This window comes from Mesorhizobium sp. USDA 4775, from assembly GCF_054062655.1.
In genome coordinates this window covers 3,397,805-3,455,475 of sequence record NZ_JBSSFM010000001.1, presented here as the reverse complement: position 1 = coordinate 3,455,475, position 57,671 = coordinate 3,397,805, and the positions used below count along the sequence as shown (strand labels likewise).

The window sequence follows — 57,671 nt, the reverse complement described above, 5'->3', positions numbered from 1 at the left end:
GCGGATCTCGAACTCTTCCAGCTTGCGCAAGGCGCGCAGGCGCATGTTGAGGATGGCTTCTGCCTGGGTATCGGTGAGCGACCAGCGGGCCATCATCACCTGCTTGGGCTCATCCTCCTCGCGGATGATCTTGATCACCTCGTCGATGTTCAGATAGGCGATCAGGTAGCCGGCGAGGATCTCCAGCCGTCTTTCGATCTCGCCCAGGCGATGTTTCGAGCGGCGGATCAGAACGTCGCGGCGATGGTCGAGCCATTCCTGCAGCACGCCCTTCAGCGACAGGACGTTGGGCACCTTGCCGCGCGACAGCACGTTCATGTTGAGCGGGAAACGGCTTTCAAGCTCAGTGAGCTTGAACAGCGATTCCATCAGGATGCCCGGGTCGACGGAACGGCTCTTGGGCACCAGCACGACGCGGATGTCTTCCGCACTTTCGTCCCTGATGTCCTCGAGCAACGGCAGTTTGCGCGCCATCAACAGCTCGGCGATCTTCTCGATCAACCGCGCCTTCTGCACCCCATAGGGGATTTCGGTGACGACGATGCTCCAGGTGCCCCTGCCCTGGTCCTCCTGGCTCCATTTCGAGCGGACACGGAAGCCGCCGCGGCCGGTCTCGTAGGCTTCGAGGATGGAAGCGCGGCTGTCGACGATGATACCGCCGGTCGGGAAATCCGGACCCTGGACGAAATCCATCAGCTTCGAGACCGGCGCATCGCGATGCTCGATCAGGTGCAATGCGGCGTTGCAAAGCTCGGCCGCGTTGTGCGGCGGGATCGATGTCGCCATGCCGACCGCGATGCCGGACGAGCCGTTGGCCAGCAGGTTCGGGAAGGCGCCGGGGAGCACCACGGGCTCCTCGTCTTCTTCATTGTAGGTCGGCCGATAGTCGACGGCATCCTCGGTGATGCCGGACAACAATTCGGTCGCCACATCGGTCATGCGCGCTTCGGTGTAGCGCATGGCGGCAGCGTTATCGCCGTCGATGTTGCCGAAATTACCCTGCCCGTCGACCAAGGGATAGCGCATGGAAAAATCCTGCGCCAACCGCACCAGCGCGTCGTAGATCGACTGGTCGCCATGAGGATGGAACTTGCCCATCACCTCGCCGACGATGCGGGCGCATTTGGCAAAACCCTGGTCGGGGTTGAGCCTGAGCAGCCGCATGGCGTGCATGATGCGGCGGTGGACCGGCTTCAGCCCGTCGCGAACGTCGGGCAGCGCCCGGTGCATGATGGTCGACAGCGCATAGGCGAGATAGCGCTCTTCCAGCGCCTTCTTCAGATCGACCGGTTCAATGTGATCACCACCGCCATTTTCAGGCGGCAAAAGCCTTTTTCCCATGGGCTGGGACTAGCTGAGCGGGTGATTCGCGGCAAGAGGCCGACAGACATACCCGCCGTTCTGCAACATGAAACCGCACGCCTGGGGATGTCGACCAACATCAGCCTGTTACATCAGGCCTCTATGGCGAAGCGTGATGATATCGGGCAACCGGCTCTTCATGACAAATTCACCGATTTGCGCCAAGACGGTGGGATCGAGTTTGCCTTTCACTGTGATTTTCGACCATGGTACCGGGATACGCCTTTTTCCCGTCCAGTTCGTCACGGAATGGTGATGGTGCAAAGAATTGAAAAACAATTTCAGGACACTCTCAGGGACCTTGCGATGACAATCAAACGCTCAACTCTCCAGAAACTGGCTTTTTCGACCTTCTTGCTCACGCTGCCGCTAAATGCGGCCCTTGCCCAGGATGCCGCGGTTGCCGACCGGCTGAAGGCGGCGCTGGCGGCACAGGGCGTCGACATCTCCTGGACCGGCGTGACCGGCGACAACACCAGCATGGTGCTGCAGGGCGTTGCCATCAAGCCGGCGGCGGAAAAGGAAGCCCTCACCATCGGCGACGTCAAGCTAGAGAACGTGACCGCGGCCAATGGCGGCTTCGATATCGGTACCGTCTCTACCTCGGCCTTCGAACACGCCAAGGACGGCGTCACCCTCAACCTCAGCCCCTTCGTCATCCATGACATGACGGTTCCGGCCGATGGCGCCACCGGCCCGCTGGGCTCGCTGATGATGTACAAGTCCGCCGAACTCTCCAACATGACGGTCAAGGTCGCCGACAAGACCGCCTTCTCGATGGACGGGCTTGCCGTCGAGATCACGCCGCCGGCTGACGGCAAGGCGATGGAATTCACCGCCAACACGGAAAAGTTCAACGCCGACCTGACACTGGTCGACGATCCCAAGTCCAAGGAAGTCATCAACGCGCTCGGCTACCAGAACATTTCGGGCAATCTCGAAATGGCCGGCACCTGGCAGCCCTCGGACGGCAAGATGGAACTGTCGAAATACGACATCTCCGTCGAGAATGCCGGCACGCTCGGCATGACCTTCGACCTCGGCGGCTACACGATCGACTTCATAAAGTCGCTGCAGGAAATGCAGAAGAAGATGGCCGCGCAGCCTCAAGGCGCCGACAATTCGGCACAAGGCATGGCCATGCTCGGCCTGTTGCAGCAGCTTTCGTTCAACAGCGCCTCGATCCGCTTCGACGACGATTCGCTGACCGGCAAGGTGCTGGAATATGTCGGCAAGCAGCAGGGCATGTCGGCCAAGGACGTCGCCAACCAGGCCAAGGCGATCGTGCCGTTCGGCATGGCGCAGCTCAACAATCCGGAACTGACGGCGCAGGTGACCGCGGCGGTCAGCAAATATCTCGACGATCCGAAGAGCCTCGAAATCTCGGCCGAGCCGCCGGCATCGGTGCCGTTCGCGCTGATCATGGCCGGCGCCATGTCCAACCCGCTCGACCTGCCGAAGACGCTCGGTGTCAGCGTCAAGGCCAACGAGGACTGATCTAAGCGGCCTCAGGATACAAAAATAGCCCGGCAGCGATGCCGGGCTATTTTTTTGAATTATCGATTCGAAAGAATCGGTTCTGGCTGGTTTTTAAAGTCTCGCCCGAAGCTGGCGATCAGGCGTCCTTCTTGGTCGGTGCGACACGCAGCGCCAACTCGCGAAGCTGCTGCGGGCTGGCTTCCGACGGCGCGTTCATCAACAGGTCGTAGGCCTGCTGGTTCATCGGGAACATGGTGATCTCGCGCAGGTTCTTGGCGCCAACCAGCAGCATGACGACGCGGTCGATGCCGAATGCCGCGCCGCCATGTGGCGGCGCACCATACTGGAAGGCACGATACAAGCCGCCGAAACGCTCCTCGACCGTCTGACGGTCTAGACCGACCATCTCGAAAGCCTTGACCATGGTTTCCGGCAGGTGGTTGCGGATGCCACCCGAGGCAATCTCGAATCCGTTGCACACCGCGTCGTACTGGAACGCCTTGATGCTGAGCGGCTCCTGGTTATTCAGGGCGTCAATGCCACCTTGCGGCATCGAGAACGGATTGTGAGCGAAATCGATCTTCTTCTCGTCCTCGTTCCATTCGAAGAACGGGAAGTCGACGATCCAGCACAGTTCGAATCGGTCGCGATCGACCAGGTTCAATTCCTCGCCCGCGCGGGTGCGCGCGGCACCGGCAAAAGAAACGAATTTCTTCGGATCGCCGGCGACAAAGAAAGCGGCATCGCCGTCGGCAAGGCCGAGCTGCTGACGGATCGCCTCTGTGCGCTCTTCGCCGATGTTCTTGGCGAGCGGACCGGCGCCTTCGAGCTTGTCGCCCTCCTTGCGCCAGAAAATGTAGCCAAGGCCCGGCTGGCCCTCGCCTTGCGCCCAGGAGTTCATGCGGTCGCAGAAGGCACGGCTTCCGCCGGTCTTGGCCGGAATGGCCCACACTTCGGCCTTCGGGTCGTTGGCCAGAATGTTGGCGAAGACCTTGAAGCCGGAATCGCGGAAATGGTCGGAGACGGCCTGCATCACGATCGGGTTACGCAGGTCCGGCTTGTCGGAGCCGTATTTGCGCATGGCTGCATCATAGGGGATGCGCGGCCAGTCCTTGGTGACGGGCTTGCGGTCGGCAAAAGCCTCGAAAACGGAGGTCATCACTGGTTCCATCGTCGACAGCACGTCGTCCTGTTCGACGAAGCTCATTTCGAGGTCGAGCTGATAGAACTCGCCGGGCAGACGATCCGCGCGCGGATCCTCGTCCCGGAAGCAGGGCGCGATCTGGAAATAGCGGTCGAAGCCCGACACCATGATCAGCTGCTTGTACTGCTGCGGCGCCTGCGGCAGCGCGTAGAACGTGCCGGGATGGATGCGCGACGGCACCAGGAAGTCGCGCGCGCCTTCTGGCGACGAAGCCGTCAGGATCGGCGTCGAGAATTCGGTGAAACCGACCTCGCCCATGCGTTTGCGCATCTCGGCAATGATCTTGGTGCGCGCCACGATGTTCTTGTGCAGCGTGTCGCGGCGCAGGTCGAGGAAGCGGTACTTCAGCCTGATGTCCTCGGGATAGTCCGGCTCGCCAAACACCGGCAGCGGCAATTCCTTGGCAGCCGACAGCACCTCGATCTCGCGTGCGAAAATCTCGATCTCGCCGGTCGGCAGGTTGGCGTTGACCGTCTCCGGCAGGCGCGCCTTGACCTCGCCGTCGACACGGATGACCCATTCGCCGCGCACGGTCTCTGCGACCTTGAAGGCCGGCGAATCGGGGTCGGCGACGATCTGGGTCAGGCCGTAGTGGTCGCGCAAGTCGATGAACAGCAGGCCGCCATGGTCGCGCACGCGATGCACCCAGCCCGACAGGCGAACGGAAGAGCCGACGTCGCTCTTTCTCAACTGGGCACAGGTATGGCTGCGGTAACGGTGCATTGTCATTGGTAAAGTCCGGGGTGCTGGGTGGCAGGCCAAAGCATCAAAGCCCGGCCCAAAATTTGCGCGAAAAGCGCATGGGAGGCCGGATTTGTCAAGGCAAGGAGACATCGGGCCGTATCCAGGTTCGACCGCCAGGGTTTAAGTCTTTGCCGGCCTTAACGCATTGCCGCCAGACGTGCTTCCTGAGACAACGCACTTATCAAGCGATCTGGAGACCCCACGTGCCAAAACGCACTCTCCCGCCGGGAATAGGCCCGCACAATGGCCGCGAGATGGAACTGATGCTTCAGGGTGACAAGCCAATGGCCTTGTTCTCGGCCGAACCGGGTATGGACGCCGAAGATATTGGCGACGCGGACTTTGAGCCGTCTGTAGAAACAGGTCGTATTCTGAGGTTCACCCACACTGATCCTAGAACCTTGGTGGAGGAGCGCCGCTACTGCCTGCCGACAGAAGAATGGCGCTGCAAGCTCAGCCTGTTGATCTCCAGAATGTGTCGCAGCGGAGAGGCCTTCGACGTCTTCACATCGAATGATCTGGCCAGGCTTGAAGGAACCCTTCTCGGTTACTCGAAGCAAGATATCGAAGTGTTCATCGCACATGCGGCGTCGTGGAAGTAGCTCGCCGCCTTCAAGCAAAGTGGATTTCGGCGCCCTGGCGTTCGAAATCGGCGAGGATCGCGGCCGGCGCGGTCTTTTCGACCACCAGATGGCGGATCGCTTCGGCGCCGGCGACGCGATAAGGCGCCGCGGTGGCCAGCTTGTCGTTGGTGACGGCGATGACGATGCCGGCGCTGTTCCTGGCCATGGCCCGCTTGACCTCGGCCTCGGCCGAATCGAATGCCGTCACACCGCGTGAGGCATCCAGGCCGCACGAGCCAAGGAAAAACAGGTCGGCGCCAAGCTGTGCAATGGCGGCCAGCGTGTCGGCGCCGACGCAGGTTCCGAGGTCGCGGACAAACCTGCCGCCAAGCACGGTCAGTTCGACCAGGGGATGGTCGGACAGCGCCGAGGCGACGCCGAGCGAATTGGTGGCGATGGTCAGTTCGAGGTCGCAGGGAATGGCCTTGGCGATGGCGGTGTTGGTGCTGCCGCCGTCGATGAACAGGGTCTGACCGCTGGAGAGCAACGCCATGGCCGTGCTCGCCAGCCGCGCCTTCTCCTCGACCGCATGGCCGCCGCGCAGACCGATGGGGGCCGCGGCAAAGGGCGCCGCCGCAACCGCGCCGCCATAGACCCGGCGACAGTGCCCGGCTTTCGCCAGTTCCCTGAGGTCACGGCGCACCGTGTCCTCCGAAACGCCGAAGCGGCTCGCCAGTTCGCCCGCCAGCACACTCCCCTCCGCCGCGAGGCGGTCACGGATAAGTTGGCGCCGTTGATCGGTCAGCATTGCCTGTTTCGCCTGATCTTATTTCTCTGTGCACGTTCTTGCATGTTCTGCACGTTTATGCAAGGAGTGGCCGACTGGGCTGTCGCACAAGCCAGCCTCCCTTCCTTTGAAAGCGCCGCCATGAGCTTTGGTCTCAACCTTGCCCCGCAACACCGCGTCTATGCCGGGTTCGCGATCTATTCCTTCGCGATGGGCAACATCTTTCCCCGGCTGCCCGACATCAAGCACGCCATGGGCATTGGGGACGGCACGCTCGGCCTCAGCCTGATCGGAACGCCGATCGGCACCTTGACGGCACTGACGCTCGCGACGCCGCTGCTCGAGCGCGTCGGCTTCCGCCGCGCGCTGCTCGTCCTGGTACCACTGCTGGCGCTTGCCTATGCCGTTGCGGTGCATGCGCCGGGGCCGCTCGCGCTTTTCCTCATGCTCTTTCCAGTCGGCCTGATGATCGGCAGCGTCGAGATCATGCTCAATGTCGAGGCCGACCGGACCGAATTCCTGGTCAAGCGTCGCATCATGAACCGCGCGCATTCGTTCTGGAGCATGGGCTTTTTCGGCGCCGGCCTGTTCGGCGGGGCTCTTGCGCATCTCGGCATATCGCCGCAACTGCATCTGGCGCTGATCGTGCCGATCGTCGCGATCTCGATGGCGCTGTTCCTCGGCGGCTATCAGCCGGCGCCGAGTCGCTTCGTCGGCACCGGCAAGAAGGCACCCATGCTGGCGCGGCCGACCCTGCCGATCCTTGTTCTCGTCGCGGTGACACTCTCGGCGATGCTGATGGAAGGCGCCAGCATCGACTGGTCGGCGATCTATATGCGCACCGTGTTTCGAGTCCGGCCCCTTCGTCGCCGGTTTCACCGTGGCGCTGTTCGCCTTTTCCCAGGCAACCACGCGCTTCTTCGCCGACAGTTTCGTCGACCGCTATTCGCCAAGCGGCGTGGCGCGGGTGCTGCTGGCAATGATGGCGACCGGCGTGCTGGTTGTCTTTTTCTCGCCCGCGCCGTTCTTCTCCATACTGGGCTTTGCGCTTCTGGGGATCGGTACCAGCGCCCTCTTCCCGCTGGCGATCTCGGCTGCCGCCCAACGGACGGATCGACCGGCTGCGATCAATGTCGCGGCACTGTCGCAGATCTCCTTCGTCGCCTTCCTGCTCGGCCCGCCGCTGCTCGGCTTCGTCTCGGACCATTGGGGCATCCGCTCGGCCTTTGGTATCGGCATTCCGTTCATTATCCTCAGCCTGCTGACCGCGGGATCGCTTGGCCGGCGGCCGGCCGCCGACAAACCGGCCGCTTCGGTGGATGAGCCGCTCGAACCGACGCGTGACAAGATACTTGCGCGGGCAGCAGAGGGGTGACTGAAGGTTTCCCTCGCCGCGGACGGGACGGCCGGCCAGGTAAGATCGCGTCGCGAAACTGAGGTCGGCAGTTGGACCATACGGACCTGCGTCCGCTCCAAACCAGGCAATATAGTGGGGGCGCTGCAGAACCGCGATTGATCCTGCAAGCGGCAATTGCCGCTGGCATTGGTGGGAGGGATAGTTCAAGAAGGGATCACCGATACGTGATCGCCTTTTTCATGTCCTCCATCCGCCCGCTGATCCCGCTTCTTCTCGCCGCAGGCATCCTGCTCGGCGGCAATGGGTTGCAGAGCACGCTGATTGCGCTGCGCGGCGCGCAGGAGGGATTTTCCGCTTCCGACATCGGCCTGATGGGCACGTTCTATTTCGCCGGCTTCCTGCTCGGCTGCCTGGCCATCACCCGCATCATGAAGGCGGTCGGCCATATCAGGGCGTTTTCGGCGCTGGCCGCGATTGCCTCGGTCGGCACTCTGCTTTTGGTGCTGGTGCTCGATCCAGTGATGTGGTGCGCGGTGCGCTTTGCCGGCGGCTTCTGTTTCGCCGGGCTGTTCACCATCGTCGAAAGCTGGCTGAATTCCGGCGTTACCAACAGGGATCGCGCCCGCGTGCTGGCGATCTACCGGATGGTCGATACCGGCTCGGTGACATCGGCCCAGTTCCTGATCCCGGTCTTCGGCGCCGGCGGCTTCACCATCTTCGCCATCATGTCGATCATGATCACACTGTCGCTGGTGCCGGTCTCGCTTGGCGACCGCTCCAACCCGACACCGCCGGAGGAGGTCAAGCTCGACCTGGCGCGCGTCTGGCGCATTTCGCCACTCGGCTGCTTCGGCTGTATCGCCGTCGGCGTCACCAACAGCGCATTTCGCACGCTGTCGCCGGTCTATGCCGAGCAGATCGGCATGTCGGTCGCCGATGTCGTCACCTTCGTCAGCGTCGGCATCTTCGGCGGCGCCATCATCCAGTATCCGCTCGGCTACCTCTCCGACCGATGGGACCGGCGCCGGGTGCTGTTGCTGACGACCTGCTGCGCGATGCTTTCAGCCCTGGCGCTGGTGTTCATCGCCGGCAGCAATCCGCTGCTCAACTTCATCATCATCTTCATCTTCGGCTGTTTCGCCATGCCGCTTTATTCGCTGTCGGCGGCGCATTCCAACGACCGAGCCGACACCGGCGAGTTCGTGCTGATCAATGCGGCGCTGATGCTGTTCTATTCCTTCGGCGCCATCGGCGGCCCTTTCGCCGCCTCCACAGTGATGCAGCATTTCGGGCCGAGCGCGCTGTTCGTGTTCAGCGCCACCGTCTATGCGATCTTCATCGCCGTCATCCTCTACCGCATGCAGGCACGCTCCGGCGTGCCCGTGGGCAAGCGCGGCCGCTTCATCGCGCTGCTGCGCACGTCGACCGTTTTCGCGCGGCTGGCTAAGCGCAATGGCGATTCCGATGGTCCGGGAAGCCGATGATGGCTGCGCCAAAGCTTGACGAAAGCCTTTCCGGCTGAAATCTAGGAAGACCTTACTCCTGCCAAAAGCGATTTGATGCACGTCATCACCACCCAGAAAGAACTCGAGACCGTTCTCGCCGCTTTCGAAAAGTCGGATTTCGTTACCGTCGACACCGAGTTCATCCGCGAAACGACCTTTTGGCCGATCCTGTGCCTGATCCAGATGGCGGCGCCTGGCGTCACCGCGCTGATCGACCCGCTGTCGCCCGACATCAATCTCGCCCCGTTCTTCCGGCTGATGGCCAACGAGGCCGTGGTCAAGGTCTTCCACGCAGCGCGCCAGGACATCGAAATCATCGTCCATCTCGGCGATCTCGTGCCGCACCCGGTGTTCGACACGCAGGTCGCGGCCATGGTCTGCGGCTTCGGCGACAGCGTTTCCTACGACCAGCTCGTGCAGCGCATCACCGGCGCGCGGCTCGACAAGTCGTCGCGCTTCACCGACTGGCGCCACCGGCCGCTGTCCGACAAGCAGCTCGACTACGCGCTCGCCGACGTCACCCATCTGATCGAGGTCTATCAGCATTTGAGCGCCGAACTGGCGCGGGAGAACCGCGCCCACTGGCTGAACGAAGAGATGGACGTCCTGACCTCGCGCGAGACCTACGATCCGCATCCGGAGGACGCCTGGAAGCGGTTGAAGATGCGGCTGCGCAAGCCGCAGGAACTTGCGATCGTGCAGGCCGTGGCGGCATGGCGCGAGCGCGAGGCGCGCGAGCGCGACGTGCCGCGCGGCCGCGTGCTCAAGGACGACGCGATCTACGAGGTGGCGCAGCAGGCGCCGCGCGACGGGGCAGCCCTCGCCAAGCTGCGCACAACGCCCAAGGGCTGGGAGCGCTCCTCGACGGCGACGGCCCTGCTTGGAGCGGTCAACACCGCGCTGGCCTTGCCCAAGGAGCAGATGCCGAAACTGCCGAAGAATTTCCAGCCGCCGGAAGGCTCGAGCGCCGCGGCCGAACTGTTGAAAGTGCTGCTCAGGATCGTCGCCGAGAAGCAGGGCGTGGCCTCGAAGGTGCTGGCCTCTAGCGACGACATCGACCGCATCGCCGCCGAGGGCGAGGACGCCGACGTGCCGGCGCTGCAGGGCTGGCGGCGCGCCGTCTTCGGCGAAGCGGCACTGAAGCTGGTGCGCGGCGAGATCGGCATAAAGTTCGACAAGCGTAAAATAGCGGTGTTCGACCTCTAGAGGCTTTCTAGCCGATGCGTTCGGATCAGGACGAGAACCGGCGATACGAGGCGATCGACGCATTGCGTGCGATCGCCGTGATGCTGGTGCTGATCTTTCACTATACGTCCCGCTTTCCCGCCGACTACATCGGGTTCGACCACCAGATGACGCTGCCATGGCAAGGGATAGTTGGCGTCTTTCTCTTTTTCATTATCAGTGGCTACTGCATCGCGATGACAGCCGAGCGGTCTGAAACCGTGTGGATGTTCTGGCTGCAGAGATTTACGCGGCTGGAGCCCGCGCTCATCGCCTGTATCGCGATCACGCTTATTGTGGTTGCTGCTCTGGGTCTTCCGGGCAGGGAGGTTTCAGCGCTCGACGGCCTGAAAAACACAAGCTGGGTAACCCTGTTTGTTCAAACGCCGCTTGTCGACGGCGCCTACTGGTCACTGCTTGCGGAAGCAAAATTCTACTTCGTGTTCGGCCTCATCTTCTACCTCTGGCCAAATCGCGTTCTCGTCCTTTTCACCAGCTTTACCGTTCTGGGCGCAATTGCATATTTTTCCGGGTTGTGGAGAGACCATCAGGCTCTGATTTTTCCCTTCAAGGGCATCGCCATGCCGTATTCTCTGTTCCCCTACAGCCTCTTCTTTTTGATGGGCATCGCGGCGAGGCGATCGACCCGAACCGTGCAGACGGTCGTGACAGCCGCATGCCTGATGGTTGTTGTCAAACTGTGGGGCGGTTCAGCATTCAGTGCCTGGGTCATCGCGCTTTCAATTGTTGGGGTCATCGGGGTCCAGCTGCGCGATATCAAGATCTGGCGAAGCGTGAGCTACATCGGCTTGATCAGCTATCCTCTGTATCTTCTGCACCAGAATGTCGGTGTCGCGATCATACGATGGCTGGCTCCATGGATCGGCTCCCCGTATCTTCGGATCGGCATAGCGTTCTGCACCGTGGTCGCCATTGCAGCATTCGTCGCGTGGACGGTCGAGCATAGATTTCGGCGGAGGATCGAAATCTATGCGTCGCGCTTGATGTCGAGGGCTGCAACCCCCGCGTGACCCTGCCTCAGACGAGGCCGAGCAGGTGCAGCGCGAACCAGATCCAGGCCAGCGCCAGCACCACCGCGCCAGCGAAGAAAGAACGGCTGCGCAGCCGCAGATTGTTGCTGGTCAGGTGAACCCAGGCATGAAAATAGCGCGTCAGGACGAAAATCCACGCCAGCGTCAAGGTCAGATAGTTGACGCCGTTGGTGACGTGCAGCGTAAGGCACAGCACATAGAAAAGCACCGGCAGTTCGAACTGGTTGCACAGATTGGCGGCAACGGTGACGCTGGACGCCGGCTCGGTCGAGCGGGCCTTGTACTGTCCGACCTTGGCCTCACCTGATTTGACTGCGCCATATCTGCGGCGCCCCAACACGCCGTAGACGATGTAGACCAGAGCCACATGCGCCAGAATGGGCCAGAAGATCGTGGTCTGGTTCATGACATTCCCCTGCCCTGTCCGGCATCATGCTTAGAGTGTTCCACCGTCTTCACGGAAAAGGCAAACCACTCTAACTCTTTGTTTTGACGCAATTCCCCAGGGAAAGCGCTACGCGCTTTTCCTGGAATTGCTCTAGCGTCTCTGACCCACCAGCCAGAAAGCGGCGATGACGACCACCGGGATGGCGAGAAGCGCGAATTTGGTGACGATCAGAGCCGAAGCGAAAGACAGCGAATCCGGATTGGCCGACAGGAAATCGGACAGAAGCCGCGCCACGGCGATGTTCTGGGCATAGTCGGCCAGCGTGTAGGGCAGCACCAGCACCAGCGCGAAGATCGACTGCACCTGCCCGGGAAGCTCGCGGAAGTTCTGCAGGCGCCGGCCAGTGGCCAGGACCAGGCTCACCAAGGTCAGCGACAGCAGCGCCGGGAACAACAGATCGAAGGTCAGATAGTGCCAGACCAGAATGATCTCGCCGCCGCGCCGGCCGAGCGCCGTCAGCCAGGCCATGCCTTCGTCGGGTGTGAAACCGAAATAGCGCATGTCGAGCGACGGCAGGCCGCCGCTCAACTGGCGGAAATAGAAGAACTCCATCACCGTCATGGCGATGAAAACCGCCGCCGACAGGAAACACAGTGCGGCCGCGTGGCGTGGCAGCCGCAGGACCGTCGCGGTCAGGCTCCGCCCGAGCCCGTATTGTTCAGGCTCCGCCGGGATAGTTCGGGCTTTCGCGGGTAATCGTGACGTCATGGGCGTGGCTTTCACGAAGTCCGGCGTTGGATATGCGCACAAAAGTGGCGCGCTCGCGGAAATCGGCAAGGTCGCGGCCACCGACATAACCCATAGCGGCTTTTAGGCCGCCCGCAAGCTGGTGCAGCACGCCAGACACAGGTCCTTTGTATGGAACCTGGCCTTCAATGCCTTCCGGCACCAGTTTGAGGGTATCGCGCACCTCGGCCTGGAAGTAGCGATCGGCCGAGCCGCGCGCCATGGCGCCGACCGAGCCCATGCCGCGATAGGCCTTGAAGGAGCGGCCCTGGTGCAGATAGACCTCGCCCGGGCTTTCGTCGGTGCCGGCCAGCAGCGAGCCGATCATGGCGGCGCTGGCGCCGGCGGCGAGCGCCTTGGCGAGATCGCCGGAATATTTGATGCCGCCATCGGCAATCACCGACACACCCGATTTGTGCGCCGTCTCGACCGCCGACATGATGGCCGAAAGCTGCGGCACGCCGACACCGGCAACGATGCGGGTGGTGCAGATGGAGCCCGGGCCGATGCCGACCTTGACGGCGTCGGCGCCAGCATCGATCAGCGCCTGCGTGCCTTCGGCGGTGGCGACGTTGCCGGCCAGGATGCGCACCGAGTTGGAGAGTTTTTTCGCCCGGGTGACAGCGTCGAGCACGCGCTGCGAGTGGCCGTGCGCGGTGTCGATGACCAGAAGGTCGACGCCGGCGTCGATCAGGCGCTCGGCGCGCTCAAAGCCATCGTCACCGACACTAGTGGCGGCCGCCGCGCGCAGGCGGCCCTGCGCATCCTTGGTGGCGTGCGGGTTGAGCTGCGACTTCTCGATGTCCTTGACGGTGATCAGGCCGACGCAATTGCCCTGCTTGTCGACGACGACAAGTTTTTCGATGCGGTGCTGGTGCAGAAGCCGTTTGGCTTCGTCCTGGTCGACATTCTCCTTGACCGTGATCAGGTTCTCACGGGTCATCAACTCATAGACCTTCTGCGCCGGGTCGGAGGCAAAGCGCACGTCGCGGTTGGTCAGGATGCCGACCAGCCGGCCGGTCTTGTGGCCGCCCGTGCCGCCATTCTCGACCACCGGAATGCCCGAGATCGAATAGGTGCGCATCAGCGACAGCGCATCGGCGAGCGTGGCGTCCGGACCGATGGTGACCGGATTGACCACCATGCCGGATTCGAATTTCTTCACCTGCCGTACCTGCTCGGCCTGTTCGGCCGGCGAGAAATTGCGGTGGATGACGCCGATGCCGCCGGCCTGGGCCATGGCGATGGCAAGGCGCGCCTCGGTGACGGTGTCCATCGCGGCGGAGAGGATCGGCACGTTGAGGTCGATGTCGCCTGCGATGCGGGTGCGGACATCGGTTTCGCCGGGCATGACCTCGGAGTGACCGGGCTGCAAAAGCACATCGTCAAAGGTCAGCGCCAGTGCGCCTGTGGACGTTTCGATGATTTTTGCCATGGCCAGCCCTTTAGAATGCGGAAAAAGCGCTGGACCGGAATGGACAGCGCCGACTCTCATCTTCCCTTTCAGGATTGGCGCTGGCTGGTAACACGTCGCGAAGCGGATGAAAAGCCGATCGTTGCATTGCACAACAGCGTCTTCGACCATTTGATTGCGCCACCCGTGGTTGCGGTCGCACAAAAGTGACAGCAATTTAACACGACATCGGTGTCCAGCCATGATAACCGCCCCCTGTATCGGTTCGCCCCCGGCCGAATAGAAAATTTGAAAACGGTCACGCTTGTGAATCGCACCATTCCGCTGATCCTGGCGGTCGCACTTTTCATGGAAAACATGGATTCGACCGTCATCGCGACATCGCTGCCGGCGATCGCCATCGATATCCATACCAGCCCGATCGCGCTCAAGCTGGCGCTGACGGCCTATCTTGTGTCGCTGGCGATCTTCATTCCAATCAGCGGCTGGATGGCCGACCGCTTCGGCGCCAAGAACATTTTTCGCGCCGCGATTGCGGTGTTTATCGTCGGCTCGGTCGCCTGCGCCTTGTCCGGTTCGCTGCCGGCCTTCGTGGTGTCGCGCTTCCTGCAAGGCATTGGCGGCGCCATGATGACGCCGGTCGGGCGCCTGGTGCTGGTGCGCGCCACGCCCAAGAGCGACCTGGTCGCCGCCATGTCGTGGCTGACCGTTCCCGCACTGGTCGGACCGCTGGTCGGTCCCCCGATCGGCGGCTTCATCACCACCTATTTCACCTGGCACTGGATCTTCCTGATCAATGTGCCGATCGGCCTGGTCGGCATCTGGCTGGCGACGCGCTTCCTGCCGGAAACCGAATCAATGGAGACGCCGCCGCTCGATTTCATCGGCTTCGTGCTGAGCGGGCTTGCGGCATCCGGCGTGGTCTTCGGCCTGTCCGTGGTCAGCCTGCCCTATCTGCCGCCGGCCACCGGCTTCATCACCGTGGGGGTCGGGCTGCTGTCGGGCGCGCTCTACCTCATGCATGCGCGGCGCGCCAAAAATCCGCTGCTGGCGCTCGAACTGTTCCGCAACCAGGTGTTCCGCTCATCGGTGCTTGGCGGCTCGCTGTTTCGCATCGGCATCGGAGCAGTGCCGTTCCTGCTGCCGCTGATGTTCCAGATCGGCTTCGGGCTGACGCCGTTCCAGTCTGGCATGATCACCTTCGTCTCGGCGATCGGCGCCATCGGCATGAAATTCGTCACCGCGCTGATTTTTCGCGTTGCCGGCTTCCGCCGCGTGCTGATCGTCGGCTCGCTGGTCGCCGCCGCATCGATCGCCATCTACGGCCTCTTCACCCCCGAAACGCCTTACGTGCTGATGCTGGCCATATTGCTGGTCGGCGGCTTCATCCGCTCGATGTTCTTCACCGGCGTCAACGCGCTCTCCTATGCCGAAGTGTCGGCCGAAGACACCAGCAAGGCAACACCGATCACGGCGGTGTTCCAGCAATTGTCGATCGCGCTCGGCGTGGCGCTGGCCGGCGGCATTCTGGAAGTCTCGACCTCGATCCATGGCGGACCGCTGACGCTGGGCGATTTCCACATCGCCTTCTTCATCGTGGCGGCGGTATCGGCGGCGGCGTCGCTGTCCTTCATGCGGCTGGCGCCCGACGCCGGCAATGCCGTCTCCGGCCATGGCCGGCTGACGACGCCCAAGCCGCTGGAACCCGTGAGATCGCCGGGGGAGTGAAGGCCGGCTCAGCGGTCAGCGTCCCCCGGCCCTTCGCTATGGCTCCGGGCGCTCGAGTCCTTCGGAACGTCCACTGGACGTTCCGATCCGCCTGACGGCGGACCGGACTCTCGCCCCTTAAAATCTTTGGCCAACAGATAAAGCTCGACCGATTCATCGCGCGAGGCCGGCGGCTTGACGTGGTGGACGGAGCGGAAATTCTTCTTGAGCATGGAGAGCAGTTCGTTCTCGGCGCCGCCCTGAAAAGTCTTGGCGAGGAAATGGCCGCCCGGTTTCAGGACGGACAGCGCGAAATCGGCCGCCACCTCGCACAGATGCATGGTGCGGATGTGGTCGGTGCGCTTATGGCCGGTGGTTGGCGCCGCCATGTCGGACAGCACGATATCCGGGTCCCCACCCAGCGCTTCGGCGAGCTTGCGCGGCGCATCCGGATCCAGGAAATCCATCAACAGCACCGGCGCGCCGGGCACGGCGTCCATCTCCAGATAGTCGATGCCGACGACATGCGGATTTTCCGCCGTCGATTTCGTGCGTGCGGCCGCGACCTGGCACCAGCCGCCGGGGGCGGCACCGAGGTCGATCACCTTCATGCCGGGCTTCAGCAGATGGTGCTTGTCGTCGATCTCGATCAGCTTGTAGGCCGCGCGCGAGCGATAGCCGTCGGCCTTCGAGCGCTGGACATAGGGATCGTTGATGTGGCGCTGCAGCCAACGTCGCGACGATTCCTTCAGGCCGCTCTTCTTCTTGATCCGCGTCTTCAGCACGCGAATGCTGGCCGATCCTGGATTTTCCGGTTTCTTGGTCATTGTCGGCCACGCCCATCGTTGCGCCAGACGCCGTCATCGGCCATCAGCTCGCTCAATATGCCTTCGCGCAGGCCACGGTCGGCGACGCGCAGCCGCTCCGAGGGCCAGACGGCGCGGATCGCTTCGAGGATAGCGCAGCCGGCCAGCACCAGATCGGCGCGGTCGGCGCCGATGCAAGGGTTGGCGCAGCGCTGCTGGAAATCCCAGCCGACCAGTCGTTCCACCATGCGGTCGACGCTGTCGCGGTCCATCCACAGCCCGTCGACCCGACGACGGTCGTAACGCTCGAGATCTAGGTGGACGCCGGCCAGCGTCGTCACCGTGCCGGACGTGCCGAGCAGATGGAAATTCGGGCTGGCCTTGAGGTGGCTCAGCCGGTCGCGACCGTCGAAGCTCGCCAACCGGCCGGCGACATCGTCGACCATGGCGTTGAAGATCTCGCGCGTGACGGTACGGCCACCAAAGCGCTCGGCCAGAGAGACGACGCCGACCGGCAGCGACGTCCACGAGACGATATGGTTGGCGAGCCGCGGCGAGCGGCGGCCGGTGAGATCGATCAGCGCGATCTCCGAAGAGCCGCCGCCGATGTCGAACAGGACGACGCCCTGCGTGTCGCGCTCGACCAGCGAGCCGCAGCCGGACACCGCCAGCCGCGCCTCGGTCTGGCGGTCGATGATCTCGAGCTTCAGGCCGGCCTCGCGCTCGACGCGTTCGAGGAATTCGACGCCGTTCTCCGCGGAGCGGCAGGCTTCCGTGGCGATCAGCCTGGCCTTCCTGATCTTGCGGCTGCGCAATTTATCACCGCAGATCTTCAACGCCTCGACGGCGCGATCCATCGCCGGCTGGCCGAGCCGGCCATTGGCGGTGAGCCCCTCGCCCAGCCTGACGATGCGCGAGAAGGCGTCGATGACGCGGAACTGGCCATGCCGTGTGGGAACGGCGACCAGCAGCCGGCAATTGTTGGTGCCGAGGTCGAGGGCCGCAAAGACCGGCAGCTCATGCACCGGCGGCCGGCGCGTGCCCTGTTCGGGGCGCGGCGCTTGAGCGACGGGGGAGATTGCCGGCGCCGTCGGCTGCTTCGCTTCCAAAGCCGGGGCGGCCTGGCCTGGCACCGGCGATCGATTGCCCTGCGTTTCGTCGCGCGCAAAAACCTTGCGGCCGCGCCTTCGCTTGCGCCGCTTCTTGGGCTTGCCCTTCTGGTGATGGGGCGCGTCGCCCGCCTGCCCAGCGGCGGAGCGCGGCTCCGTCGGGCGGCGTTGCTGCCAGCCGGCAGTCCCCGAGCCCGATGGCCCTGGGGAAGCGCTGGACGCGCCCACCTCCGACGCGCCTGCGCCGGTGTCGCGGTCTTCCACTGTCGTTCCTTCCGGCGCCGCGCGAACCGGTGAAGGACGCAGCAGGCGCTTTGGCATGTTTCAAGTTGCCGCCAGACTAACAGTGCCGTGGCCGATCACCAAGAGCGCATGCCGAATTTTGCCGGCTGGGCGAGACGGCCCTTTTGCGCCACCGCGTAATGTACCCGCAAGGCTGGATTGGTAGCGCGGATTCCGGCGAAGACAACGCTGGCCGCAGCCGATGCCTTGTCGCCTGCCGTTTGGGCTGCTTTCGCTGCGGGCAGATCTTGCCGGCGGCCGGCGCGACATGTGTTCGCGGTTGAATAGCCGGCTTCAATGAGGCATTTCTGAAATGAATGGAAGTCACCGGGCCGCCGGGCTCCCACCATCAAGCGAAAAGGAAGCGGGCACGCAGCGCATGGCAGTCAGGCAATGAAGTGGAAACGCTATTTCTGGCCGGTCGTCGGCATCGCCGCGGTGATCTTCTCGCTGCTGCTGCTCTGGCATGAACTGCGCGGCATTTCGCTCGACGATGTCTGGGATGGGCTCGCCGCCATCCCAACCCGCGGCTGGGTGCTGGCGGCGCTGAGTTCCGTCATCGCCTATGCCGCGCTCGCCGGCTACGACCACATCGCGCTGCTGCATATCGGCAAGCGTGTGTCGTGGCTGTTCGTGACGCTGTGCTCCTTCACCACCTATGCGCTGTCGCACAATATCGGCGGATCGGTCTTTTCCGGCGCCGTCATCCGCTACCGTGCCTATGGCACAAGGGGCCTGACCGGCCAAGATGTCGGCGTGCTGGTGGCGATCTGCTGGATCACCTTCGTGCTGTCGACGATTCTCGCCTCCGGCCTCGTGCTGGTGTTCGAGCCTCAGATCATCGATCGGTTCTCGGGCGTCGCCCATCATGGCCTGTCGGAAGCGGCGGGCATCGCGATGCTGCTCCTCGTCGCCGCCTATATCTTCGGCAGCTGGCTGCATCTGCGCCCGCTGAAGATCGCCAGCTTCCAACTGCACTATCCGGCACTGCCGATCGTCGCCAGGCAATTGCTGATCGGCCCGATCGAACTGATTGCCGCCGCGGCGATCATCTTCTTCGCCCTGCCCGAGGTGCACAATCCCGGCTATTTCGTCGTGCTTGGCGTCTTCCTCGTCTCCTTCTCGATCGCCCAGATCTCGCACGCGCCGGGCGGACTCGGCGTGTTCGAGGTGGTCTTCCTCACCGGCCTTTCCGACATGGAGCCGGTCGGCGTGCTGGCGGCGCTGCTGGTGTTCCGGCTGTTTTACCTGATCATCCCGCTGATTCTGGGCCTGGGCGTGGTGCTGTTCTTCGAGCGTTCGCAGTTCAGCCGGACAGAGAGCTGAGGCGCGGATGGGATTTTGTGCCCGCCCGCGCACCTGAACCCCGGCGTCTGAAACCAGCTGTCAAAACGGAGCGATTGATCCACACAGCAGGCTTGACTATTTTCCGCTGGCGGCTACAAGGCAGCGCTCAAGCGGCTCAGCCGTTCGGCCCGCGCGGTCCATGACCGCGCTTGCTGGGGAATAGGTTAACGGTAGACCCACGGACTCTGACTCCGTTAGTCCTGGTTCGAATCCAGGTTCCCCAGCCACTCTTTATTCATAATTTGAATCAGCAGCTTACACAGAACTTTGTGTCCTGATGCAGGCCATTCCAGGTCACCCGTTCAGGTGGTGAGCGCGGCTGTGGTCGACCTTCGCAGATATAAAAGCAATTGCTAATATAATGGAAAGGTGCCAGCATTGGACTCCGCGTCGCGTATGGGAGGATGCCATGGCCGATGGTGGAATGAATGTCACCAAGTTTGAATCCAAATCTCACGACAACCCGGATGAGGTTCGCTCGCCCGCCAAGACACGCGTCGAGGTGGTGCGGCTTCCAGGCTTTACGCTCGGGCGGCTCAATATGGAGCCGGGATGGAAATGGTCCGAATGCGTGAAGCCGGTCGTCAAGACGGATAGCTGTCAGGTATCGCATGTCGGCTACGTCGTGTCCGGAACCATCACCATCAAGATGAATGACGGGACTCAGAAGACGTTCACGAAGGGTACGTCCTATACCATCCCGCCCGGCCACGACGCCTGGGTGGAAGGCAACGAACGCTTCGTCTGCATCGAAGTCATGAGCGCCGAGCAATACGCCAAGCCGGCGTAGGGCAGGCTGCAAACCTGCTGGCTAAAAGGCTCGCGTCGGGCCGCGAGACTGTTGGCGCGGCATGAATATGTAGCGAACAACCGCCGCGCCCATCAGCGCGGTGACATTGTCGTGGTTGCGCGCCGGTCGCCTCATCCCTTCCACATTGTCGATCGAAGAACAGCCTGCATATGCTCCGGGAGGTCGAGTTCGCCGTGCGCCTCTATCTCCAGAAGATATCGGGCCTTGGCCAGGCGATCGCCTTCCTCGACCGCGGCATGGCCGCAGATGGCGAGCAGCGCCCTCTCCTCCTCCCGGCTGGCTCCGCCGGAGTCGCCGCCTAAATCGTGCAGCGCCTTGCCGAACGCCGCATATGCAATCCTGTGCGCCTCAATCAGCTCTCGCAATCTATCTGACGGTTCCTGGTCTCGGCCCGGCGACCCTGTGGCGCGTGCGGTTGCCGCAACCGTCGAGGCGACGGCTGCGCTGCCGGAGTGGAAAAGCAAGGCGCGGCGGTTGATCCTGGACGTGGCGAACTCTCCCATTGCTTCGATGGCTATCAGATCGATGACATGACAGACCGTAACACGACGGCTTGCACATTCTTGTCAGGATGGAAGGCCTCAAGGCAGCCGACAGCAAGCGCGGGCTGGCTGATGCCGCCGCACCTGAAACAAGCTTCCCGTCCGAGAACACGCACGGCGCGTCACTTTGGGCGGCTTGAGGCAGGTGAGATTTCCGGAGTGAAAAAGATTGATGGTGGCAGGTGCGTTCCAATGGCTAAGTTGCGTAGAAGTTTCCAGCACGAGGCCGGATAATGGTCACTGACACCGAGTTCATTCACGAAAGCATCCGCCAAGGCTGCGTGACGCTTGCCGATGGTGAATTCCTCATCGACAGGCTGGTGAAGTATGTCGGCAACGGAAGGATCCGTTGGCATGTCGAGTTTCGTGGGCATCGCGTCGAGTTCACGACCGGCCAGATCAAGAAGCAGCCGACCTTCCGCAGGAAGATGCTCGAACAGGCCGGTGTGCTGCCGCCGCAGCGCGCGGGTTTCGATTATAGGCGATGGGCACTCGATCTGAGAAAGAATGCCGTCGAACTGCCTTGGCGGGACAGACCGGTCGATGCCGGTTTCTCGATCGACAGCCTTGTCAGTCTTGGAGGCGACCGCTGGACGGTCGACTATCAAGGCAAGGTCATCAAGTTCACGACGACCAAACTGCGCAGGCAAACCAGTTTCCGCAAACGCATGCTGGCCAAGGCCAAGGTGCTGCCACCCCAACTGGATCCGGTCGCCTATCGGAAGTGGATGGACTGGCTGATTCAAAACGCCACGGAGGCCGCACCGCAGGCCAGCGATGCTTCAATGAGCGAGAAAAGCTGGCTCGACGACCTGCCGGAGCTGGCCGGCTGGCAAAGCGAGGCGCCGCGCGAAGAGACCAACTAAGGGCGGCGCGCCACCGACAATCCCTTCACCCAAACCGCGCCTGCAGCAAGGTTGACGCGCGTTGGTGGTATGACCATAACACCAGCACGGTCTGATGGCGGGACGGTGACGCATTGGTCTGCAAAACCGACGTAATGGGTTCAATTCCCATTCAGACTTTTCAAAGCCGCCCACGCCACGCACAAGCAGGGTGGCTTTCTTGTCAGAGACGCCAGCCTACCCTCTTAAACAGCGGCGGTGCCACCATGGCGCTTGCAACGCTTGGAGGCACACATTGATGGCGAGGGAATCCAGCCGCGGCCGGCTCGCCGTGGCAACGCGGCTACTCCGCGAACCCGAAGATCGGGGCGACAATCGTTTGGAAACAGGCCAAATGGCCCTCCAAAACGCCTTTTTGTTGCGCTGTAGCAACATGCTTTGGGGAAAGCGTGCGCTTCAACCATGCAATTGCGTTCCGTAAGGGAATTCCTGTGATACTGATACATAGAGCTCGGGTCAGGCATAGCTCCAGGCGGGGACAGACTATGAAATACATTTTGGCAGCAGCATTTTTTGGCGCCACCCTTTCCTCGGCCATGGCGGCCGATGTTGTGAATGAACTTCCGGTCGCTTCCACGTATGATTGGACAGGCGCCTATATCGGCGGCCAGATCGGTTACGCTTGGGGCAAGGACCATATCCAGGACGAGAACATCGCCAGCGGCGATTCAGATTATTCGGATAGCTTCAGGCTCCGTGGGGTCACCGGCGGTATTTTTGCCGGCTATAACATGCAATGGGGCAATATCGTCGGCGGCGTCGAAGGCGATATCGAGGCCTCCGGAATTGTCGGCCACAACCCGGACTGGCCGTTCGGAAGTGACGACAATACCCATATCGACGCCCAGGGCTCATTGCGCGGGCGCCTGGGTTATGCCTTTGACAACTGGATGCCCTATGTCACCGGCGGTTTGGCGCTGGGAGACATTCACACGAAGTTCGAAGACGGGCCGGCAACGGATTCCAAGTCGACAATCAAGGCCGGCTGGACGGTCGGCGCGGGCCTCGCTTACGCTTTCAACAAAAACTGGGTCGGCCAGGCCGAATATCGCTATACAGATTTCGGCAAGGTCACGACTGCAACCGATAACACTGACTCGGGTTGGGAAGAGCACGAACACCTCAAGACCAACGAGGTCCGAATCGGGATCGCCTATAAATTCTGATTTGCAGACCCTGTCTCAGGTCGCCCGCACAGCAGTTCCAAATATCGGTGCGTGTGATGCGGATATGCGGGGGAAAATAGCCAAACCGCAAGCTAGTCCAGATCGTGCCGAAGGTCAGAAAGCTTTGGGCACACCGACTGCGCTTGTCTGACAAAGACAATGAGTCAGACGAGCCGGGAAATGGACCACTTCAACCTCGGCACCTATCGCCGCCCGATCTCCACCCGCTCCACTGAGACCCAGCGCTGGTTCGATATCGCGCTCAACTGGTGTTACGGCTTCAACCACGAGGAAGGCATCAAGTGTTTTGAGAAGGCGTTGCAGACCGATCCCGGCTGCGCGATGGTGCATTGGGGCATCGCCTATGCCGCCGGGCCTTTCTACAATCTGACCTGGAAGGAACATGGCGAGGCCGAGGCCAACAGCGCGACCAGGCGCTGCTTCCAGCATGTCCAGCTGGCGCGCGCCCATGCGGCTGGCGCCAGCGAGATCGAACGGCGATTGATCGAGGCGCTGGCCTCTCGCTTTCAGAAGCCGCACAAGGTGAGACCACAGGATTTCGAACCGTGGGATGATGCCTATGCCGCCGCGATGCGGCGGGTTTACCACGATTTTCCCGACGATCATGATGTGATGGCGCTGCTGGTCGAGGCGCTGATGATGCGCACGGTGCGGCGGCTGTGGAACCTCAAGACGGGGGAACCGGCACCGAATTCGGACGTGCTGGAAGCCCTGGAGGTTTGCGAGCGGTCGATCCGGCTTGCCGACGAGGCAGGTGCCTCACAACACCCGGCGATCCTGCACCTGCACATCCATCTCCTGGAAATGTCGACCATGCCGGAACGCGGCTTGCGCTCGGCCGACCGGCTCGGCGAAATGTGCCCGGATGCCGGGCACATGAACCATATGCCTGGGCATATCTACGTGCTGTGCGGCGACTATGAGAAGGCGAGGATCGCCAGCGAAAAGGCGGTCCGCGCCAACGACCTCTATCTCGCCTATGCCGATGAGCCGACCTATTATCTGCTCGGCTGCTGTCACGATCTGCATCTGATGATGTTCACATGCATGTTCCTTGCCCAGTATCGGCCAGCGCTGTGGGCCGCCGACAAGGTGCGCAGCCTAGTGACGCGAGACGTGGTCGGCATCCAAGACCGCCCAAAACTCACCCAGACCGTGGAAGGCTATCATGCGATGAAATCGCATGTGCAGGTGCGCTTCGGCCGCTGGCAGGAGATCATCGACGAACCGGCGGTCGAAGAGCCCGGCCTGTATGTGCTGACGGCGGCCATGCAGCACTATGCCAAGGGTGTCGCGCATGCGACGCTGAGGCAATTCACGGAAGCCGAGCGCGAGCGCGACCGGTTCCACCGGCATATGGAGACCATTCCGACCGAACGGCGTTTCCTCAGCAACCCGACCCGCGCCTCGCTCGCTGTCGGTGCCGCCTTGCTCGACGGCGAGCTTGCCTACCATCAGGGCCGGCACGAGGAGGCCTATGGCCATTTGCGCCAGGCAGTCGAGCTGGATGACAACCTCTCCTACACCGAGCCATGGGCGTGGATGCACCCGCCCCGCCATGCGCTGGCGGCACTGCTTCTCGACCAGGGCCACATGCAAGAGGCCGAGCAGGTCTATCGCGACGATCTCGGCCTCACCGGCAAGGTGCAGCGCTGCGCCCAGCACCCGGACAATGTCTGGGCGCTGCACGGGCTGGTGGAATGTTTGCGGCGGCGTGGCGAGAGCGAGGAGTTGCTGGCCCTGCAGGCAAGACTCGCCACGGCGCTGGTCAAGGCGGATGTGTGCGTATTCCGACGAAGCCGGCCATCGATTCCGATTTGAAGCCGGCCAGTCATTCCGATTTCATTCCGGCCGGTGTTCCGATTTGAAGCCGGCCATTTTTCGGACTGATCCTGGGTCTCGTTGATGTTTGGATTGGGTTTCGTTTCAGGTCAAGCGTGCGCTGTTTCGGACGCTCTCGGCGAGCGCTGTTTTCGCATGCTTTCACCGGTGAGATCGATGCGATAGGCGTTGTGAACGAGGCGGTCCAGGATGGCATCGGCCAGGGTTGGGTTTGCAATGATCTCGTACCAGCGATCCAGGGGCAGCTGACTGGTGACGATTGTCGATCGGCGTTCGTAGCGGTCTTCAATGATCTCAAGCACATCACGCCGCTGGTCATCATTGAGTTTTTCCGGTCCCCAGTCATCGAGAATGAGAAGGTCGGTTTTGGCGAGTTGCTTGAGGATCCGGCCATAACGTCCGTCGCCTCTCGCGAGGGCAAGCGTTGCAAACAGCCGGGGAACGCGGTGATAGGCGACGGAGAAATCCTCTCGGCAAGCTTTGTGGCCAAGCGCACAGGCCAGCCAGCTCTTGCCGACGCCGGCCGGCCCGGTGATGAGAAGACTGTGATGCTTTCTGATCCAGTCGCAGCCGGCGAGCGCCATGAACAGATTGCGATCAAGACCGCGTGCGGCACGAAAGTCGGCATTCTCGATCTGTGCGTCATGGCGAAGTTTTGCAGCTCTGGCGCGGGCTTCGAAACGCTTCTGGCGGCGCATGGTAGCCTCGCGCTCGAGCAGCATGGCAAGCCATTCGCCATGCTCGAGGCCGCGTGCTTCGGATTGTGCGTCGAGTTCCTGGAAGGCAGTGGCCATGCCATGAAGGCCGAGTTCGCGCAGCATGTTGATGGTCGGATGGATGAGCATTGGTATGTCTCCTCAATGGAAGTAATCAGGGCCACGCAGATTGGCGTGATCGACGATGGCGGTCGGTTCGGTGGAATGCCTTGCGGCCTTGTGATTGGCGATGAGCGAGGCGATGCTCTTGCAGTTCAGCCCACCGATCTCGACAGCGCGGGCTGAGACGGCTTCGGCGCGATCGCGTGTGACATCGCGAAACAGGCGAAGGACACCCAGGCATGTTCGAAAGCCTTGTTCAGGATGTGGGCGGCTGGCGAGGATTGCGACAACCAAGCCTTCCGTCTCGGGCCCGACGGATGCGGCCCAGCGACGGAAACGATCCGGCGTCCACTCGGCATATCGCCGGTGGGAGCTGGGCATATGATCCGGATCCGTCCCATGACGAGGGCCGCCATAGCGGCGCTGATGGACGGCAATGCGCTTGCCGCGGTGGAAGATCTCGATGGTGCGTGCCGTTGCCCTCAGATCGACTTGCTGACGAATGAGGTTGTGCGGTACGGAATAGAAGAAGGTCTTGAACTCGACGTGGTAATCCGTCGAGACGCGGGCCAAACGCCACTCGGCGAATTCGTAGTCTTCGCTCGGAAGGCTTGCCAGCGCAGCACGCTCGACGCTCTCAAACAGTTGCCGGCGACTGACGCCCAGCCGACGCATGACGTGATCATTGATGCGATTGAGTGCCTGGCGAATTGCGGCATTGGCCTCGGCCAGCGAGAAGAAGGTCTGGTTGCGCAGCCGCCCCAGAATGCATGACTGGGCGAAACGCACGCCGTTCTCGACTTTCGATTTGTCCTTCGGCCGTCGCGGCCGTGCCGGAAGAACGCCGACGCCATAATGGGATGCCATCATGCCGTAGCTGCGATTGATCTCGGGATCGTAGAAGCTGGCGCGGCTGACGCCCGACTTCAGATTGTCGGGGACGATCAGGCGGGGAACGCCATCAAAGAAACGAAACATCCTGACGTGTGAACCAATCCAATCCGGCAGTGTCTGGGTCCAGGTCGCTTCGGCATAGGTCAAGCTGGACGCACCCAGCACTGCCACGAAGATCTCCGCCTCACGGATCTCGCCGGTGTCTCGATCAACGATCGGGATCTTCTTGCCGGAATAGTCGACGAAGACCTTGTCGCCGGCGGCGTGTTCCTGGCGCATCGTCGGCGAAAGCCGCTGTTCGAAGCTGCGAAAGAGCTCGCAGAACCGGCTGTAGCCATATCCGTCGGGATGACTTCCTCGATACTCCTCCCACAAGATGAGGAGCGTGACGCCCGGCTTCTTGAGCTCGACGGCAAGATGGGCCCAGTTCGGCTCTGTGCGCCGCCGCGTGCCCTGCTTGACGCCATTGCGAGCGAAGAGTTTGTTCTCAAGCGCGTCATCGGTCAGCTCGCCTGGCAGGGGCCAGCTCAACCCGATTGCCGCTGCGCGCCGCAGATTATCCTGCACCGTACTGCGTGCTATTCCCAGCACGACCGCAATCTCGCGGGAGCTGGTCCCGCTTCCGGCAAGCCGAAGCATTTGTCTCAACTGTCTCATGGTCAGCCTTCTCTTTGCCGGCATCAAAATGTCCTCGTTCATCGCGAGGTAATTGATGCCAAAGTTGCTGACCCAGGAGGTAATCTTCAGTGCCGAAAACCGGCCGGTCTTTGGTTGGAATGGTGGCCGGCTTCATACCGGAATGGTGGCCGGTGTTTGATCGGAATGGCGGCCGGCTTCACGTCGGAATCCGCAGATGTGGCGATCAGCTCGTCATGCCTGTGCCGAACGAGCGTGCAGCGCGGCTGCTGTCACTGAGATTCCGATCTGACGATGTTCCTATGCGAAGCCAACCTTCAGGAGATGGAAGCCCGAGCCGCCACCGCACAGACCGAGCCTTGGATCACGATCTTATGGCCGCGGCGCGGCGGCATCAGCCGATCAGGCCAGGCTGAATGAACGGCTTTCCTCAATTAGCGCAGAGCAGTCGATCTCATCATGAAATTGGGCGTATGCATCAGGTGCAAGCCAGGAAGCGTAGGACCGAAGCCGCTTGAGCCTGGCCGTTTTCTCGAGCCGCGCCAGCCGCTCATCTTCGGCTGGTTGGGTGCGAGCCGGCCTCTTGTTCCTCTCGGCAGGATCATACATATCGACTATCCTCGGTCGGAGCCTATGAAGAGGCCGCTCAATGAGGGAGTTGGCCCACTCACCGGAATATGGACCTGTTGCTCCGGCGGTCCGCTCTCCAATTGGGCTGGATGCCACCACAAGCGCGGATGAAAGTCGCCATCCATTTTGATGAAGCTGCCGCAATTGGCCGGGCTCGGCAGAGCCATCCTCAAGCGTGATCACCCCCGCCCCAGTTCGTCAGGCATGTGTCGGACGAGCGCGCAAACCATTCCGTCGTTGAAGTGGGCTGTCGCCCTCATGTGAATGGCGCCGTCCGCTACGAGAATATCTGCGCCAGTTCGTCGATGCTGCGCCTTCCTTGACCTGGCGCAGTTCGACATAACTGACCGCGGCGGCGATCGACAGCACCATGGAGATCACGGTCTGCACCAGCGCGGCGCCCAGCTGCGCCAGAATCCCGCCAAACAGGACGAAAACCAGCAATATCCCCCACTGGATGACCATCGCGATGATCATCAATATGAGAAACAGGCCAAACAGCGACCAGCGGTTTCCCTTGGTCAGGGCACGGCTGCGTGACATCGAGCCGAAAACGCCACGCCGCTCCTGGATCAGGACCGGCACCGACATCGACCATCCGAGCCACAAGATGATGCCGGGCACGATCAGGGCCAGCATGGCAAGGACCGAGCCAAAGGCGACGAGGAAGCCAATCGCCAGCGTCGGCAGCAGGAAGCGGATCGCAATCTGAATACAGTCGCCGAAGGAGGGCCGCCTGCCGTTCAGGTCCTCGATCGTCGCCCGGACCAGTGACGACTGAAGCAGCATGGTGAAAACGAAGGAAACCAGCCCGGCGACGAGGCTGAGATAGGAATTGCGGAACATCGCATGGGGATCCGCCATCGCACCCGGATCACCACGCAACATCGCGTCGACCTGCGGCTGGCTCCACAACCGGACAAGCAGCGTCGGCACGCCGGCGAACAGCGCGGCAAGGCCAAGGCAAAGCCCGATGTTGCGGCCTAAGACGGCAAAGGTGTTGTTGAACACCCTGCCGATCTCGAACCGGCCGGGTTGTCCCAATGTCGCAGTGGTCATGATATTCCCCCGAGCCGCCGCAACATCCAAACAACCAACCTCGAAAGTAAATCTGCCAAGATTAAAAGGCTTCGTCCAGTGGACTTGCAATTGTCCAGGCGTATTGCCAGTGTCGACACCGAACCGCAGGTGCAGAGGGGCGAGCGGGTGACAGTCGCACAGCCGCAGGACGCCGAATGGCTGGCAAAGATACACAAGCAGTTGCTTGCGGACGATTCCATCCAGTTTGACTTGCCGACACTGGTGCAGCCCGAGCCGCCGGAATGGCTGCGGCCTTTTCTGGAGGCATTGGCGAAGATCGGCCCTTACATGATCTACCTGTTCTGGGGCGCGGTGATCGTCGGCGTCGCGGTCATCGCGCTTCTCGTTGCCCTCGAAGCCAAGGGCGTGGCATGGCGCCTGCCGTGGCGGCGCGCCCGTAAGGAGGCAGAGGCGGAGGAGGCGTGGCGCCCGAATGCGAGTGCCGCGCAGATCCTGCTGTCCGAGGCCGACGCACTCGCCGCGCGCGGCGAGTATGACGAGGCGGTGCATCTTCTGCTTCGCCGCAGCGTCGCCGACATTGCCGGGCGGCTGCCCGACTTTCTGCGCCCGTCGCTCACTTCACGCGACATCGCCAGCGCCACATCGTTGCCGGCGCGGGCACGCAGCGCCTTCAGTGAGATCGCGCGCATTGTCGAGGCAGCGCTGTTTGCCCGCCGGCCGGTCGGAGCGGAAGGCTGGCAGCAGGCGCGTGGCGCCTATGAACGCTTCGTCTTCAGGGATGCCTGGACATGAGCGCGCCAGCGGTCGACGCCGCGCAGGAACCGTTCAGCCGCAAAACCCTGTTCTGGGGCATCTTTGCCAGCTTGCTGGCCGCGGCGGGGTTCTTCCTGCTGTCGACCTACGCGCCGGACTTTCGCCAGCCAGAAGGCGGCGGCACGCCGCTCTCCAAGGGCGGCTCCGGCTATGCCGGGCTCGTCGAATGGCTGAAACTCGCCAATGGACAGGCGCCACTCATGGCGCGCAGCGAGGAATCGCTCGGCTCCGGCCTGGCGTCCGAATTCCTGCTGATCGTCACCATCGCGCCAAACAGCGACCCGGCCGCGCTGGCAAGGATCATCAAGCTTCGCTCGGGCAAGGCCACGCTGTTCGTGTTGCCCAAATGGATCATCTTGCCGCTGCAAGACCATGAAGGCTGGGAGATGAAGCTCGAACGGCTGCCCGATACGGTCGTCAACGACTGGCTCGGGCGCATCGCCAAGGCCAAGCTCGGCGAAGGCAAGAGTTCGGTCGGGCAGATCGACGTCGCAGGCCGCATGGTCACCGCGCCGGAAGACCTGCAATGGGTGGCGGATGACCACCCCTTGATCGCGGCGGGCAACGGCAAGGCCATTCTCACCTCGCTCGACGACGAGCCGTTCTACATCCTGACCGACCCCGATCTGATCAACAACGCGGCGCTGAAGGATCCGCAAAAGGCGGCGGCGGCACTGGACATGATCGCCATGCTGGAGCCCGGAAAGGGCGCCGTGATGTTCGACCTGACGCTGCATGGCGTCGGGCAGAAATACGATCTCGCCAAGCTTTTGGTCGAGCCACCCTTCCTGGCGCTGACGCTGTCGGTGCTGGCGGCGGCCGCCCTTGCCTTCCTGCATGGGCTCGGCAGGTTCGGACCGCCGCGCTCCGAGGCCCGGGCGATTGCCTTCGGCAAGCGGGCGCTGGTCGACACCACCGCGATGCTCCTGAAGCGCGCCGGGCGGCTCGGGCAGCTCGGCGATCGGTATGCGACGCTGATGCGTGCGCGTGCCGGCGCATTGCTAGGCGCGCCGCAAGGCTTGCCGGGCGAAGCGCTCGACCGCTGGCTCGATTCCCGCGACCGAAGCGAAACGCAGGGCTTCAGCCGCCGCTTCAAAGCCGCGAGCGAAGCCAGGACCCTGGTGCAAATGCATGAGGCAGCGGAAGCGCTGCATGAATGGACGACAAGGAGGCTCGGTGAACGTCGATGATGTGAAGGCCCTGGCGACCGCGATCAGGGAAGAAGTGGCGAAAGCGATCACCGGGCAGCGCGACACGGTCGATCTGATGCTGACGGCATTGTTTGCCGGCGGCCACATATTGCTGGAAGGCCCGCCGGGAACCGCCAAGACCATGACCGCGCGATGCTTCGCGCAAGCACTTGGCGTCGCCTATGGCCGCATCCAGTTCACGCCCGACCTGATGCCTGGCGATATCGTCGGCTCCAACATCTACAATTTCCAGAGCGGGCAGTTCACGCTGACGCGCGGGCCGATCTTCTGCGACCTTTTGCTCGCCGACGAGATCAACCGCACGCCGCCGAAGACGCAGGCCGCCCTTCTGGAGGCCATGCAGGAACACGCCGTCACCTTCGACGGCGCCACGCATGCGCTCAGCCAGAACTTCATGGTGGTGGCGACGCAGAACCCGATCGAGCATCAGGGTGTCTACCCCCTGCCCGAGGCGCAACTTGACCGCTTCCTGTTCAAGCACCGGGTGAGCTATCCCGATCTCAAGGAGGAACAGGCTATCATCGTGCATCACGGCGGCGGCACCGCCTCGCATGATATCGCGCAATACGGCATCAAGGCCCAGACGGACCGCAAGACGCTGGAGGCGGCACTTGCCACGGTTGGTGAGGTGACGCTGGTTGACGATGTCGTCGGCTATATCGCTGCCCTTGTGCGCCGCACGCGCGAAAGCCCGGACCTCGAGGTTGGCGCCAGCCCACGGGCGGGCGCCATGCTGGCGCGCGCGGCACGCGCCAGGGCGGCTCTCGACGGCCGCGCCTATGTCATCCCCGACGACGTCAAGGCGCTCGCCATACCGGCGCTGCGCCACCGCGTCATCCTGTCGCCGGCGGCGCAGATCGATGGGCGGCTTGTCGAGCAGATCGTGTCCGATCTCGTCGACCAGACGGAGGCGCCGCGTTGATCTACCCGACCGGCAGAGCGGTGTGGGCTGCGGCGGCCGGGGCGATCCCTGCCTTCCTGATCTCGCTTGCGCTGCCGCATGTCTGGTATCTGGGCCTGCTGTGGATCTGCGCGCTGCTGGCATTTCTCGCTGTCGACGCGGCGGCCGGGCGTGGGCGTGCCTCGCTCAGCGCCAGTCTCTCGGCGCCGCCGCAGGTCGGCGTCGGCGGACGCTTTACCGTGCACGTCGCGGCCAGCCTCGGCCAGCGGGCGCGCATGCTGCAAGCGCGTGTCGGCCACGATCAGCGTGTGGAGCCGGTCAGCCGCACAGGCGGTGCGTTGCCCGCGAATGGCGGCACGCTCGATCTCGAATTCACGGCGCGCCGGCGCGGCATTGCCAGTTTCGACCGAGTCTGGCTGCGCTGGAAAGGCCCGTTCGGACTGACCTGGAACCAGGTCGTGCTGCCGATGGACCGCAAGGTGGCGGTGCTGCCCGACGTCAGCAGCGCGCGCGATGAGGCCATCACCTTGCTGCAGCGCTCCGCGCTGGCCGACGGCCACGCGCAGAGGCGAGCCGGCCAGGGTCGCGAGTTCGAGGCGCTGAAGGACTATCAGCCAGGCATGGGCCGGCGGATGATCGATTGGAAGCGCAGCGCCCGCCACGGCAAGCTTTTGGCGCGCGAGTTCAGGATCGAGGAGAACAACAACATCGTGCTGGCGATCGACAGCGGCCGGCTGATGTGCGAGCCGGTCGACGGCGTGCCGAAAGTCGACCGGGCGGTAACGGCAGCGCTTCTGTCGGCCTTCATTGCGCTCAAGGGCGGCGACCTCGTCAGCCTGTTCTCCTTCGATGCCACGCCTCGCGTCTCGAGCGGCGCGGTGCGCGGCTCGCCGAGTTTCACGATGATCCAGAAGCGCGCGGCCGAGATCGACTATTCCAGCGAGGAGACCAATTTCACGCTCGCGCTGACGACATTGGCGGCCAAGCTCGACCGTCGCTCGCTGGTCATCGTCTTCACCGATTTCGTCGACCCGATCAGCGCCGAACTGATGCTGCGCACCGTCGGCCGGCTGACCGAGCGGCATCTGGTGCTGTTCATGCTGATGAAGGATGTGGAACTGGAGACGCTGGCCGACATGCAGCCCACGAAACCCGAGGATGTGGCCCGCGCGGTCACCGCCGGCGGCCTGCTTCGGGAGCGGCAAGTGGTGATCGGGCGACTGCGGCTGCTTGGCGCGCATGTGATCGAGGCCGACCATCAGCGGCTCGGTCCGGCCCTGGTCGAGCGTTATATCCAGCTCAAGGAGCAGAACCTCCTATGACGCTGCCCGCAGGCACCGATGCCGTACGCCAGTCGCTGGCAAGCTTCCGCCACGAGCGCGAGGCCGACTGGAAGGCGTTCGAGGCGCTGCTGGCCCGCGTCGAAAAACGCGCGCCGCGCACGCTTTCGGAAGACGAGTTGCTGTCGCTGCCCCTGCTCTATCGTTCGGCGCTGTCGTCGCTCTCGGTGGCCCGTGCAACGTCGCTCGACAGCGCGCTGATCGCCTATCTGGAGGCGCTCAGCCTACGCGGGTACTTCTATCTCTATGGCGCGCGACGCGGCTTGAGGCAGCGCGTCGGCGATTTCTTCCTGCGTGACTGGCCGGCGGCAATCCGCGATCTGTGGCGCGAGACCTGGGTGTCGGTCGCACTGACTGTCGTCGGCGCCATTGCCGGCTACTGGCTGGTCGCCTCCGACAAGCGCTGGTACGACGCCATCATCGCGCCCAGCCTTGCCGGCGGGCGCAACCCGGATTCGTCTGCCGAAGTGCTGCGCAGCGTGCTCTACGATGGCGGCAGCAGCCACTTCCTGTCCGGATTTGCCGCCTATCTGTTCACTCACAACACGCAGGTGGCGATCCTGGCCTTTGCTCTGGGCTTCGCCTTCGCGGTGCCGAGCGTGCTGATCATCCTGATGAACGGATGCATGCTGGGCGCGCTATTCCAGGTCTATGCGGCCAAGGGGCTGGGCTTGGAGCTCGGCGGCTGGCTGTCGATCCACGGCACGACGGAACTGTTCGCCATCGCGCTGGCGGGCGCGGCAGGCATGCGGATCGGCACGCGCATCGCCTTCCCCGGAGAACTGACCCGGATGGCGGCCGCGGCCCAGGCCGGGCGGGTGGCGGCGACCGCCATGGTCGGCGTCATGGTGATGCTTCTGTTTGCCGGCCTGCTCGAAGGCATCGGCCGGCAGACGATCACCAGCGATGCGACGCGCTACGCCATAGGCGGCGGCATGCTGGCCTTGTGGATCGCCTACTTCTACCTGTTCCGGATGGTGCGGCATGGCAACGGCTAGGAACCCTGCCGAGCTGATAAGGCCGCTGATCACGCCGGAAGGTGTCGACCTCAGGGTCAAGCTGGCGGACGCCGGTACGCGGGCTTCAGCCTTCCTGCTCGATGTGGTGATCATCGTCGCTGCCGCCATTGCGGTCACCCTCGTCGTCATCTTCGGCCTCGGCGGCCTTGGTGTGAAGGAGGCAGAGCCGCTCTTCATCGTCTGGATCATCTTCATCTTCCTGCTGCGCAACGTCTATTTCATCGCCTTCGAGGCGGGGCGGCGGGCCGCGACGCCCGGCAAGCGGATCGTCGGCGTGCGGGTCGCCTCGCGCAGCGGCGCGGGTCTCACCATCGATCAGGTCATCGCACGCAACCTGATGCGCGAGATCGAGGTCTTCCTGCCGCTGTCGATCATCGCCGCGCGCGGCGGCGCCGGCGTCGCCGACACGCTGTCGACGATTTTCGGCCTGGTGTGGGCGTTGCTGTTTTCGCTGTTTCTATTGTTCAACCGCGACCGGCTGCGCATTGGCGACCTGCTTGCCGGAACCTGGGTGGTGGAGACACCGAAATTCAAGCTGGTCGAGGACCTTTCACAGCGAAAGGACCCGGTCGACAAGCGCTTCCATTTCAGCCCGGAGCAGCTCGACGCCTATGGCATCGCCGAATTGCACAAGCTGGAAGACGTGCTGCGCCGCGACGATTATGCCGCGATGAAGGCAGTTGCCGAGACCATCGGCCGCAAGATCGGCGCGAAGGTCGAACCGATCGATTCAAAGGCCTTTTTGACCGCCTACTACGGTGATCTGCGGGCGTATCTCGAGCGCAAGCTGCTGCTCGGCAACCGCAAGGCGGACAAACACGCGCGGTAGCGCGGGGCCAAGCCGAGTTTGGCCTGCCCTACCTCAGCCACTTCTCATAGTCGGCCACCAGCAGGTGCACCGGGGCGACATCCTCGTCGATGTTGGAGAAGCGGCCGATCGGCTCGCGGAAGACATTGTCGGTGAGATCGTCGTTGACGGTCGACACCTCGCCGATCAGCACGTCCTTGCCCTCGGCCCAGAAGGCATGCCAGACGCCAGGCAGGAGCGTGACGCTCTGGCCCGGGTCGAGCTTCAGCAAACCGCCCGCCGGCAGCCTATGGATGGTTCCATCGACCGGCACCGACACCTCGGCCTTCGGGTCGATGCCGCCGTCGCGATCGTGCATGAACAGTTCCAGCACCAGCTTGCCGCCGCCACGGTTGATGATGTCCTCTGCCTTGATGTTGTGGCGGTGCATCGGCGACAGCTGGTCCTTGCGCGAGATCATGATCTTCTCGGCATAGAGCATGCCCATGCCCTTCTTCATATCCTCGTAGCGGCCGTTGCGCACGGTAAACAGGAACAGGCCGAGTTCGTTGAATTTTTCCTGGCCGTAATCGGTGATGTCCCAGCCGAGACGCGAGGTGTAGATGGCCGAAGAATCGACCTGGCGCGCCTTCATCTCCTCGGGCGACCAATAGGCGAAGGGGGGCATGATGTAGCCGAACGAGCGGATGAAAGCGTCGGCTTCGCGGATGATTTCGTTGATGGCGGAACGTTTCATGATCGTGACCCTTCGTGTCTACACGCTTTAGGTTGTTGCATGTCGTCATCCCAAAACCGCTGGGCACTTTTGGGCGTCATGCATTGCAAATCGCATAGCCGAACGCCGCTGCGGTGTCGATCCATCTCACTGCCTGCCGTGCCCTTCGCCATGCAGGGATGGCCCAGCGATCCGGTCCGCTGGCCGCGTGACATCAAGCACTTTCAGGCTCATAAACCCTGCGAATTCTCACAGGAATAGAAGATGCCGACCGTCCACGACCTTGATACGCCGTCGATCCTGATCGACGGCGCGCGCGCCGAAGCCAACATCGCCCGCGCACAGGCCCATGCCGACAAAAACGGACTGAAGCTCAGGCCGCATATCAAGACGCACAAGCTGCCCTATTGGGCGAAGAAGCAGGTGGCGGCGGGTGCCGTCGGCATAACCTGCCAGAAGATCGGTGAGGCCGAGGTGATGGCCGATGCCGGATTGTCCGATATTTTTCTGCCCTACAACATTCTCGGCCGCGCCAAGCTGGAACGGCTGAAGGCGCTGCACGGCCGCGTAACCCTGTCGATCACAGCGGACAGCACGGAAACGCTGGAAGGGCTGGCGGCGGCTTTCACCGATACCGGCCATCCTCTCCAGGTTCTGGTCGAATGCGACACCGGCATGGGCCGCTGCGGCGTGCAAACGGCTGATGAGGCGGTTGCGCTGGCAAGGCTGATCGACAAGGCCGGTGGCCTCGCCTTCGGCGGGCTGATGACCTATCCTGCCGCTGGCCGCGCGGCCGAGGCCGAAGCCTGGCTTGCGAAAGCCAAGCAGGCGCTGGCCGCTTCGGGCCTCGCTTGCGAACGCATCTCCAGCGGCGGCACCCCGGACATGTGGCGCTCCAGCGATACATCAGTCGTCACCGAATATCGCCCTGGCACCTACATCTATCTCGACCGCTATCAGGTCGCCAAAGGCGTCGGCACCCTCGACGATTGCGCGCTGACGGTGCTCGCCACCGTCGTCAGCCACCCAACGGCAACACGCGCCATCCTCGATGCTGGCAGCAAGGCGCTGTCGAGCGACACGCTCGGGCTAAAGGATTTTGGCGAACTGCTCGGCGCTCCCGATGCAAGGGTCACCGGACTCAGTGAAGAACATGGCACTGTCACGCTTTCCGGTGATGCGAAGCTGCGCATCGGCGAGCGCGTGCGCGTGGTGCCCGACCATTGCTGCGTCGTCACCAATCTGTTCAACGAGGTCAACCTGATCGACGGCGAGCAGGTGCTCGAAACGCTGCCGGTGGCAGCGCGGGGGAAAATGGGTTGAGTGGCCTTCCCTTCTCCCCCTGTGGGAGAAGGTTAAGCCCGCTCCGCCTGCCGAGCCGCTACCCGCCGCATGGCGATCACCCGGCGGCGGCGGATTTCGGTGCGCATCGCCATCAGGTGCAGCGTGAAGAACAACGCCGTGAAACCGACGGCCATGACTAGCAGCGGCCAGAGCAGGCTGGGGTCGATGGTCGGGCCGTCCGTCCGGAACACCGAGGCTGGCTGGTGCAGCGTGTTCCACCAATCGACCGAGAATTTGATGATCGGGATGTTGATGAAGCCGACCAGCGTGATGATGGCGGCGGCCCAGGCGGCGCGGCTTGCATCGTCGAGCGCACGGGTCAGCGCGATGATGCCGAGATACATCAGGAACAGCACGAAGACCGAAGTCAGGCGGGCATCCCAGACCCACCAGGTGCCCCACATCGGCTTGCCCCAGATCGAACCGGTGATCAGCGCAAGTGCGGTGAAGACCGCACCGATGGGAGCCGCCGATTTCAGCGCGACATCGGCCAGCGGATGCCGCCAGACCAGCGTGCCAAGGGCTGAGACCGCCATCAGCGAGTAACACATCATGGCGAGCCAGGCGAAGGGCACATGGATGTACATGATGCGCACGGTGATGCCTTGCTGGAAATCCTCAGGTGCGGCGAAGCTCATATAGAGGCCGACCGCAAGGATGAGCGCGGCGATCGTCGCCAGCCATGGCACGACCTTGTCGGCCAGCCCAACGAAGCGCGTCGGGTTGGCAAGGTCCATCCAGCCGCTCAGGCGTGAAGTCGTATCGCTCATGCGGCATTACATAGACCGACAGCGCGATCGGGGCAATCGAGCGGTGGTGTCGCAGGCTTGGTTACCCTCCCCCTTGTGGGAAGGGTCGCTGCGAAGCAGCGGGTTGGGGGCGGCGCTGCCCCCACCCGGATCTTCGGTCCGGCCTCCCCACGAGGGAGGTAAAAGATGATGCTTACGCGGCCTCGCCCTGCACGGAGCGGCTGAGGCGGCGGACTTCCTCGTCGTTGAGCAGGCCGCCGGCACGCAGCAGGCTGGCGAAGCGGCCGTTCCGCAGCGACAGCTCGGCGAAGCCACCCATTTCGACCACCCTGCCCTTGTCCATGAACACGACCAGATCGGCGTCGCGAACGGTGGTCAGGCGGTGGGCGATGATGAAGGTGGTGCGGTCGCGCCGCAATTCGTCGATCGCTTCCTTGACGCGGTCCTCAGTCTCGACGTCGAGCGCGCTGGTCGCCTCGTCGAGCACCAGGATCGGGGCGTCCTTCAATACCGCGCGAGCGATGGCGATGCGCTGGCGCTCGCCGCCGGAGAGCTGGCCGCCACGTTCGCCGACCACCGTGTCGTAGCCATTGCTCTTGGCCAGGATGAAGTCCTGCGCCGCAGCCGCGACGGCGGCGGCGTGAATCTCGTCATTGCTGGCTTCGGCACGGCCGACGCGGATGTTGTCCTCGATCGAGCGGTTGAGCAGTCCGGCATCCTGGAACACCGTGGCGATCGAATGGCGCAGCGACTTGCGGGTCACGGTGCGGGTGTCGATGCCGTCGATCAGGATGCGGCCGCTCGACGGCGAGAAGACGCGCTGCAGCAAATTGATCAGCGTGGTCTTGCCGGCACCCGTCGGTCCGACGATGGCGACGGTCTGGCCGGCCTGAACCTCGAAGGACACATCGCTGACGCCCTGCCCCGAATTGGCGAATTCGAAGTTGACATCCTCGAAGCGGACATGGCCGGTGACATTGGTAAGGTCGCGCAGGCCATCCGGTTCGGCGGCATCGGCGGCCGAGTCCTCGAGCTTGTAGAACTCCTCGAGCTTGGCGCGAGCTTCCGAAATCTGGTTGGCGAAAGCCGACATCTGGTCGAGCCGCGAGATCAGCAGCGTGGCGAAGCCGGTGAAGGCGATGACATCACCGACGCGCAACTGGCCATGGGTCACCAGATAAGCGCCGATCAGAAGCACCACCATCATCGAGATGGTCGACGACAGACGATTGAGCGCATTGGCGATGGCCCACCAGTCGAGCACCGGGTTCTGGGCGTCGAGCAGGTTCTTGACATAGCGGCGCAGAGTCTCGGCCTCATGGCCAAGGCGGTTGTAGCTCTGGAGAACGGCGACGTTGCTCACAGAGTCCGTCACATGGGCGAACACCTTGTGGTAATGGCGCTCGACGGCTGCCTGGCCCGCCTTGGTGCGCTTCATCACCAGACGGCCGATGCCGACATAGAGCACGCCAAGCGCGAGCAGGACCATCGACATGCGGACATCCATGCTGAGCGCCGTCGGCACGAGAAGGACGAGCGCGACAGCCGTGGACAGATGCTGGCGCATGAATTCGAGCCATAGGCTGAACAGCGTCTCAACAGCACGCAGCAGCGTGTGCAGGGCGTTGGACGTGCCGCGCTGATGATGCCAGGCAAGCGGCATGGTGATGACGCGCTCGAAGGACTGGCACAGCACTTCGCTACGCCGGGCGTGAGCAAAGCGGTCGGCGCCGCGCGCCACCAGGACGAAAGCGATGACGTTGAAGGCGCCCAAGCCGGCCCACACGGCAAGCGTGGAGAATACAGAGCCATGCGCGGAGATGGCATCGATCACCCGGCCAAACATGATCGGCTCCAGGATGGCGATAGCGGCAAGTGCGACATTGGCGCCGCAAATCAGCGCGACGCGCCTCTTGTCGGCGGCCAGATAGCCCAGCGCTCTCCAATAGATCTGCAGAAGTGACACTTCAGCTACTCCGCCAATTCTCTACTGTGCTCAATGCGGTATTGTGCACTGCACCATTGCTTGACACGTAACGGTTGACGCGTCGCAAAACAATGCCCGTCTATCGCTTCCGTTCCCATTTTGCGAACAAAAGATGACGACGATGCGAAATCTGACGTGATCACCTAACGGTTTGAGATAAAAGGTGAAATGCCAGCCTTGCGGCAAAATCATGGCAGTGGCCGAGCGCTGCCACATTTTTAATCACCGCAGGCTTGCATGAAGTGTCAGGCAATGCCTGGCGGATGCCGTCGCCGATCGCACGCAAGTAAACATTCGCGGCGTCGCGCGCCCCGAAGGACGCGCGACCTATTGACTTAAGGTATTGATTTTACGCCGGTATCTTTACCACGACCTCAGTCTTGGTACCAGCTTTGGGTTCGAAGGAGGCGGACTTTGTTTTCGAGCCGTCGACTTCAAGCGAGATCGTCTTGGTCTTTTTGTCGCGAACGACATGAACCTTGATCTCGGCGCCCAGCATCTTCAGGGAAGCCTGGTAGCCATCCCAATGGCTGGGCAGCTTCGGCCGGAACGTGATCTGCTTGCCGCGCCGTTCGATGCCGAGGATGCCCTCGACCGCCGCCCGGTAGAGCCAGCCCGCCGAGCCGGTGTACCAGGTCCAGCCGCCGCGCCCGCCCTTGTCGTCTCCGGCATAGATATCGGCCGCCACCACATAGGGTTCGACGCGGTATTGCTCGGCCGAGGCCTCGTCGGATGCGTGGTTGACCGGGTTCAGCATGGAGAAGCAGCGATAGGCCTCGTCCGTCTGCCCCATCTCGGCCAGCGCTATGACGAACCACGTCGCCGCATGCGTGTACTGGCCGCCATTCTCGCGCACACCGGGCGGATAGCTCTTGATGTAGCCGGGGTCCTTCTGCGTCTTCGAGAAGGGTGGCGTGAACAGTTTGACGATCTTGAGCTTGTCGTCGACGAGCAGGTTGGTCGCCTGCTGCATAGCCGTCGTCGACCGCGCCGGGTCGCCCTCGCCCGAAAGCACGCTCCAGGATTGGGCGATGGAGTCGATTCTGCACTCTTCGGAGGTGCGCGACCCCAAGGGCGTGCCGTCGTCAAAACTGCCGCGCCGGTACCACTCGCCGTCCCATGCCGTGCTCTCAAGCGCCCGCTTCAGCGCCTCGGCATGCTTTACCCAGGTCTGCGCTCGCTTGCTGTCGCCCTCGCTCTTGGCGACGGCGGCGAAGTCGCCCAGCGTCTTCAGCAGGAACCAGCCTAGCCACACACTCTCGCCCTTGCCGTGCTCGCCGACACGGTTCATGCCGTCGTTCCAGTCGCCGCCAAGGATCAGCGGCAGGCCGGCAGGACTGCTGCGCTTGATGGCCAGGTCGAGCGCACGCGCGCAATGGTCGTAAAGCGACACCGTCTTCTTCGAGATTTCAGGGGTGAAGAAGGCATCGTGCTCGCCCTCGCCCAGCGCCTGCCCGTCGATGAAGGGCAGTTGCTCCTTGAGGATGGCGGCGTCGCCGGTCACACTAAGATAGCGCGCCGTGGCGTGGGCCAGCCAGACCACATCGTCGGAGATCATGGTACGCACGCCGGCTCCGGTGCGCGGCAACCACCAGTGCTGCACGTCGCCTTCCGGGAACTGCCGCCGCGCGGCGTTGAGGATCTGGTCGCGCGCCAGGGTCGGATCATGCGCCAGCAGCGCCAACGTGTCCTGCAGCTGGTCGCGGAAGCCGAAGGCGCCGCTTGCCTGGTAGAAGGCCGAGCGGGCGCGGATGCGGCAGGCCAGGCTCTGATAGGGCAGCCAGTGATTGACCATGGCATCGAGCGCCTTGTCTGGCGTCTCGACCTGGATGGTGTCGAGGAAACCGCGCCACTCGCGCTCATTGTCGGCCAGGCGCTGGTCGAAATCCTTGCCACGGTGCGCCTGCACCAGCGCGCTCGCCTGCGCGGGGGTGTCGGCATCGCCGAGCAGCCAGAGCAGCGTGACGTCGCCGCCGGCCGGGATCTCGACGTCGCGGGCGATCGCCGCGCAGGGGTCATCCCCGGCTTCGACACGGCCCGACAGGGCCGCGCCGGTCAGCACCGCGTGCGGCAGCTCGCTGGACCCGTGCCGGCCGAGGAATTCGGAGCGATCCGCCGTCACCGAATGAGCAGCGGCATCGGCGGCGAGGAAAGCCACCCGCTCGCTGAAATCGAGCCCATAGGGGTTTTGCGCCAGCAACGCGCCGGTCGCCCCGTCGCGGGACGGGACGATGGTGGCGGCCGTCCGCGACCGATGCCCGCCAAGCACCCATTCGGCGTAGGCATAGACGCGCAGCCGCGCCGGCACCGCGCCTGAATTCTGGATGCGCAGCCGCGTGATCTTCACTGGATCGACGGGGTCGACCACATGTGTCAGGTCCATCGACAAAGGCCCACGCTTCGAGCGGAAGGTGGAGAAGCCCTGGCCATGCCAGGCCTCGTATGTCATCGAGGGATCGCGCACCACGGCGGCGATCGGCGAGAACGCCCTGCCGCTGGCCTGATCGTAGATATAGATGCCCTCGCCGGGCCGGTTCGAGACCGGATCGTTGGACCACGGCGTCAACTGGTAATCGCGGCTGTTGCGGCTCCAGGTGAAGGCAGCACCCTCGGCCGACGTATGGAAACCGAACGAGGCGTTGGAGACGACATTGATCCAGGGCTGCGGCGTGGTGCGCCGGCCAGCCAGACGCACCACATAGTGCCGTCCGTCGCCGTCGAAACCGCCAAAGCCGTTCCATTGGCTGAGGCCAGAGCCATCGGCGCTGACATCCGCCACGGACTGCGAGGCAAAGGCATGCGCCGCCGGGATTTCGCGCGGAGCCGGCAATCCGGTGGACGGCAAGCCGTCGCGCGCCTGCAAGGCAGCCGCCTCGGCCCGTTCGATCTGATCGAAGATGGTGCCGTTGCGGGTATGCAGCACCACCCGGGCGACGGCGAGCAGCGTCTTGTAGGTGGTCTCTTCCATCAGGTCGCGGCGCACCGCGAAAATGTGCTGGCGGGGACCGAGTTCCTTGCCGCGCAGACGGCTGTTTTCGCACAGCGTCTCGACCGCGCGCTGCAGGTCCTGGACATAGGACGAAGCCTGCTCGTTGACGACGACGAAGTCGATCATCATGCCGCGGGTGCGCATATATTCCTGGAAGCGCAGCGCCTGGGCGACGATTTCCAGATCGGCGACGTCGCCGATCCTGACCAGGAAGATCGGGAAATCGCCCGAGATGCTGGTCGGCCACAGGCTCGACTGTTTGCCCAGGCCCGAAGCGAGGGATTCGGCCGGCAAGCGCAGGAACGCGTCGGGGTAGATCAGATAGCGCGCCAGTTTCTGCACATTGGCGGCATCGGTCAGGCTGAGGCCCATATGGCGGGTCTGCACCTGGCTCCGCGTCCAGGCAAGCATGGCCTGGCGGGCAAAGCTCTCCTGATGGTCGAGGCGGTTTATCGCTTCTTCCAGCTCGGTGCGGTTGGCCCCGACGACGGTCCAGAAGGTCAGCGATATCTTCTTGTTGGCGGGCACGCGCACCTGGCGGCGCAGCGAGGCGATGGGATCGAGCGTAAAGCCGGAATGGCCGCCGAGCCTGGCGCCCGGATCGAAAGCCGCGGCATCGACGATCGAGCGGCCACGGCCGATGAAGGCGCGCCTGTCGGTCTCGGCCTCGGCATCGCGCGCCGGTCCGGGACGGATCGGTGACGAAATGCGCCAGCGTGATATCGGGCTCGCTGGTCTCGCGCTTGCGGCGCGTGGCGAAGATCGCTCCTTTATTGGCGGCGATTTCAGTCTCCACGAACATCTTGGAGAAGGCCGGATGCGCGTTATCGGAGGCCTCCAAACCCAGTACCAGTTCGGCAAAGGACGTCACCTCGATGAAACGATCGGACGTGCTTTCATTGTAGAGCGTGATACGACGGCCTTCGCCATTGCCTTCGGAAACGACGATGCATTCGACCTCGGAGCGCAATGTGCCGACCAGTTTGACGAAGCTCGCCTTGTCGTCGGAGAACAGGGTCTGCACCTTCTCCTCTGCCGCGCGCTTTGGCTCCGCCGTTGCCGACCACCAGTCGCCGGTGCTGACGTCACGCAGGAAGATGTAGGAACCGAGACGGTCCTCGACCGGGTCCGGTTGCCAGCGCGTAACGGAAAGATCGCCCCAGCGGCTGTAGCCGGAGCCGGTTGCCGTCACCATCACCGAATAACGGCCGTTCGACATCACATTGGTCGAGCGGAGCGACCGCAGCGGATCGAGCACGATGCGGGTGTCGGGGCTCTCGGTTTCGGTCTCGTCCTTGGCGCGCTCGTCCGCCTCGGTCCTGACGGTCGCGGTCGGGATGTCGCGCGGGGCCCTTTCCTGCAGCAGGAGTTCAGCCGATTCAATGACCGGGTCGCTGTGGAAACGGTCGCGCAGGCGACCCTCGAAGATCGCGTCGGCGACCGCCGCGATCGACATGCCCGAATGGTGCGCATAGTAGTTCAGCACGACCGCGTGGTTGGTCCCTTCAGGCACCCGCTGCGGCGTGAAATCGACCGCATCGTAAAAGCCATGCGGGCCAAGCGCACCGATGTCGCGCAGACGCGCCAGATTGTGCACGGCTTCGCGCGGGTTGAACTGCGCCGCCAATATGGTGGCGTAGGGGGCAATCACCGTATTCTGGCCAAGACCGCGCTTCAGCCCAAGCCCGGGCACGCCGAAATTGGTGTACTGGTAAGTCAGTTCGCGGTCGCGGGCGTTGTAGGCCGCTTCCGAGATGCCCCAGGGCACGTTTTTCTGGCGACCGTACTGGATCTGACGCTTGATGATCAGCTTGCTTGTCTGGTTGAGGATCGATCCCTGCGCCTCCTTCATCACCAGCGGCGGCATCAGATACTCGAACATCGAGCCCGACCAGGACATCAGCGCGCCCTGGAAACCGATCTCGACGATCGGACGGCCGAGCCGGAACCAATGTTCGGTCGGCAGGTCGCCCTTGGCGATGGCGAACAGGCTGGTCAGCCGCGCCTCGGAGGCGAGAAGGTCGTAGCAGCTTTCGTCGAGCTGGTGCTCCTCGACCCGATAGCCGATCGACAGCAGCTTACGCTCCGGCCGCATCAGGAAGGCGAATTCCATCTCGAAGGCGAAACGACGGGTGCGCTCGCGCAAGGTCAGAAGTTTGGCGCGTAGCGCTTCGACGGCGTTGTCGTCGCTGTGGGCATCATGGACATGCGCCTCGCAAGTGGCTTCCAGCCTCGCCGCCCAGTCGACGATGACGTCGCTCTGGGCCGACGCCGCCTCGGTGTGGATGGCGGTGGCCAGCTTGCGGATCTCGCCCGCCAGCACGGCGAGGTTGATGGTGCGGATCGAGGCCATTTCCGGCTGCGCCTTGATCGTCTCGACGGCGCGCCGCATGCCGTCCAGGCGATCGACGAGGCGCTGGCGCAGAGGCCTGAGCTGACGGCGGTCGTCGGGCAACTCATCGAGGCTCTCGCTCAGGATGGTCACCGTGTCGAGAATGCCTTCGAAATCACCCTGCAGGTGAACGGACGGCGCTTCCGCCCATTCCGCACAGGCCGCCGCCACGGCCACCAGGTGGCCGGCGAGATTGCCACTGTCGACAGCCGAAATGTAGAGCGGGTACAGCGGCTTCAGCGTCGTGGTGTCGTACCAGTTGAAGAGATGGCCGCGGTGGCGCGGCATGCTCTCTATGGTCGTCATGGTCGCGTCGATGCGGGTGATGGCATCCGACAGGCTGATCCAGCCGAAATCGCGCGCCGAGACCACCGACAGGAGATAGACGCCGACATTGGTCGGCGACGTGCGCGGCGCCACGACCGGTGCCGGGCTTTCCTGGAAATTGTCCGGTGGCAGATTGTGATGCTCCGCCGTGACGAAGCTCTCGAAATAGTGCCAGGTGCGCCGCGCAATAGTGCGCAGCGTGTGGATATCGGCCTGCGATATGCGCAGCCGGTCCTCGGTTTCGGCCGAGCGGCTGATCCAACTGGCGATCGCCGGCGAGCCGATCCAGAACAGGGCGAAGAAGAAGGCGACGAAGGCGCCGGTGGAATCGGCCAGCACCGGAATGGCGAGGCCGACGAAGCCGATGATCACGGCGCCGTACATCATGCCGTAATAGGAGCCGACATCGTTGTCGCCGGCCTTGTGCGCCTGGGAAGCGGTGCGCCATTCCAAAAGATTCTGGCGGCTGACGAACAACCGGTAGAGCGTGCGCACGATGGCGTCGCCCATCATCCAGGCATTGTGCGCCATCAGCACGATCTTCAGCGCCACCATGGCGGTGCCGAAGGCGACGTCACGCGCCAGCGCCGAGAAATGGCCGCGCGGCGTCTGGTCGCCGCTCTTGGGCAGGATGGCGTTGACCACGTCGAAGGTCGGCGCCATGAACAGGCTGAGGATCAGCAAGGCCTGCCATTGCGCGGCCTGCGTGAAGGGCAGCAGGGTCCAGCCTGCGATCGCCGCCATCACCCAGAAGATCGGCGTCAGCGAGCGGCGCAGATTGTCGACCATCTTCCAGCGCGACAGGGCCGGAACGCCGGAGCGCGGATCGAGGATGAAGCCCAGAAGCTGCCAGTCGCCGCGTGCCCAGCGATGGTGACGCGAGGCGTCGACCGAGTAGCGGGTCGGATAGTCCTCGACAAGTTCGACGTCGGTGACCAGTGCAGCGCGCGCCAGCGCGCCTTCGAGCAGATCGTGGCTGAGGACGGTGTTTTCCTCGATGCGGCCTTGCAGGGCGGCCTCGAAGGCATCGACATGGTAGAGGCCCTTACCGGTGAAGGACCCGTCGCTGAAGACATCCTGGTAGAGGTCGGAAACGGCGAAGACGTAGGGGTCGAGGCCGCGATTGGCCGAGAACACACGCTGGAAGAACGAGGCCTCGTCGCCTGATGTCAGCGAAGCGGTGATGCGCGGCTGCAGGATCGTGTAACCGGCGGTGACGACGCGCCTGGCGGCGTCGAAATGCGGGCGGTTGAGCGGGTGGCAGAGCTTGCCGACGAGGCTCGCCACCGCGTCGCGGGTGGTGCGCGTGTCGGCGTCGAGCGTCATAACATGGACGACTTTTTCCGGCAGCGGCACGTCGAGCGGCAAGAAAGTCGTGTCGCTGTCGCCGCGCAGCAGAAGGTCAAGCTCATGCAGCTTGCCGCGCTTGCGCTCCCAGCCCATCCAGGCCCCTTGAGCCGCGTTGAAGAGGCGGCGACGGTGCAGGATGTAGAAGCGTGGCGCGCCTTCCGAGGGATAGCGGGCGTTGAGACGGGCGATCTCGGCGCGGGCATATTCGAGGATCTCGGTGTCGGCCGCATCGATCTCGATCTTGCTGTCGGGCCAGTCCGACAGCAGCGCGAAATGGATCTCGTCCACCAGATTGGCAAGGTAATGGACTTCGAGGTTGCGGATGTTTTCCTCAACATCGTCGCGCGAGCCGATCAGCGACGGCACAACCACCAGCGTGCGCGCCTCGGGCGGCACACCGTGCCTGTAATCGTAACCGATCAGGCGTGTCGGCTTGAGGAAGAGCGAGACCACCGTGTTGAAGAAGGCCAGCGCGCCCTCGCTCGCCGGCACGGCAAACAGCGCCAGCATCAGGACGATCGAGGTCACCGACAGGCCGAGATTGGCCAACGCATTGCCGGTGAGGACGAGAAGCAGGGCCGTCAGCGCGAAGACCGGCAGGACAATGCCCAACCATCCGGTCTTGGTGAACGTCCGCTTGACCGTCTGGCTGATGGTGGGCCGATAGCCGATCGCTTTTTCCAGCTCCAGACGGCGCGGACCGACGAGGAAGAAGCCGACATCGGTATGCGCGGACGGAGCCGGCGCGGAATCGTCGCCATCGCCGGCCGATACATGTTCGCCGGCGGCGTGTTCGCTAGCGGCCTGGCCGGCCAGTTCGATCGCCTTTTCGGCGACGCGGTATTCCGACAAGTTCGAGCGGCGGGCAAGCTCCTCGATCGCGGTGCGGTATTGGTCGCGCGAGAAGAAATCGAGCGCGGCAAAATCGGTGCGCTCGCGCAGCACGGTGTCGATGCGGCTGACGCCTTCGAACCACACCGTCCAGTCGACGTCGTTGATGAGGCGCAGGCCGCGGATGATGTTGCCGGTCGTCACATTGCCGCTGGACAGGGTGTGATGCTCGGAGATGATGATCTCCTCGGCATCGGAGCCGGTCTTTTCGAGCTCGCCTTCAAGCCATTCCAGGGCCTTGCCGGCATTCTGCGAACCATCGCGCAAGCGATAGAGAAGCTGCGTGGCAAAGGTGGTGTCCTGCGCGTGAGCGCTGAAATTGGCTAGGATCGCCTGGCGGTCGGCACTTTCGTCGGTCGCCAGCACCTTGTCGGCCACATCGTTGGCGATCTGGCGCATCTGGCGGGTGCGATTGACCCTGACGGCCAGCCGGCGGAGATTTTCGATCAGCACGAAGCGCAAAAGCGACGGCAGCGCCCAGAGTTCACCGATCTTCAGCGGCTCGACTGACTGAAAACCCTGGACGATGGACTTGAACATGGTCGCCGAGACGGAACTGTCCGAATGCGCCACATAGGTCCAGGCCAGCGCCAGCGCACGCGGCACGGTGCCGCCGTCAGGCAGTTTCAGCGTCGGCAGCTGACGATAGAAGCGGCGCGGCAGATCGCGCTTGACCTGGAAAATGGTCTCTTCGACCAGATAATTGTTGTCGAGCAGCCATTGCGCGGCCGGCGTGATCGTCTCGCCCTTGGCCTGCGCCGCATTGGTCGAACGGTAGACTTCGAGGATCTTCTTGGCGCTGTCGCGGATGCGGGCCTGGAAATCGAATGGGATCAGGCCGAAAAGATCGGTGAGATCGCCTTTGGCCAGGCTTTCGCCAAGCAGCCGAAGGCGCTCCTCCGGCAGGAATGTCGACCTTATCGGCTCTTCCGTAATGGCCGGAAAGCTCGCGCTTGTCTTCTCGATCTGGGCAGGATTCGTCTGAATATTCATTGAAAATTCCGTAAGCGGGCACTCAGCGGCGTCACCGCCACGGCAATGGCCCTAAAACCGGTTCAAATGCAATTGGTTGCATCAACCCCTATGCCGAAAGTTTGTTTCCGCACCACGACAGAGCGTCATCTTTCGACCAAACTCAAAGACGATCGCCCCTCGCTCACGTCGGGTTCGATCGGCGGAGAGGATTCGGGCTTTTTCGTGATGCCGGCAGGAGCTTACGCTATATTTCGCCGGCATTGCGATCATGTTTGGAAACAGGCGGTAACCGTTGGCGCGAAAGCCTCAGGCGGCGGCGGTTATCCGGACCACGAACAGCGTCGTATCCCGCGCCGGCTCGACCTTCATGATGGGAGCATCCGGCCCGATCAGCAACGTGTCGAGCGGCCCGAGGCGAATTGACCCAGCCTCGGGGAAAACAGCTTCGCCCTTGTGACAAAGGATGAGGGTCGAACCGGCCCGCGTCGCGATGTCCACAGGCTGCGAAATCGCGAGCCGCTCGACCGAATGCAACGTGCGGCCGCGGCGCGTCATGACGTTGAGGTCGGTGATCGGGCCGGCGATCAACGAGGCGCTGGTCGGCAGGTCGGCTGGAAAGGAAAACGGCGCGGAAGTCGGCGTCAGCCGCACCGCTGGCTGATCGGCGACATCGAGCACGATGCCCTCGCCTTCCAGCACCGACAGCGTGCGGTCGATGCCGGCAAAGCTGGAGAACGGCCCGCTGCCCTCGACGCGGGCCATCGACACGCGCCAGTCGAATTCGTCGAGGCCGGCGCCGTCAGGCGAGACGGCGATCTCGGTCGTCGTGCCGCCGCCGTTCTTCCACGGCATCACGCGGTAGTCGGCGGCACGAAGAATGCGCATGATTTCAGCCTATCAGCCGAGAATGCCGGGCAAATTGAGCTGATGCTCCTTGGCGCACTCGATGGCGATATCGTAGCCGGCATCGGCATGACGCATGACGCCGGTCGCCGGATCGTTCCACAGCACGCGCTCCAGGCGCCTGGCGGCATCCTGCGTACCGTCGGCGACGATGACCATGCCGGCATGCTGGGAAAAACCCATGCCGACGCCGCCGCCATGATGCAGCGACACCCAGGTGGCGCCCGACGCGGTGTTGAGCAGCGCATTGAGCAGCGGCCAGTCGGAGACGGCGTCCGAGCCGTCCTTCATCGCTTCCGTTTCGCGGTTCGGCGAAGCGACCGAGCCGGAATCGAGGTGATCGCGGCCGATGACGACCGGCGCCTTGAGTTCGCCCTTGGCCACCATCTCGTTGAAGGCGAGGCCGAGCCGATGGCGGTCGCCGAGACCGACCCAGCAGATGCGCGCCGGCAGGCCCTGGAACGAGATGCGCTCGCGCGCCATGTCCAGCCAGTTGTGCAGATGGGTGTTGCCAGGCGTCAGTTCGCGCACCTTGGCGTCGGTCTTGTAGATATCCTCCGGATCGCCAGAGAGTGCGGCCCAGCGGAACGGGCCGATGCCGCGGCAGAACAGCGGACGGATATAGGCCGGCACGAAACCCGGGAAGGCGAAGGCGTTCTCGAACCCTTCGTCCTTGGCGACCTGGCGGATGTTGTTGCCATAGTCGAGGGTCGGCACGCCGGCGTTCCAGAACGCCACCATCGCCTCGACATGCTCGCGCATGGATGCGCGAGCCGCCTTCTCGACCGCCTTCGGATCGCTGACACGCTTCTCGCGCCACTCGGCCATCGTCCAGCCTTTCGGCAGATAGCCGTTGATCGGGTCGTGGGCCGAGGTCTGGTCGGTGACCATATCGGGGCGGATGCCGCGCCTGAACATTTCGGGCACGATCTCGGCGGCATTGCCGAGCAGGCCGACCGATTTCGCCTCGCCGGCCTTGGTCCAGCGCTCGATCATTTCCATCGCCTCGTCGAGCGTCTCGGCCTTCTCGTCGACATAGCGGGTGCGCAGGCGGAAATCGATCGAGTCCGGGTTGCATTCGATGGCCAGGCAGCAGGCGCCGGCCATGACGGCGGCCAGCGGCTGGGCGCCGCCCATGCCGCCGAGGCCGCCGGTCAGGATCCACTTTCCCTTGAGGTTGCCGCCATAGTGCTGGCGGCCCGCTTCTACAAAAGTTTCATACGTGCCCTGCACGATGCCTTGCGTGCCGATGTAGATCCACGAGCCGGCCGTCATCTGGCCGTACATCATCAGGCCTTTTCTATCGAGATCGTTGAATTTCTCCCAGGTCGCCCAGTGCGGCACGAGGTTGGAATTGGCGATCAGCACACGCGGCGCATCGGTGTGGGTGCGGAACACGCCGACCGGCTTGCCGGACTGCACCAGCAGCGTCTCGTCCTCGCCAAGCGTCTTCAGCGAGGCGACGATGCGGTCGAAATCGTTCCAGGTGCGCGCCGCCCGGCCGATGCCGCCATAGACGACCAACTCGTTGGGGTTTTCGGCAACGTCCGGGTCGAGATTGTTCATCAGCATGCGCAGCGGCGCTTCGGTCGTCCAATATCGGGCGTTGAGCTTGTCGCCGCGGGGGCTGCGCACTTCACGGATGTTGTGGCGAGGATTGTTCATCATTGTCCCTTTCGAATGAGATGCGCGGTGCTGCGGGAGCCGTCGGCGCTAATCCAAGTGATCCGCTCGTTGGCAGGATTGGAGGAATCGATCGTCATGGTGTAGCAGGCCCAAACATCAGAGGGCGGCCACAGCGAGCAGTACTGGTCACCCCGCACGTCCCAGCGGCCTATCTGGTGACTGCCGCCTCTGGCATAGCTTGTTGCGCCGCCGTCATCGAAGTCTTGGGACCAGCCGTCGCCCTGGACCTGCGCGCCCTTCAGATCGGCAAGGATTTCCGGCCCTTTCATCGCCACTTCGGCGGCGAATGCCGAAACGATTGCAGCTAGAACCAGCCCCCCCGCGAGAAGGAATGTCCTGACATGTTCGGTCACTGCGTTCCTCCGAAGAATTGCCGATCAGCCCTGCGCCCAGGCAATCGCGGTTTTCAGAATGTTCTCCAGCGTTACGCGGATCGGCGCCGCAAATCCGGCTTCGTAAGGCACCGGCCAATTGTCCGGCGAGCCCTTCTCCTCCGGCTCGCGCATGTAGCCACGGTTGGAGAGCTCCATCTGCAGCGCATGCACGCCGCTTTGTGGCTGGCCGAAATGGCGCGTGATCCAGCCGCCCTTGAAGCGACCATTGACGACCCATGTCTCGCCAGTTCCGACCAGGATTGCGGCGACCCTTTCCTGCAGGATGGGATCGGCGCTCTTGCCGTCGTTGGTGCCGAGGTTGAAGACTGGCAGCGTGCCTTCGAACAGACGCGGCAATACCGAACGGATCGAATGGCAATCGTAGAGGACGATGTTGTCATGCAGGCCACGCAAGCGGTCGATTTCGGCCTGCAAGGCAGCATGGTAAGGCACGAAGAATTTTTCGCGACGCTCGTCGACCTCCGACGGTCCCGGCTCCTCGCCCTCGCGGTAGAGCGGGTCACCGTCGAAGGTCTCGGTCGGGCACAGGCTGGTGGTCGCCTGGCCGGGGTAGAGCGAGGCGCCGGATGGGTCGCGATTGACGTCGATCACGGTTCGCGAGATGGCCGTGTGAACGACGGTTGCGCCGAGGTCGTTGGCGAAGTCATAAAGCTTGTCGATCCACCAGTCGCAATCGCGGCGGCCGAGCCAGGGCGACACCAGCCGGGGTTCGAGGCCGGCAAGGTCGATGCCGGTATGCGGGATCGACACCAGCAGCGGTGCTGTGCCTCGGCTGACGGTAAGCCAGGGTGTGGCGTTCATCATGCCGCTCCCGCGATGGACGGCAGCGCCACCGCGCGGGCAGCCCTGACGGTCGCGCCGCTGCGCACCATGGCGATCGCCTTTTCCATGTCGGGGTGGAAGTGGCGGTCATTGTCGAGATGCGGCACTTCAGCCCGGACCAGTTTGCGTACCGCTTCCAACGCGTTGCTCGACGCCAGCGGCTGGTGGAAGTCACAGCCTTGCGCGGCGGCCAGCAATTCGATGCCGATCACCGCCGTGGCGTTCTCGACCATGCCGATCAGCCGGCGCGCACCGTGCGCGGCCATCGAGACGTGGTCTTCCTGGTTGGCCGAGGTCGGGATCGAATCGACGCTGGCCGGATAGGCCTTCTGCTTGTTTTCCGAAACGAGTGCGGCCGCCGTCACCTGCGGGATCATGAAGCCGGAGTTGAGGCCCGGCTTGGGCGTCAGGAAGGCCGGCATGCCTGACAGCGCCGGATCGACCAGCATGGCGATGCGGCGTTCCGACAGCGAGCCGATCTCGCAGACGGCCAGAGCGATCATGTCGGCGGCGAAAGCCACCGGCTCGGCGTGGAAATTACCGCCGGAGAGCGCCGTGTCGTCCTCGGCAAAGATCAGCGGATTGTCGGTGACGCCATTGGCCTCGGTGCCGAGCGTATCGGCCGCCTTGCGCAACACGTCGAGCGCGGCGCCCATCACCTGCGGCTGGCAGCGCAGGCAATAGGGATCCTGCACGCGCTCGTCGCCGACACGATGCGATTCACGGATGGCGCTACCGGCCATCAGATTGCGCAGTGCCTCCGCCGTCTCGATCTGGCCACGGTGCTTTCTCAGGAGATGAATGCGCGGGTCGAACGGCGCGTCGGACCCCTTGGCGGCATCGGTCGACAGCGCACCGGCGACCAGCGCCGACTGGTAGAGCACTTCGGCTTCGAACAGAGCGGCGAGCGCATAGGCGGTCGAAAACTGCGTGCCGTTGAGCAGCGCCAGACCTTCCTTGGCGCCCAGCGTCACCGGCTCGAGGCCGTGCGAGACGAAAGCGACCTTGGCCGGGAAACGACCATGCGGGGTAAAGCATTCGCCGACGCCGATCATCACCGCCGTCATGTGCGACAGCGGTGCAAGATCGCCGGACGCGCCGACGGAACCTTGCGCCGGCACCACCGGGATGACGTCGTTGGCGAGCATCGCTTCCAGCAAATCGATGGTTTCGGGTCGCACCCCGGACGCACCCTGCGCCAGGCTGGCAAGTTTCAACGCCATCATCAGCCGGGCAATTGCGACTGGCATCGGCTCGCCGACGCCGGCGGCGTGCGACAGCACGATATTGCGCTGCAAGGTTTCGAGATCGCCGGCCGGGATGCGCACGCTGGCCAGTTTGCCGAAGCCGGTGTTGATGCCGTAGACCGGCTCGCCCTTGGCGACGATCCGGGCGACGGCCTCGGCGCTCGCCTTGATTCTTGGACGGCAGGCCTCATCCAGCTTCGGCACGGCGCCACGGTAGATGGCGCGCCAGTCGGCCAGCGTCGCATTGCCAGGCTTCAGGGTCAGTTCGGTCATTGTCCTCTCCAGATGCGGGCATGGAGCGGGTTGAAGCCCATGCGGTAAACGAGTTCGGCAGGGCGCTCGATGTCCCAAATCGTCAGGTCGGCGGATTTGCCGGCCTCCAGCGTGCCGGCGTTGTCGAGAAGGCCAAGTGCACGCGCGGCCTCGCGGGTGACGCCGGCAAGGCATTCATCGACGGTCAAGCCAAAAAGCGTCGCGGCCATATTCATGGTGAGCAACAGCGAGGTGAGCGGCGAGGTGCCGGGATTGCTGTCCGTCGCCACCGCCATCTTCACGCCATGACGGCGGAACAGGTCGACAGGCGGCTTCTTGGTTTCGCGGATGAAGTAATAGGCACCGGGCAGGATGGTCGCCACCGTGCCGGCCTTCGCCATCGCGGCAGCGCCTGCCTCATCGGTGTATTCGAGATGATCCGCCGACAACGCGCCATAGCTGGCGGCAAGTGCTGCGCCGTGCAGATTCGAAAGCTGGTCGGCATGGAGTTTCACGGGCAGTCCGAGTGCTCTCGCCTTCTCGAAGACGCGTGCGATCTGCTCCGGCGAAAAGGCGATGCCTTCGCAAAAACCGTCGACGGCGTCGGCAAGTTTCTCAGCGGCGACGTCGGGCAGGATCGTGGCGGCGACGAGATCGATGAAGGCGTCCTTGTCACCCCTAGCTTCGGGCGGCAGCGCGTGCGCGGCGAGGCAGGTTGTACGGATTGTGACGGGGCGCTCATTGGCCAGCCGGCGGGCGGCACGCAACGACTTCTTCTCATTGTCGAGATCGAGGCCATAGCCCGATTTGACCTCGACCGTCGTGACACCCTCGGCCATCAGCGCATCGAGGCGCGGCAGCGTCTGGGCAACAAGGTCATCCTCGTTTGCCGCGCGCAGCGACTTGACCGAGGACACAATGCCGCCGCCGGCGCGGGCGACTTCCTCATAGGTGGCGCCGGCCAGCCGCATCTCGAATTCATTGGCGCGGTTGCCGGCATAGACAAGATGCGTGTGGCAATCGATCAGGCCCGGCGTGATCCAGCGGCCCTCGCAATCGACCGTGTCCACGCCCTGCCCCGCCGAAGCCGGCATCGAGGCCTCCGCGCCGGCATAAACAATGAGACCATCGCGCGCGGCGATCGCGCCTTTCTCGACAATGCCGAGGCCCGCCACACCGTCGGCCATGGTCGCCAGGCGCGCATTGCGCCAGACACGAAGGCCGCTCTTCCCGTTTGCTCCACCCATCATCTTTTCCATTTGAAAGGATGACGATTATGTATATACATATTGAAACGCGACGCAAGTGGTCTCGTCGCTTAGGCATGCAGATTTGGAGACGGACGTGACGGCGATCTTTGCGGAACAGGCGCTGCTGCCCGAGGGCTGGCAAGGCAATGTCAGGATCGCGCTCGATGATGGCCGCATCGCCTCAGTCGAGGCGGACGCGGCACCGCAGGCCGGCGACGAGCGCCACACAATTGTCGTCCCCGGCATGCCCAACCTGCACAGCCACGCCTTCCAGCGCGGCATGGCCGGCCTGGCTGAGCTTCGCGGCCCCTCCGCCGACAGTTTCTGGAGCTGGCGCGAGGTGATGTATCGCTTCGCGCTGTCGATGACGCCCGATCAGGTCGAGGCGGTCGCCGCGCAGCTCTATGTCGAGATGCTGGAGGCCGGTTTTTCCCGCGTCGGCGAATTTCACTATCTGCACCACGACCGCGACGGAAACCCCTACGCCAATCTTGCCGAGATGGCCGAGCGCATCGCCGCCGCCGCCGGCGAAACCGGTATCGGCCTGACGCTGCTGCCGGTGTTTTATGCGCACTCCTCCTTCGGCGGAGCGGCCCCGAACGAAGGCCAAAGGCGATTCATCAACGATGTGAATCGGTTCTCCCGGCTTGTTGAGAAGTCCAGTGAATCGGTTCGCGCGTTGAATCAGGCTGTCGTCGGCGTCGCGCCTCACAGCCTGCGCGCCGCCACACCGGAGGAATTGACCCAAGTTGCTGCTTTGGCGCCGAATGGGCCGATCCACATCCACGTCGCCGAACAAGTGAAGGAGGTCGAGGACTGCCTCGCCTGGTCCGGCGCGCGCCCGGTCGAATTTCTGCTGGCCAATGCCGAGGTCGACCAGCGCTGGTGCCTGATCCACGCCACCCATATGACCGATGCCGAAACCATCGGCATGGCCAGGAGCGGCGCCATCGCCGGTCTTTGCCCGATCACCGAGGCCAATCTCGGCGACGGGACGTTTGCAGCGCCGCTATTCACCGAGCATGGCGGCCGCTTCGGTATCGGCTCCGATTCCAACGTGCTGATCGGCCTGCCCGACGAATTGCGCCAACTCGAATATTCGCAGCGCCTCGCCCACCGCGCCCGCAATGTGCTGGCGGTGGCCGGCGGCTCGACCGGGCGGGCGCTGTTCGACGCAGCACTCGACGGCGGCAGCCAGGCGCTCGGCGCCGGTGCCTCGCAGATCGCCGCCGGCGCCGCGGCAGATCTCGTCTCGCTCGACGCCGGCCATCCTTCTCTGGCCGGCAAGGCAGGCGACGCCATCCTCGACGCCTGGATCTTCGCCAATGGCAGCACGATCGATTGCGTCTGGGTGCACGGCAAGAAGCAGGTCAGCGGCGGCAGGCATGCCAGGCGCGAAGCTATCGCAGAGCGTTTTCGCGCCGTGATGAGGGCGCTTTCGGCATGAGCACGGTCGAGACGGCGGATGCGGACAGCGGCGGTTCCCTGCACCAACGCATCCTGTCCGACATCAGCGAAAAGATCCTGTCGGGCGCCTGGGCGCCCGGACATCGCATTCCGTTCGAGCACGAACTGACGACCGAGTACAATTGCTCGCGCATGACGGTGAACAAGGCGCTGTCGCAGTTGGCCAAGGCCGGGCTGATCGAACGCCGCCGCCGCTCGGGCAGCTTCGTCCGCCGGCCGCAGTCGCAGGCAGCAGTGCTGGAACTTCACGACATCAGGATCGAGGTCGAGGCGCTTGGCCTGCCCTATCGCTACGAGCGGCTGGAACAGCTCAAGCGCCGCAGCAATGCGGAGGACAGAGCGCTGCTCGGGCTGCCCGCCGCAGGCTCGGTGCTATGGATCGAAGGCCTGCATTTTGCCGGCGAACGGCCCTTCGCACTCGAGCAGCGCCTGATCAATCTTTCCGCGGTTCCGGAAGCCGGGAACGAAGAGTTTCTGGAGATCGCCGCCGGCCCCTGGCTGATCGGCCGCGTTCCATGGAGCGAGGCCGAGCATCGCATCCGCGCCATGGCCGCCGATGAGGCTATCGCCGACGCGCTCGACATCGATCCGGGCGCGCCATGCCTTGTGGTCGAGCGCCGCACCTGGAGCGCTGAACACCCGGTTACCCATGTGCGGTTTATCTATCCGGCGGAAAGCCATACGCTGGTGGCGAGATTCACGCCGTCGCAGGGGTGAGGCGTGTCCAGCCGACGGCTGGCGAAAAGCCAACGATCTGGCTTTTCGAACGCCGAACGCCCGGAGCCATAGCGAAGGGCAGTTGCGCAGTCCGGGACAAGACCCGATCTCCCCCCTTGTGGGGGAGATTGGCAGTTTCAGCGCCGTGCCTTAAATCGCCGCCGTAACGATAATCTCGACCAGATATTCCGGGCCAGCCAACTTGGCTTCGCCGGTGGCGCGGGCGGGGGTGTGGCCCTGCGGCACCCACTTGTCCCATTCCGAATTCATCTCGGCGAAGGTACCCATATCCGCCAGCCAGATGATCGCCTGAACGATCTTGGTCTTGTCGGTGCCGGCCTTGGCCAGTAATTCGTCGATGGCCGCCAGAATGTCGCGGGTCTGCGAGGCGACGTTGCCGCCGGGCTCGCCGACCTGGCCGGCCAGATAGACGGTGTTGCCGTGGATGACGATCTGACTCATGCGCGGGCCAACATCGATGCGACGAATGCTCATGGGAGGTTCCTTCCTGTTATGGGTGGCGACTGTTTAGAGTTGCGGTTCGCTTCGGGCAAGGCCGCCGGGGCCAAATCCCCTTGGACCAGTGCGCAAACGACTCACGGCAAGTTGAGCCGCCGGTCGCAATTCCGCCTGATTGGCTTGTTGACTAATGTAATAACATCACATATCCAATCGGCCCTGCCCGCGGCCGGGTTTCGC

45 protein-coding genes, 2 tRNA genes and 1 pseudogene (1 of these 48 cut by a window edge) are annotated in these 57,671 nt (G+C 63.4%); 24 read left to right on the top strand and 24 right to left on the bottom strand.

The genetic code is table 11. The annotated features are described in order from the left end of the window. Positions 1–1,341, bottom strand: partial view of a DNA topoisomerase IV subunit A gene (parC, locus tag ACVILI_RS16720; RefSeq protein WP_038646224.1) — the 5' portion only. The gene continues 912 nt to the left of window position 1, outside the view; the window shows 1,341 of its 2,253 coding nt (coding positions 1–1,341); the start codon lies at positions 1,339–1,341; its stop codon lies off the left edge, out of view. 327 nt (positions 1,342–1,668) lie between these two features. On the opposite strand from parC, the gene ACVILI_RS16715 reads away from it, so the two are divergent. Then, entirely contained in the window at positions 1,669–2,859 is a 1,191-nt protein-coding gene (locus ACVILI_RS16715; RefSeq protein ID WP_027046730.1) for a hypothetical protein, read from the top strand. A 118-nt stretch (positions 2,860–2,977) separates the two neighbouring features. Here the strand turns inward: ACVILI_RS16715 and aspS are convergent, their stop codons facing one another. Beyond that, on the bottom strand, positions 2,978–4,768 hold the full coding sequence (aspS, locus tag ACVILI_RS16710; protein WP_027046729.1) for an aspartate--tRNA ligase: 1,791 nt from the start codon (positions 4,766–4,768) through the stop codon (positions 2,978–2,980). Between the two features lie 224 nt (positions 4,769–4,992). Between aspS and ACVILI_RS16705 the strand changes: the two genes are divergently transcribed. Continuing rightward, positions 4,993–5,391 carry a hypothetical protein gene (locus tag ACVILI_RS16705; protein WP_038646222.1) on the top strand — a complete coding sequence of 133 codons (399 nt, stop codon included), beginning with the start codon at positions 4,993–4,995 and terminating at the stop codon, positions 5,389–5,391. Positions 5,392–5,401: 10 nt separating this feature from the next. Here ACVILI_RS16705 and ACVILI_RS16700 read toward each other — a convergent pair whose 3' ends face one another. Together ACVILI_RS16700 and ACVILI_RS16695 are read right to left on the bottom strand one after the other, a co-directional pair. Then, entirely contained in the window at positions 5,402–6,160 is a 759-nt protein-coding gene (locus ACVILI_RS16700; RefSeq protein WP_038646220.1) for a DeoR/GlpR family DNA-binding transcription regulator, read from the bottom strand. Positions 6,161–6,178: 18 nt separating this feature from the next. Next, complete coding sequence (locus ACVILI_RS16695) at positions 6,179–7,051, bottom strand: hypothetical protein (RefSeq protein ID WP_457102551.1); 873 nt, start codon at positions 7,049–7,051, stop codon at positions 6,179–6,181. Here ACVILI_RS16695 and ACVILI_RS16690 point away from each other — a divergent pair. From ACVILI_RS16690 to ACVILI_RS16675, 4 genes are all read left to right on the top strand, one after another. After that, positions 7,020–7,514, top strand: coding sequence for an MFS transporter (locus tag ACVILI_RS16690; protein WP_457102550.1), 495 nt, complete (start codon positions 7,020–7,022; stop codon positions 7,512–7,514). The genes ACVILI_RS16695 and ACVILI_RS16690 overlap by 32 nt on opposite strands. Before the next feature lie 221 nt (positions 7,515–7,735). After that, positions 7,736–8,980: an MFS transporter gene (locus ACVILI_RS16685; protein ID WP_027046728.1), complete on the top strand. Its 1,245-nt coding sequence runs from the start codon at positions 7,736–7,738 to the stop codon at positions 8,978–8,980. 75 nt (positions 8,981–9,055) lie between these two features. Then, positions 9,056–10,207, top strand: coding sequence for a ribonuclease D (gene rnd, locus ACVILI_RS16680; protein WP_038646215.1), 1,152 nt, complete (start codon positions 9,056–9,058; stop codon positions 10,205–10,207). A 14-nt stretch (positions 10,208–10,221) separates the two neighbouring features. Next, a complete protein-coding gene (locus tag ACVILI_RS16675) occupies positions 10,222–11,256 on the top strand; it encodes an acyltransferase family protein (RefSeq protein ID WP_038646213.1) in 1,035 nt (344 codons plus the stop codon). A 7-nt stretch (positions 11,257–11,263) separates the two neighbouring features. Here ACVILI_RS16675 and ACVILI_RS16670 read toward each other — a convergent pair whose 3' ends face one another. The 3 genes from ACVILI_RS16670 to guaB form a co-directional block, all read right to left on the bottom strand. Continuing rightward, positions 11,264–11,683 carry an MAPEG family protein gene (locus ACVILI_RS16670; protein WP_038646211.1) on the bottom strand — a complete coding sequence of 140 codons (420 nt, stop codon included), beginning with the start codon at positions 11,681–11,683 and terminating at the stop codon, positions 11,264–11,266. A 132-nt stretch (positions 11,684–11,815) separates the two neighbouring features. Then, on the bottom strand, positions 11,816–12,433 hold the full coding sequence (locus tag ACVILI_RS16665) for a hypothetical protein (RefSeq protein WP_080643722.1): 618 nt from the start codon (positions 12,431–12,433) through the stop codon (positions 11,816–11,818). Further along, on the bottom strand, positions 12,384–13,886 hold the full coding sequence (gene guaB, locus ACVILI_RS16660; protein WP_010915551.1) for an IMP dehydrogenase: 1,503 nt from the start codon (positions 13,884–13,886) through the stop codon (positions 12,384–12,386). The genes ACVILI_RS16665 and guaB overlap by 50 nt, the downstream gene beginning before the upstream one ends. Before the next feature lie 39 nt (positions 13,887–13,925). Here guaB and ACVILI_RS16655 point away from each other — a divergent pair, with 39 nt between their 5' ends. Continuing rightward, positions 13,926–14,075 carry a hypothetical protein gene (locus ACVILI_RS16655; RefSeq protein WP_240565097.1) on the top strand — a complete coding sequence of 50 codons (150 nt, stop codon included), beginning with the start codon at positions 13,926–13,928 and terminating at the stop codon, positions 14,073–14,075. Positions 14,076–14,171: 96 nt separating this feature from the next. Further along, positions 14,172–15,593: an MFS transporter gene (locus ACVILI_RS16650; protein WP_027046726.1), complete on the top strand. Its 1,422-nt coding sequence runs from the start codon at positions 14,172–14,174 to the stop codon at positions 15,591–15,593. Positions 15,594–15,601: 8 nt separating this feature from the next. Here the strand turns inward: ACVILI_RS16650 and ACVILI_RS16645 are convergent, their stop codons facing one another. Both ACVILI_RS16645 and ACVILI_RS16640 read right to left on the bottom strand, forming a co-directional pair. Beyond that, entirely contained in the window at positions 15,602–16,399 is a 798-nt protein-coding gene (locus tag ACVILI_RS16645) for an RlmE family RNA methyltransferase (protein ID WP_038646209.1), read from the bottom strand. Next, entirely contained in the window at positions 16,396–17,751 is a 1,356-nt protein-coding gene (locus ACVILI_RS16640; protein ID WP_019857568.1) for a Ppx/GppA phosphatase family protein, read from the bottom strand. The genes ACVILI_RS16645 and ACVILI_RS16640 overlap by 4 nt, the downstream gene beginning before the upstream one ends. Positions 17,752–18,162: 411 nt before the next feature. Between ACVILI_RS16640 and ACVILI_RS16635 the strand changes: the two genes are divergently transcribed. The 3 genes from ACVILI_RS16635 (at position 18,163) to ACVILI_RS16625 (ending at position 19,906) form a co-directional block, all read left to right on the top strand. Next, entirely contained in the window at positions 18,163–19,095 is a 933-nt protein-coding gene (locus tag ACVILI_RS16635; protein WP_038646207.1) for a lysylphosphatidylglycerol synthase domain-containing protein, read from the top strand. Between the two features lie 174 nt (positions 19,096–19,269). After that, a tRNA-Gln gene (locus ACVILI_RS16630) sits at positions 19,270–19,343 on the top strand. Positions 19,344–19,525: 182 nt separating this feature from the next. Next, the gene (locus ACVILI_RS16625; protein ID WP_019857555.1) at positions 19,526–19,906 is read left to right on the top strand and encodes a cupin domain-containing protein; all 381 of its coding nucleotides are present in this window, start codon (positions 19,526–19,528) and stop codon (positions 19,904–19,906) included. A 131-nt stretch (positions 19,907–20,037) separates the two neighbouring features. On the opposite strand, the gene ACVILI_RS16620 is transcribed toward ACVILI_RS16625, so the two are convergent. Further along, entirely contained in the window at positions 20,038–20,292 is a 255-nt protein-coding gene (locus tag ACVILI_RS16620) for a hypothetical protein (RefSeq protein WP_240565146.1), read from the bottom strand. A 410-nt stretch (positions 20,293–20,702) separates the two neighbouring features. On the opposite strand from ACVILI_RS16620, the gene ACVILI_RS16615 reads away from it, so the two are divergent. From ACVILI_RS16615 to ACVILI_RS16600, 4 genes are all read left to right on the top strand, one after another. Continuing rightward, positions 20,703–21,335 carry a hypothetical protein gene (locus tag ACVILI_RS16615; protein WP_038646203.1) on the top strand — a complete coding sequence of 211 codons (633 nt, stop codon included), beginning with the start codon at positions 20,703–20,705 and terminating at the stop codon, positions 21,333–21,335. A gap of 88 nt (positions 21,336–21,423) precedes the next feature. After that, positions 21,424–21,494, top strand: a tRNA-Cys gene (locus ACVILI_RS16610). Positions 21,495–21,859: 365 nt separating this feature from the next. Next, positions 21,860–22,540 (top strand): outer membrane protein, encoded by a 681-nt coding sequence (locus ACVILI_RS16605; protein ID WP_084791496.1) that lies wholly within the window; start codon positions 21,860–21,862, stop codon positions 22,538–22,540. A 180-nt stretch (positions 22,541–22,720) separates the two neighbouring features. Beyond that, on the top strand, positions 22,721–24,382 hold the full coding sequence (locus ACVILI_RS16600; RefSeq protein ID WP_457102549.1) for a hypothetical protein: 1,662 nt from the start codon (positions 22,721–22,723) through the stop codon (positions 24,380–24,382). 110 nt (positions 24,383–24,492) lie between these two features. On the opposite strand, the gene istB is transcribed toward ACVILI_RS16600, so the two are convergent. The 3 genes from istB to ACVILI_RS16585 form a co-directional block, all read right to left on the bottom strand. Further along, entirely contained in the window at positions 24,493–25,248 is a 756-nt protein-coding gene (gene istB, locus ACVILI_RS16595; protein ID WP_038646815.1) for an IS21-like element helper ATPase IstB, read from the bottom strand. A gap of 12 nt (positions 25,249–25,260) precedes the next feature. Beyond that, positions 25,261–26,772, bottom strand: a complete 1,512-nt coding sequence (gene istA, locus ACVILI_RS16590; protein ID WP_148307437.1) for an IS21 family transposase — start codon at positions 26,770–26,772, stop codon at positions 25,261–25,263. Between the two features lie 807 nt (positions 26,773–27,579). Then, complete coding sequence (locus ACVILI_RS16585) at positions 27,580–28,635, bottom strand: hypothetical protein (protein ID WP_240564719.1); 1,056 nt, start codon at positions 28,633–28,635, stop codon at positions 27,580–27,582. On the opposite strand from ACVILI_RS16585, the gene ACVILI_RS16580 reads away from it, so the two are divergent. Genes ACVILI_RS16580 through ACVILI_RS16555 form a run of 6 tightly spaced genes read left to right on the top strand, consistent with a single transcriptional unit; the run spans position 28,588 to position 34,535 of the window. Then, entirely contained in the window at positions 28,588–29,214 is a 627-nt protein-coding gene (locus ACVILI_RS16580; protein ID WP_038652527.1) for a DUF4129 domain-containing protein, read from the top strand. The two genes, ACVILI_RS16585 and ACVILI_RS16580, sit on opposite strands and share 48 nt — an antisense overlap. Beyond that, the gene (locus ACVILI_RS16575) at positions 29,211–30,425 is read left to right on the top strand and encodes a hypothetical protein (protein ID WP_038646190.1); all 1,215 of its coding nucleotides are present in this window, start codon (positions 29,211–29,213) and stop codon (positions 30,423–30,425) included. The genes ACVILI_RS16580 and ACVILI_RS16575 overlap by 4 nt, the downstream gene beginning before the upstream one ends. Next, entirely contained in the window at positions 30,412–31,368 is a 957-nt protein-coding gene (locus tag ACVILI_RS16570; RefSeq protein WP_038646188.1) for an AAA family ATPase, read from the top strand. The genes ACVILI_RS16575 and ACVILI_RS16570 overlap by 14 nt, the downstream gene beginning before the upstream one ends. After that, positions 31,365–32,669 carry a DUF58 domain-containing protein gene (locus ACVILI_RS16565; protein ID WP_038646187.1) on the top strand — a complete coding sequence of 435 codons (1,305 nt, stop codon included), beginning with the start codon at positions 31,365–31,367 and terminating at the stop codon, positions 32,667–32,669. The genes ACVILI_RS16570 and ACVILI_RS16565 overlap by 4 nt, the downstream gene beginning before the upstream one ends. Beyond that, entirely contained in the window at positions 32,666–33,685 is a 1,020-nt protein-coding gene (locus ACVILI_RS16560; protein WP_038646186.1) for a stage II sporulation protein M, read from the top strand. Before ACVILI_RS16565 ends, ACVILI_RS16560 begins: the two co-directional genes overlap by 4 nt. Further along, positions 33,672–34,535, top strand: a complete 864-nt coding sequence (locus ACVILI_RS16555; RefSeq protein ID WP_038646185.1) for an RDD family protein — start codon at positions 33,672–33,674, stop codon at positions 34,533–34,535. The genes ACVILI_RS16560 and ACVILI_RS16555 overlap by 14 nt, the downstream gene beginning before the upstream one ends. A gap of 28 nt (positions 34,536–34,563) precedes the next feature. Here the strand turns inward: ACVILI_RS16555 and ACVILI_RS16550 are convergent, their stop codons facing one another. Further along, the gene (locus tag ACVILI_RS16550) at positions 34,564–35,250 is read right to left on the bottom strand and encodes a D-lyxose/D-mannose family sugar isomerase (RefSeq protein WP_027046725.1); all 687 of its coding nucleotides are present in this window, start codon (positions 35,248–35,250) and stop codon (positions 34,564–34,566) included. A 243-nt stretch (positions 35,251–35,493) separates the two neighbouring features. Between ACVILI_RS16550 and ACVILI_RS16545 the strand changes: the two genes are divergently transcribed. Further along, positions 35,494–36,552, top strand: a complete 1,059-nt coding sequence (locus tag ACVILI_RS16545; RefSeq protein WP_019857542.1) for a D-TA family PLP-dependent enzyme — start codon at positions 35,494–35,496, stop codon at positions 36,550–36,552. Between the two features lie 32 nt (positions 36,553–36,584). On the opposite strand, the gene ACVILI_RS16540 is transcribed toward ACVILI_RS16545, so the two are convergent. From ACVILI_RS16540 to hutI, 9 genes and pseudogenes are all read right to left on the bottom strand, one after another. Further along, positions 36,585–37,343 (bottom strand): heme ABC transporter permease, encoded by a 759-nt coding sequence (locus tag ACVILI_RS16540; RefSeq protein WP_457102548.1) that lies wholly within the window; start codon positions 37,341–37,343, stop codon positions 36,585–36,587. A gap of 172 nt (positions 37,344–37,515) precedes the next feature. Next, entirely contained in the window at positions 37,516–39,288 is a 1,773-nt protein-coding gene (locus ACVILI_RS16535) for a glucan ABC transporter ATP-binding protein/ permease (RefSeq protein ID WP_019857540.1), read from the bottom strand. A 370-nt stretch (positions 39,289–39,658) separates the two neighbouring features. After that, positions 39,659–48,251 (bottom strand): annotated as a pseudogene (locus ACVILI_RS16530) (GH36-type glycosyl hydrolase domain-containing protein). 288 nt (positions 48,252–48,539) lie between these two features. Beyond that, the gene (locus ACVILI_RS16525) at positions 48,540–49,118 is read right to left on the bottom strand and encodes a HutD/Ves family protein (protein WP_038646181.1); all 579 of its coding nucleotides are present in this window, start codon (positions 49,116–49,118) and stop codon (positions 48,540–48,542) included. A 12-nt stretch (positions 49,119–49,130) separates the two neighbouring features. Beyond that, on the bottom strand, positions 49,131–50,804 hold the full coding sequence (gene hutU / locus ACVILI_RS16520) for a urocanate hydratase (protein ID WP_240564720.1): 1,674 nt from the start codon (positions 50,802–50,804) through the stop codon (positions 49,131–49,133). Beyond that, positions 50,801–51,175 carry a hypothetical protein gene (locus ACVILI_RS16515; RefSeq protein ID WP_038646179.1) on the bottom strand — a complete coding sequence of 125 codons (375 nt, stop codon included), beginning with the start codon at positions 51,173–51,175 and terminating at the stop codon, positions 50,801–50,803. Before ACVILI_RS16515 ends, hutU begins: the two co-directional genes overlap by 4 nt. A 24-nt stretch (positions 51,176–51,199) precedes the next feature. Beyond that, a complete protein-coding gene (gene hutG / locus ACVILI_RS16510; RefSeq protein WP_038646178.1) occupies positions 51,200–52,018 on the bottom strand; it encodes an N-formylglutamate deformylase in 819 nt (272 codons plus the stop codon). After that, positions 52,018–53,559 carry a histidine ammonia-lyase gene (gene hutH / locus ACVILI_RS16505; protein ID WP_038646175.1) on the bottom strand — a complete coding sequence of 514 codons (1,542 nt, stop codon included), beginning with the start codon at positions 53,557–53,559 and terminating at the stop codon, positions 52,018–52,020. The genes hutG and hutH overlap by 1 nt, the downstream gene beginning before the upstream one ends. Then, positions 53,556–54,785 (bottom strand): imidazolonepropionase, encoded by a 1,230-nt coding sequence (gene hutI / locus ACVILI_RS16500; RefSeq protein ID WP_148307360.1) that lies wholly within the window; start codon positions 54,783–54,785, stop codon positions 53,556–53,558. Before hutI ends, hutH begins: the two co-directional genes overlap by 4 nt. Positions 54,786–54,882: 97 nt before the next feature. Here hutI and ACVILI_RS16495 point away from each other — a divergent pair, with 97 nt between their 5' ends. Next, the gene (locus ACVILI_RS16495) at positions 54,883–56,235 is read left to right on the top strand and encodes a formimidoylglutamate deiminase (protein ID WP_038652521.1); all 1,353 of its coding nucleotides are present in this window, start codon (positions 54,883–54,885) and stop codon (positions 56,233–56,235) included. Beyond that, positions 56,232–56,972: a histidine utilization repressor gene (gene hutC, locus ACVILI_RS16490; protein ID WP_038646173.1), complete on the top strand. Its 741-nt coding sequence runs from the start codon at positions 56,232–56,234 to the stop codon at positions 56,970–56,972. Before ACVILI_RS16495 ends, hutC begins: the two co-directional genes overlap by 4 nt. Before the next feature lie 150 nt (positions 56,973–57,122). On the opposite strand, the gene ACVILI_RS16485 is transcribed toward hutC, so the two are convergent. Further along, entirely contained in the window at positions 57,123–57,467 is a 345-nt protein-coding gene (locus ACVILI_RS16485; RefSeq protein WP_019857529.1) for a RidA family protein, read from the bottom strand. Between the last annotated feature and the right edge of the window lie 204 nt (positions 57,468–57,671).

Excerpts from the sequence above, each read along its gene's own strand:
- ACVILI_RS16715 (WP_027046730.1), top strand. The coding sequence starts at position 1,669 with ATGACAATCAAACGCTCAACTCTCCAGAAACTGGCTTTTTCGACCTTC.
- aspS (WP_027046729.1), bottom strand. The coding sequence starts at position 4,768 with ATGCACCGTTACCGCAGCCATACCTGTGCCCAGTTGAGAAAGAGCGAC.
- ACVILI_RS16700 (WP_038646220.1), bottom strand. The coding sequence starts at position 6,160 with ATGCTGACCGATCAACGGCGCCAACTTATCCGTGACCGCCTCGCGGCG.
- ACVILI_RS16685 (WP_027046728.1), top strand. The coding sequence starts at position 7,736 with ATGTCCTCCATCCGCCCGCTGATCCCGCTTCTTCTCGCCGCAGGCATC.
- rnd (WP_038646215.1), top strand. The coding sequence starts at position 9,056 with ATGCACGTCATCACCACCCAGAAAGAACTCGAGACCGTTCTCGCCGCT.
- ACVILI_RS16675 (WP_038646213.1), top strand. The coding sequence starts at position 10,222 with ATGCGTTCGGATCAGGACGAGAACCGGCGATACGAGGCGATCGACGCA.
- ACVILI_RS16670 (WP_038646211.1), bottom strand. The coding sequence starts at position 11,683 with ATGAACCAGACCACGATCTTCTGGCCCATTCTGGCGCATGTGGCTCTG.
- ACVILI_RS16665 (WP_080643722.1), bottom strand. The coding sequence starts at position 12,433 with ATGACGTCACGATTACCCGCGAAAGCCCGAACTATCCCGGCGGAGCCT.
- guaB (WP_010915551.1), bottom strand. The coding sequence starts at position 13,886 with ATGGCAAAAATCATCGAAACGTCCACAGGCGCACTGGCGCTGACCTTT.
- ACVILI_RS16655 (WP_240565097.1), top strand. The coding sequence starts at position 13,926 with ATGGACAGCGCCGACTCTCATCTTCCCTTTCAGGATTGGCGCTGGCTG.
- ACVILI_RS16645 (WP_038646209.1), bottom strand. The coding sequence starts at position 16,399 with ATGACCAAGAAACCGGAAAATCCAGGATCGGCCAGCATTCGCGTGCTG.
- ACVILI_RS16635 (WP_038646207.1), top strand. The coding sequence starts at position 18,163 with ATGAAGTGGAAACGCTATTTCTGGCCGGTCGTCGGCATCGCCGCGGTG.
- ACVILI_RS16625 (WP_019857555.1), top strand. The coding sequence starts at position 19,526 with ATGGCCGATGGTGGAATGAATGTCACCAAGTTTGAATCCAAATCTCAC.
- ACVILI_RS16615 (WP_038646203.1), top strand. The coding sequence starts at position 20,703 with ATGGTCACTGACACCGAGTTCATTCACGAAAGCATCCGCCAAGGCTGC.
- ACVILI_RS16605 (WP_084791496.1), top strand. The coding sequence starts at position 21,860 with ATGAAATACATTTTGGCAGCAGCATTTTTTGGCGCCACCCTTTCCTCG.
- ACVILI_RS16600 (WP_457102549.1), top strand. The coding sequence starts at position 22,721 with ATGGACCACTTCAACCTCGGCACCTATCGCCGCCCGATCTCCACCCGC.
- istB (WP_038646815.1), bottom strand. The coding sequence starts at position 25,248 with ATGCTCATCCATCCGACCATCAACATGCTGCGCGAACTCGGCCTTCAT.
- istA (WP_148307437.1), bottom strand. The coding sequence starts at position 26,772 with ATGAGACAGTTGAGACAAATGCTTCGGCTTGCCGGAAGCGGGACCAGC.
- ACVILI_RS16575 (WP_038646190.1), top strand. The coding sequence starts at position 29,211 with ATGAGCGCGCCAGCGGTCGACGCCGCGCAGGAACCGTTCAGCCGCAAA.
- ACVILI_RS16560 (WP_038646186.1), top strand. The coding sequence starts at position 32,666 with ATGACGCTGCCCGCAGGCACCGATGCCGTACGCCAGTCGCTGGCAAGC.
- ACVILI_RS16555 (WP_038646185.1), top strand. The coding sequence starts at position 33,672 with ATGGCAACGGCTAGGAACCCTGCCGAGCTGATAAGGCCGCTGATCACG.
- ACVILI_RS16550 (WP_027046725.1), bottom strand. The coding sequence starts at position 35,250 with ATGAAACGTTCCGCCATCAACGAAATCATCCGCGAAGCCGACGCTTTC.
- ACVILI_RS16545 (WP_019857542.1), top strand. The coding sequence starts at position 35,494 with ATGCCGACCGTCCACGACCTTGATACGCCGTCGATCCTGATCGACGGC.
- ACVILI_RS16540 (WP_457102548.1), bottom strand. The coding sequence starts at position 37,343 with ATGAGCGATACGACTTCACGCCTGAGCGGCTGGATGGACCTTGCCAAC.
- ACVILI_RS16525 (WP_038646181.1), bottom strand. The coding sequence starts at position 49,118 with ATGCGCATTCTTCGTGCCGCCGACTACCGCGTGATGCCGTGGAAGAAC.
- hutU (WP_240564720.1), bottom strand. The coding sequence starts at position 50,804 with ATGATGAACAATCCTCGCCACAACATCCGTGAAGTGCGCAGCCCCCGC.
- hutG (WP_038646178.1), bottom strand. The coding sequence starts at position 52,018 with ATGAACGCCACACCCTGGCTTACCGTCAGCCGAGGCACAGCACCGCTG.
- hutH (WP_038646175.1), bottom strand. The coding sequence starts at position 53,559 with ATGACCGAACTGACCCTGAAGCCTGGCAATGCGACGCTGGCCGACTGG.
- hutI (WP_148307360.1), bottom strand. The coding sequence starts at position 54,785 with ATGGGTGGAGCAAACGGGAAGAGCGGCCTTCGTGTCTGGCGCAATGCG.
- hutC (WP_038646173.1), top strand. The coding sequence starts at position 56,232 with ATGAGCACGGTCGAGACGGCGGATGCGGACAGCGGCGGTTCCCTGCAC.
- ACVILI_RS16485 (WP_019857529.1), bottom strand. The coding sequence starts at position 57,467 with ATGAGCATTCGTCGCATCGATGTTGGCCCGCGCATGAGTCAGATCGTC.